The 54,385-nt window shown below is 62.1% G+C and carries 58 protein-coding genes and 1 tRNA gene (2 of these 59 only partly in view); 38 read left to right on the top strand and 21 right to left on the bottom strand.

The features are described 5' to 3' along the window. Positions 1–47, bottom strand: the 5' end (the start) of a protein-coding gene (locus tag OKC41_RS13285; protein WP_010672959.1) for a DNA polymerase III subunit chi. 409 nt of this gene lie to the left of the window's left edge; only the first 47 of its 456 coding nucleotides appear in the window; the start codon lies at positions 45–47; its stop codon lies off the left edge, out of view. Between the two features lie 169 nt (positions 48–216). After that, complete coding sequence (gene pepA / locus OKC41_RS13280) at positions 217–1,728, bottom strand: leucyl aminopeptidase (RefSeq protein WP_010672960.1); 1,512 nt, start codon at positions 1,726–1,728, stop codon at positions 217–219. Between the two features lie 172 nt (positions 1,729–1,900). Between pepA and lptF the strand changes: the two genes are divergently transcribed. Both lptF and lptG read left to right on the top strand, forming a co-directional pair. Continuing rightward, positions 1,901–3,013, top strand: coding sequence for an LPS export ABC transporter permease LptF (gene lptF / locus OKC41_RS13275; protein ID WP_029313726.1), 1,113 nt, complete (start codon positions 1,901–1,903; stop codon positions 3,011–3,013). Between the two features lie 25 nt (positions 3,014–3,038). Beyond that, positions 3,039–4,109: an LPS export ABC transporter permease LptG gene (lptG, locus tag OKC41_RS13270; protein ID WP_041210919.1), complete on the top strand. Its 1,071-nt coding sequence runs from the start codon at positions 3,039–3,041 to the stop codon at positions 4,107–4,109. Positions 4,110–4,253: 144 nt separating this feature from the next. On the opposite strand, the gene OKC41_RS13265 is transcribed toward lptG, so the two are convergent. After that, entirely contained in the window at positions 4,254–4,766 is a 513-nt protein-coding gene (locus OKC41_RS13265; RefSeq protein ID WP_043154146.1) for an RDD family protein, read from the bottom strand. 143 nt (positions 4,767–4,909) lie between these two features. On the opposite strand from OKC41_RS13265, the gene OKC41_RS13260 reads away from it, so the two are divergent. Continuing rightward, positions 4,910–4,994, top strand: a tRNA-Leu gene (locus OKC41_RS13260). Positions 4,995–5,187: 193 nt separating this feature from the next. On the opposite strand, the gene OKC41_RS13255 is transcribed toward OKC41_RS13260, so the two are convergent. After that, complete coding sequence (locus OKC41_RS13255) at positions 5,188–5,556, bottom strand: VOC family protein (protein WP_201895066.1); 369 nt, start codon at positions 5,554–5,556, stop codon at positions 5,188–5,190. Positions 5,557–6,089: 533 nt separating this feature from the next. Here OKC41_RS13255 and amt point away from each other — a divergent pair. The 4 genes from amt to OKC41_RS13235 all read left to right on the top strand — a co-directional run bounded on the left by amt (position 6,090) and on the right by OKC41_RS13235 (position 10,051). Next, positions 6,090–7,517, top strand: coding sequence for an ammonium transporter (gene amt / locus OKC41_RS13250; RefSeq protein WP_010673021.1), 1,428 nt, complete (start codon positions 6,090–6,092; stop codon positions 7,515–7,517). Between the two features lie 231 nt (positions 7,518–7,748). After that, positions 7,749–9,101, top strand: a complete 1,353-nt coding sequence (gene rlmD, locus OKC41_RS13245; RefSeq protein ID WP_201895065.1) for a 23S rRNA (uracil(1939)-C(5))-methyltransferase RlmD — start codon at positions 7,749–7,751, stop codon at positions 9,099–9,101. 188 nt (positions 9,102–9,289) lie between these two features. Continuing rightward, positions 9,290–9,799 carry a GNAT family N-acetyltransferase gene (locus tag OKC41_RS13240; protein ID WP_174217465.1) on the top strand — a complete coding sequence of 170 codons (510 nt, stop codon included), beginning with the start codon at positions 9,290–9,292 and terminating at the stop codon, positions 9,797–9,799. Between the two features lie 81 nt (positions 9,800–9,880). Continuing rightward, positions 9,881–10,051 (top strand): DUF5363 family protein, encoded by a 171-nt coding sequence (locus tag OKC41_RS13235; RefSeq protein ID WP_164882685.1) that lies wholly within the window; start codon positions 9,881–9,883, stop codon positions 10,049–10,051. On the opposite strand, the gene tppF is transcribed toward OKC41_RS13235, so the two are convergent. Then, complete coding sequence (tppF, locus tag OKC41_RS13230; RefSeq protein ID WP_029313748.1) at positions 10,020–10,634, bottom strand: type IVa pilus pseudopilin TppF; 615 nt, start codon at positions 10,632–10,634, stop codon at positions 10,020–10,022. The genes OKC41_RS13235 and tppF overlap by 32 nt on opposite strands. 40 nt (positions 10,635–10,674) lie before the next feature. On the opposite strand from tppF, the gene OKC41_RS13225 reads away from it, so the two are divergent. The 7 genes from OKC41_RS13225 (at position 10,675) to deoD (ending at position 17,893) form a co-directional block, all read left to right on the top strand. Then, positions 10,675–11,463, top strand: coding sequence for a TatD family hydrolase (locus tag OKC41_RS13225; protein ID WP_201895064.1), 789 nt, complete (start codon positions 10,675–10,677; stop codon positions 11,461–11,463). A 213-nt stretch (positions 11,464–11,676) separates the two neighbouring features. Beyond that, the gene (locus tag OKC41_RS13220; protein ID WP_010673026.1) at positions 11,677–12,951 is read left to right on the top strand and encodes a NupC/NupG family nucleoside CNT transporter; all 1,275 of its coding nucleotides are present in this window, start codon (positions 11,677–11,679) and stop codon (positions 12,949–12,951) included. A 123-nt stretch (positions 12,952–13,074) separates the two neighbouring features. After that, positions 13,075–13,245: a XapX domain-containing protein gene (locus OKC41_RS13215; RefSeq protein ID WP_010673027.1), complete on the top strand. Its 171-nt coding sequence runs from the start codon at positions 13,075–13,077 to the stop codon at positions 13,243–13,245. 387 nt (positions 13,246–13,632) lie between these two features. Then, the gene (gene deoC, locus OKC41_RS13210) at positions 13,633–14,406 is read left to right on the top strand and encodes a deoxyribose-phosphate aldolase (protein WP_039039946.1); all 774 of its coding nucleotides are present in this window, start codon (positions 13,633–13,635) and stop codon (positions 14,404–14,406) included. Positions 14,407–14,488: 82 nt separating this feature from the next. Continuing rightward, positions 14,489–15,820 (top strand): thymidine phosphorylase, encoded by a 1,332-nt coding sequence (gene deoA / locus OKC41_RS13205; RefSeq protein WP_039039947.1) that lies wholly within the window; start codon positions 14,489–14,491, stop codon positions 15,818–15,820. Positions 15,821–15,834: 14 nt separating this feature from the next. After that, entirely contained in the window at positions 15,835–17,043 is a 1,209-nt protein-coding gene (locus tag OKC41_RS13200; RefSeq protein ID WP_039039948.1) for a phosphopentomutase, read from the top strand. 133 nt (positions 17,044–17,176) lie between these two features. Continuing rightward, complete coding sequence (deoD, locus tag OKC41_RS13195; protein WP_005341325.1) at positions 17,177–17,893, top strand: purine-nucleoside phosphorylase; 717 nt, start codon at positions 17,177–17,179, stop codon at positions 17,891–17,893. A gap of 64 nt (positions 17,894–17,957) precedes the next feature. On the opposite strand, the gene OKC41_RS13190 is transcribed toward deoD, so the two are convergent. Continuing rightward, positions 17,958–20,204: a PAS domain S-box protein gene (locus OKC41_RS13190; RefSeq protein ID WP_270672076.1), complete on the bottom strand. Its 2,247-nt coding sequence runs from the start codon at positions 20,202–20,204 to the stop codon at positions 17,958–17,960. A 65-nt stretch (positions 20,205–20,269) separates the two neighbouring features. Then, positions 20,270–20,878, bottom strand: coding sequence for an AhpA/YtjB family protein (locus OKC41_RS13185; protein WP_010673032.1), 609 nt, complete (start codon positions 20,876–20,878; stop codon positions 20,270–20,272). Between the two features lie 193 nt (positions 20,879–21,071). Between OKC41_RS13185 and serB the strand changes: the two genes are divergently transcribed. Together serB and OKC41_RS13175 are read left to right on the top strand one after the other, a co-directional pair. Beyond that, positions 21,072–22,076: a phosphoserine phosphatase SerB gene (gene serB / locus OKC41_RS13180; RefSeq protein ID WP_270672075.1), complete on the top strand. Its 1,005-nt coding sequence runs from the start codon at positions 21,072–21,074 to the stop codon at positions 22,074–22,076. 28 nt (positions 22,077–22,104) lie between these two features. Beyond that, positions 22,105–23,010: an alpha/beta fold hydrolase gene (locus OKC41_RS13175; RefSeq protein ID WP_270672074.1), complete on the top strand. Its 906-nt coding sequence runs from the start codon at positions 22,105–22,107 to the stop codon at positions 23,008–23,010. Between the two features lie 56 nt (positions 23,011–23,066). On the opposite strand, the gene OKC41_RS13170 is transcribed toward OKC41_RS13175, so the two are convergent. After that, positions 23,067–25,442 (bottom strand): PilZ domain-containing protein, encoded by a 2,376-nt coding sequence (locus OKC41_RS13170; RefSeq protein ID WP_270672073.1) that lies wholly within the window; start codon positions 25,440–25,442, stop codon positions 23,067–23,069. A 100-nt stretch (positions 25,443–25,542) separates the two neighbouring features. On the opposite strand from OKC41_RS13170, the gene radA reads away from it, so the two are divergent. Further along, positions 25,543–26,907, top strand: coding sequence for a DNA repair protein RadA (gene radA / locus OKC41_RS13165; RefSeq protein WP_010673036.1), 1,365 nt, complete (start codon positions 25,543–25,545; stop codon positions 26,905–26,907). 53 nt (positions 26,908–26,960) lie between these two features. Here the strand turns inward: radA and OKC41_RS13160 are convergent, their stop codons facing one another. Continuing rightward, on the bottom strand, positions 26,961–27,347 hold the full coding sequence (locus OKC41_RS13160) for a PilZ domain-containing protein (protein WP_029313755.1): 387 nt from the start codon (positions 27,345–27,347) through the stop codon (positions 26,961–26,963). 102 nt (positions 27,348–27,449) lie between these two features. Further along, the gene (locus OKC41_RS13155) at positions 27,450–27,932 is read right to left on the bottom strand and encodes an Rsd/AlgQ family anti-sigma factor (protein WP_029313757.1); all 483 of its coding nucleotides are present in this window, start codon (positions 27,930–27,932) and stop codon (positions 27,450–27,452) included. Positions 27,933–28,270: 338 nt separating this feature from the next. Between OKC41_RS13155 and hupA the strand changes: the two genes are divergently transcribed. Both hupA and OKC41_RS13145 read left to right on the top strand, forming a co-directional pair. Then, complete coding sequence (gene hupA / locus OKC41_RS13150) at positions 28,271–28,543, top strand: nucleoid-associated protein HU-alpha (protein ID WP_005305063.1); 273 nt, start codon at positions 28,271–28,273, stop codon at positions 28,541–28,543. 113 nt (positions 28,544–28,656) lie between these two features. Next, the gene (locus OKC41_RS13145; RefSeq protein ID WP_029313758.1) at positions 28,657–29,082 is read left to right on the top strand and encodes a hypothetical protein; all 426 of its coding nucleotides are present in this window, start codon (positions 28,657–28,659) and stop codon (positions 29,080–29,082) included. A gap of 234 nt (positions 29,083–29,316) precedes the next feature. Here OKC41_RS13145 and dusA read toward each other — a convergent pair whose 3' ends face one another. Continuing rightward, the gene (dusA, locus tag OKC41_RS13140) at positions 29,317–30,303 is read right to left on the bottom strand and encodes a tRNA dihydrouridine(20/20a) synthase DusA (protein ID WP_010673041.1); all 987 of its coding nucleotides are present in this window, start codon (positions 30,301–30,303) and stop codon (positions 29,317–29,319) included. A 136-nt stretch (positions 30,304–30,439) separates the two neighbouring features. Here dusA and zur point away from each other — a divergent pair, with 136 nt between their 5' ends. From zur to OKC41_RS13125, 3 genes are read left to right on the top strand one after another with little or no spacing between them, the layout of a single operon-like run. Then, complete coding sequence (gene zur / locus OKC41_RS13135; protein WP_201895059.1) at positions 30,440–30,898, top strand: zinc uptake transcriptional repressor Zur; 459 nt, start codon at positions 30,440–30,442, stop codon at positions 30,896–30,898. Beyond that, positions 30,888–31,349, top strand: coding sequence for a chemotaxis protein CheX (locus tag OKC41_RS13130; RefSeq protein ID WP_010673043.1), 462 nt, complete (start codon positions 30,888–30,890; stop codon positions 31,347–31,349). Before zur ends, OKC41_RS13130 begins: the two co-directional genes overlap by 11 nt. Before the next feature lie 5 nt (positions 31,350–31,354). Next, positions 31,355–31,582: a hypothetical protein gene (locus OKC41_RS13125; protein ID WP_039039956.1), complete on the top strand. Its 228-nt coding sequence runs from the start codon at positions 31,355–31,357 to the stop codon at positions 31,580–31,582. 90 nt (positions 31,583–31,672) lie between these two features. On the opposite strand, the gene brnQ is transcribed toward OKC41_RS13125, so the two are convergent. Together brnQ and OKC41_RS13115 are read right to left on the bottom strand one after the other, a co-directional pair. Then, complete coding sequence (gene brnQ, locus OKC41_RS13120) at positions 31,673–32,935, bottom strand: branched-chain amino acid transport system II carrier protein (protein WP_048209269.1); 1,263 nt, start codon at positions 32,933–32,935, stop codon at positions 31,673–31,675. 235 nt (positions 32,936–33,170) lie between these two features. Beyond that, entirely contained in the window at positions 33,171–33,881 is a 711-nt protein-coding gene (locus OKC41_RS13115; protein ID WP_010673046.1) for a tRNA1(Val) (adenine(37)-N6)-methyltransferase, read from the bottom strand. Positions 33,882–34,008: 127 nt separating this feature from the next. Between OKC41_RS13115 and srmB the strand changes: the two genes are divergently transcribed. Continuing rightward, positions 34,009–35,229, top strand: a complete 1,221-nt coding sequence (gene srmB, locus OKC41_RS13110) for an ATP-dependent RNA helicase SrmB (RefSeq protein WP_209793648.1) — start codon at positions 34,009–34,011, stop codon at positions 35,227–35,229. A 187-nt stretch (positions 35,230–35,416) separates the two neighbouring features. On the opposite strand, the gene yaaA is transcribed toward srmB, so the two are convergent. The 3 genes from yaaA to tapT are packed head-to-tail and all read right to left on the bottom strand — an operon-like array spanning position 35,417 to position 38,390. Continuing rightward, on the bottom strand, positions 35,417–36,190 hold the full coding sequence (yaaA, locus tag OKC41_RS13105; RefSeq protein WP_053288104.1) for a peroxide stress protein YaaA: 774 nt from the start codon (positions 36,188–36,190) through the stop codon (positions 35,417–35,419). 32 nt (positions 36,191–36,222) lie between these two features. Continuing rightward, on the bottom strand, positions 36,223–37,332 hold the full coding sequence (locus OKC41_RS13100) for a PilT/PilU family type 4a pilus ATPase (RefSeq protein ID WP_270672072.1): 1,110 nt from the start codon (positions 37,330–37,332) through the stop codon (positions 36,223–36,225). Between the two features lie 23 nt (positions 37,333–37,355). Continuing rightward, a complete protein-coding gene (tapT, locus tag OKC41_RS13095) occupies positions 37,356–38,390 on the bottom strand; it encodes a type IVa pilus ATPase TapT (protein ID WP_010673050.1) in 1,035 nt (344 codons plus the stop codon). A 39-nt stretch (positions 38,391–38,429) separates the two neighbouring features. Here tapT and OKC41_RS13090 point away from each other — a divergent pair, with 39 nt between their 5' ends. The 5 genes from OKC41_RS13090 (at position 38,430) to OKC41_RS13070 (ending at position 41,391) form a co-directional block, all read left to right on the top strand. After that, on the top strand, positions 38,430–39,131 hold the full coding sequence (locus OKC41_RS13090; protein WP_042864460.1) for a YggS family pyridoxal phosphate-dependent enzyme: 702 nt from the start codon (positions 38,430–38,432) through the stop codon (positions 39,129–39,131). A gap of 123 nt (positions 39,132–39,254) precedes the next feature. Then, positions 39,255–40,079: a pyrroline-5-carboxylate reductase gene (gene proC / locus OKC41_RS13085; RefSeq protein ID WP_201895054.1), complete on the top strand. Its 825-nt coding sequence runs from the start codon at positions 39,255–39,257 to the stop codon at positions 40,077–40,079. 23 nt (positions 40,080–40,102) lie between these two features. Next, a complete protein-coding gene (locus OKC41_RS13080) occupies positions 40,103–40,654 on the top strand; it encodes a YggT family protein (RefSeq protein WP_010673053.1) in 552 nt (183 codons plus the stop codon). Beyond that, a complete protein-coding gene (gene yggU, locus OKC41_RS13075) occupies positions 40,654–40,953 on the top strand; it encodes a DUF167 family protein YggU (RefSeq protein WP_041210939.1) in 300 nt (99 codons plus the stop codon). Before OKC41_RS13080 ends, yggU begins: the two co-directional genes overlap by 1 nt. 18 nt (positions 40,954–40,971) lie before the next feature. Beyond that, positions 40,972–41,391 (top strand): DUF4426 domain-containing protein, encoded by a 420-nt coding sequence (locus OKC41_RS13070; protein WP_029313762.1) that lies wholly within the window; start codon positions 40,972–40,974, stop codon positions 41,389–41,391. Between the two features lie 75 nt (positions 41,392–41,466). Here the strand turns inward: OKC41_RS13070 and OKC41_RS13065 are convergent, their stop codons facing one another. The 3 genes from OKC41_RS13065 to OKC41_RS13055 all read right to left on the bottom strand — a co-directional run bounded on the left by OKC41_RS13065 (position 41,467) and on the right by OKC41_RS13055 (position 43,173). Next, a complete protein-coding gene (locus OKC41_RS13065; protein WP_270672071.1) occupies positions 41,467–42,297 on the bottom strand; it encodes a CPBP family intramembrane metalloprotease in 831 nt (276 codons plus the stop codon). 161 nt (positions 42,298–42,458) lie between these two features. Beyond that, positions 42,459–42,749: a hypothetical protein gene (locus tag OKC41_RS13060; RefSeq protein ID WP_039039963.1), complete on the bottom strand. Its 291-nt coding sequence runs from the start codon at positions 42,747–42,749 to the stop codon at positions 42,459–42,461. A gap of 49 nt (positions 42,750–42,798) precedes the next feature. Continuing rightward, on the bottom strand, positions 42,799–43,173 hold the full coding sequence (locus OKC41_RS13055; RefSeq protein ID WP_039039964.1) for a YacL family protein: 375 nt from the start codon (positions 43,171–43,173) through the stop codon (positions 42,799–42,801). A 206-nt stretch (positions 43,174–43,379) separates the two neighbouring features. Between OKC41_RS13055 and OKC41_RS13050 the strand changes: the two genes are divergently transcribed. From OKC41_RS13050 to OKC41_RS13020, 7 genes are all read left to right on the top strand, one after another. Next, entirely contained in the window at positions 43,380–44,495 is a 1,116-nt protein-coding gene (locus tag OKC41_RS13050) for a sugar diacid recognition domain-containing protein (RefSeq protein ID WP_039039965.1), read from the top strand. A 119-nt stretch (positions 44,496–44,614) separates the two neighbouring features. Next, positions 44,615–45,877, top strand: coding sequence for a GntP family permease (locus OKC41_RS13045; RefSeq protein WP_201895052.1), 1,263 nt, complete (start codon positions 44,615–44,617; stop codon positions 45,875–45,877). A 9-nt stretch (positions 45,878–45,886) separates the two neighbouring features. Further along, entirely contained in the window at positions 45,887–47,020 is a 1,134-nt protein-coding gene (locus OKC41_RS13040; RefSeq protein ID WP_270672070.1) for a glycerate kinase, read from the top strand. Positions 47,021–47,281: 261 nt separating this feature from the next. Further along, positions 47,282–47,845 carry an NnrU family protein gene (locus OKC41_RS13035; protein ID WP_201895050.1) on the top strand — a complete coding sequence of 188 codons (564 nt, stop codon included), beginning with the start codon at positions 47,282–47,284 and terminating at the stop codon, positions 47,843–47,845. A 59-nt stretch (positions 47,846–47,904) separates the two neighbouring features. After that, the gene (locus tag OKC41_RS13030; protein WP_010673063.1) at positions 47,905–48,441 is read left to right on the top strand and encodes a glutathione peroxidase; all 537 of its coding nucleotides are present in this window, start codon (positions 47,905–47,907) and stop codon (positions 48,439–48,441) included. A gap of 82 nt (positions 48,442–48,523) precedes the next feature. Next, positions 48,524–49,459: a LysR family transcriptional regulator gene (locus OKC41_RS13025; RefSeq protein WP_039039969.1), complete on the top strand. Its 936-nt coding sequence runs from the start codon at positions 48,524–48,526 to the stop codon at positions 49,457–49,459. Between the two features lie 183 nt (positions 49,460–49,642). Further along, on the top strand, positions 49,643–50,839 hold the full coding sequence (locus OKC41_RS13020; protein ID WP_039039970.1) for a NupC/NupG family nucleoside CNT transporter: 1,197 nt from the start codon (positions 49,643–49,645) through the stop codon (positions 50,837–50,839). Positions 50,840–51,440: 601 nt separating this feature from the next. On the opposite strand, the gene OKC41_RS13015 is transcribed toward OKC41_RS13020, so the two are convergent. Both OKC41_RS13015 and arfB read right to left on the bottom strand, forming a co-directional pair. Beyond that, complete coding sequence (locus tag OKC41_RS13015; RefSeq protein WP_041215824.1) at positions 51,441–51,935, bottom strand: methylated-DNA--[protein]-cysteine S-methyltransferase; 495 nt, start codon at positions 51,933–51,935, stop codon at positions 51,441–51,443. A 26-nt stretch (positions 51,936–51,961) separates the two neighbouring features. Continuing rightward, the gene (gene arfB, locus OKC41_RS13010; RefSeq protein ID WP_010673067.1) at positions 51,962–52,378 is read right to left on the bottom strand and encodes an alternative ribosome rescue aminoacyl-tRNA hydrolase ArfB; all 417 of its coding nucleotides are present in this window, start codon (positions 52,376–52,378) and stop codon (positions 51,962–51,964) included. Between the two features lie 201 nt (positions 52,379–52,579). Between arfB and glnK the strand changes: the two genes are divergently transcribed. The 3 genes from glnK to OKC41_RS12995 form a co-directional block, all read left to right on the top strand. Then, complete coding sequence (gene glnK, locus OKC41_RS13005; protein WP_005332325.1) at positions 52,580–52,918, top strand: P-II family nitrogen regulator; 339 nt, start codon at positions 52,580–52,582, stop codon at positions 52,916–52,918. 228 nt (positions 52,919–53,146) lie between these two features. Beyond that, positions 53,147–54,154, top strand: coding sequence for a Fe(3+) ABC transporter substrate-binding protein (locus tag OKC41_RS13000; RefSeq protein ID WP_039039971.1), 1,008 nt, complete (start codon positions 53,147–53,149; stop codon positions 54,152–54,154). Between the two features lie 39 nt (positions 54,155–54,193). Next, positions 54,194–54,385, top strand: the 5' portion of a protein-coding gene (locus OKC41_RS12995) for an iron ABC transporter permease (protein ID WP_201895048.1). It continues 1,434 nt past the right edge of the window; 192 of the gene's 1,626 nt are visible here — the first part of the coding sequence; its start codon is at positions 54,194–54,196; its stop codon lies beyond the right edge, outside the window.

The following is a 54,385-nucleotide window of genomic DNA, read 5'->3' as shown; positions in this document are numbered from 1 at the left end:
TCCGCATCATCGGGCTGGCTCATCAGGTAAAAGGTCACTTGGCTCATCAGGTCGGTCCCGTTTGGCTGTGACGGACAGCGATTGGCCGTCTTCGGGAGCCGCGTCTGGCACGGACTTCCCGGATTCTCTCAATGAAACAAGGAAGAGGCAGGCCTCTTCCTTGTGATACAGGGTAACGCCTTCTCGCATCGCTCTTCGAGTCGATGGGGAAGGGGATCACTCCTTGTCTTCGACGTCCGCCACGCCGGCCCGGTTGAGCAGGAACTGGGTCAGCAGGGGCACAGGACGGCCGGTGGAGCCCTTCTCCTTGCCGCTCTTCCAGGCGGTCCCTGCGATATCCAGGTGGGCCCAGTTGTATTTCTTGGTGAAGCGCGACAGGAAGGCGGCGGCGGTGATGGTACCGGCCGGACGGCCACCGATGTTGGCCATGTCCGCGAACGGGCTTTCCAGCTGCTCCTGATACTCGTCGAACAGGGGCAGACGCCAGGCGCGATCGCCGGCCTGTTCGGAGGCGTTGAGCAGCTCGTGGGCCAGGGGGTTGTGGTTCGCCAAGAGGCCAGAGGTATGGTGGCCCAGGGCGATGATGCAGGCACCGGTCAGGGTCGCCACGTCGATCACGGTCTCGGGATCGTAGCGGTCCACATAGGTGAGGGCATCGCACAGCACCAGGCGGCCTTCGGCGTCGGTGTTGAGCACCTCGACGGTCTGGCCGGACATGGTAGTGAGGATGTCACCGGGGCGGTAGGCGTTGCCCCCCGGCATGTTCTCGCAGCCCGCCAGCACGCCGATGACGTTGATGGGCAGCTGCAACTGGGCCAGGGCGTGCATGGTGCCGAGCACGGAGGCGGCGCCACCCATGTCGTACTTCATCTCGTCCATGCCGTCTGCCGGCTTGATGGAGATGCCGCCGGAGTCGAAGGTCAGCCCCTTGCCCACCAGCACGATGGGCTTGGCGTCGGCGTTACCCTTGTACTCGATGATGGCCATCATGGCTTCGTTCTCGGAGCCGCGGGCCACTGCCAGGTAGGAGTTCATGCCGAGCTCGGCCATCTCCTGCTCCCCCACCACCCTGGTGGTGATGTTGTCATAGGCATCCGCCAGACGACGGGCCTGGGAGGCGAGGTAGGCGGGATTGCAGACGTTGGGCGGCATGTTCGCCACGTCGCGGCAGATGCGCACCCCTTTCGCCACGGCCAGGCCGTGGTTGATGGCGCGCTCGCCTATGGTCAGTTCCCGACGCGTCGGCACGTTGAAGACCAGCTTGCGCAACGGACGGCGCGGTTCGGCCTTGTTGGTCTTGAACTGATCGAAGCTGTAGAGGCCCGCCTTGGTGGTTTCCACCGCCTGACGCACCTTCCAGTAGGTATCCCGACCCTTGACGTGCAGCTCGGTCAGGAAGCAGACCGCTTCCATGGAGCCGGTTTCGTTCAGGGTGGTGATGGTCTTGTTGATGATCTGCTTGTACTGGCGCTCGTCGAGTTCGCGCTCCTTGCCGCACCCGACCAGCAGTACGCGCTCGCTGAGCACGCCCGGTACTTGATGCAGCAGCAGCATCTGGCCCGGTTTCCCTTCCAGGTCGCCACGGCGCAGCAGCGAGCTGAGGTAGCCGTCGCTGATCTTGTCCAGCTGTTCGGCAACCGGAGAGAGGCGGCGGGGCTCAAAAACGCCGACCACGACGCAGGCACTGCGTTGCTTCTCAGGACTGCCACTCTTTACACTGAACTCCATGGAATCTCCTACATCCTAAAGACAAAAGGCACCATTTATTGAATAATGCGGTGCTTGTTGGGGTATCAGAGGCGGAGCGAACAGTCACAGGCTCCGCAGTTCAAACTGGTAAAAATCCAATATAGGGCCCTATTTTTCAGGCATTCGACTAAAAACACAAGTTTACTTGGGAATGACTGTGATCGTTTTCCGATATTTGTTCAGGGAGACCCTGAAAACCCAGCTGGCGGTGCTGTTCGTGCTGCTGCTTATCTTCGTCAGCCAGCAATTTATCCAGATCATTGGCGATGCCGCCGATGGTGAGGTGCCGACGCGCCTGGTATCCACCCTCCTGCTGCTCAACCTGCCGAATATGGCGTTGTTGATGCTGCCTATCAGTCTGTTTTTAGCCATTCTGTTTGCTCACGGCCGTTTGTACGCGGAAAGCGAGATGACGGTGATGCACGCGGTGGGTTTCAGTCACCGTTTCATCATGGGCAGCGCCCTGGTGCTGGCCCTGCTGACCGCCGCCGTCGCGGCGTTCAACACCGGCTGGGTCGCCCCCCAGGCCAAGGAGCGGGAGTACCAGGTGATCGACGAGTTCAAGGCCGATCCCGGTATCTCTTTCCTGCAGGCCGGCCGCTTCATGGAGCTCGACAAGGGGCGCCTGGTGGCCTACATCCAGGATCTGAACGACAAGGGGTCGGAGTTGCAGAAAATCTTCGTGCTGCAACGGGCCGAGGGGGGCTCACCCCCGTCAGTGGTGGTGGCCAACGAGGGGCAGGTGACCGCCGACAGCAACGGCTTGCAGTGGCTGACCCTGAAGGATGGCTCGCGCTACGAGGGGCATTTCACCGGCAAGCAGTTCCAGGTCTCTGAGTTTCGTGAATACAGCCTAGTGATCCGCCAGCAGGAGATGGAGCGATCCAACCGCAAGGCGGCGGCCAAGCCGACCCTGGCATTGCTCGGCACCCAGGACAACCAGCTGATGGCCGAATTGCAGTGGCGCCTGTCGCTGCCCCTCTCCATCCTGGTGCTCACCTTCCTGGTGGTGCCGATGGCGCGGGTCAATCCCCGTCAGGGGCGTTACGCCAAGCTGCTGCCGGCCATCCTGCTCTATCTCTCCTATTTCCTGCTGCTCAGTGCCGCCCGGTCGGCCATCGACAGCGGGCGTCTGCCCCACTGGCCCGGGATGTTCCTGGTGCCCCTGGTCTATCTGCTGCTGATAGGGTTGCCTCTCAACCTGCAGGGCACCAGCTGGTGGAACGGTGTCAAAGGGCAATTGTTCAAGAGAAAGTCAGCATGATGCTGCAACCTGGGAGTCTCTGCTGATGTTCGGCATTCTCGATAGATACATAGGCAGGGTCATCTTCATGTCGATCCTGCTGTGCGAGCTGACCCTGGTCGGGCTGGCCGCGCTCATCAAGTACGTGGAGCAGTTGAAGGCGGTCGGGGAAGGCAACTACGACATGCTCAACGCCCTCTACTACGTGCTGCTCTCCATGCCCAAGGAGGCGGTGCTCTTCTTCCCCCTGGCGGCCCTGCTCGGTGGCCTCATCGGTCTGGGCCAGCTCGCGACCAGCTCCGAGCTGGTGGTGATGCAGGCGGCGGGACGCTCCAAGATCAGCATCGTCATGGCGGCGCTCAAGACCGCCATTCCCCTGATGCTGCTGGTGGGGCTGATGGGCGAGTACGTCGCACCGGCCGCCAAGCGGATGGCGGATGACATCAAGGCGGGGGCCATGTCGGAAGGGCGGCTTACGGTCTCGGCCTACGGGGTCTGGGCACGGGATGGCAACAACTTCGTCAACATCAACGGGGTGCGCAATGATGGCGCCCTGACCGGTATCACCCTCTACCGCTTCACTCCGTCCCGCAACCTGATCGACGTGGTGCAGGCGAAGGAGGGGGTGTTCGAGGATCACCACTGGCTGCTGAAACAGGTGCACATCACCCGGTTTGACGATCCCACCCGGATCCAGGACGAACAGCATGCCCAGATGGCCTGGCAATCCGAGCTGACCCCCAAGCAGCTCGGGGTGGTCAGCATCGATCCCGAGAACCTGCCCATCTCGGGGCTGCGGGACTACATCGGTTATCTGGATGCCAACAAGCAGGATGCCGGACGCTACAAGCTGGAGATGTGGCGCAAGCTGCTCTCACCGCTCTCCGTGGTGGCCATGATACTGCTCGCCTCCTCCTTCATCTTCGGCCCGCTGCGTTCGGTGAGCATGGGGGCGCGGATGCTGATGGGGATCATGACCGGCTTCGCGGTCTATGTGAGCGACAGGGTGTTCGGCCCGGTCAGCCTGGTCTATGCGGTCCCGCCCATCCTCGCGGCCATCGCACCCAGCCTGCTGTTTGGCGGCATCTCCTTCTATATCCTGAGCCGCAAGCAGTAGCGGCCTGAAGGACGGCGGGCTGCTGACAACAGGCGGCCATTGCTCTCGATGCACCGTTTCCGTCAAGGTTCTGGGCTGCAAGCCGTCAGTTCTGGTCAACAAAAAGGGCACCTCGGGGTGCCCTTTTTCGTTGCCGTCTTGGGATCAGCGATTGAGCTGCTCCAGGTTTTCCGTCTTGCCAAGCACCACCACCTCGCACTCGGCCCAGATGTCCTGGAAGGCGCGGGGGCGGGCGCGATTGAACACACACAGCAGGTTGCCCAGGCCAAAGGCCGAGGTGGCGAGCCGGATCAGGGCCTGGGTGACGCGAATGTTGCTGCCGTCCAGGTTCTGGATGCGTAGGCGCCAGGCCCGCATGCCGATGGTCTGGCCGGCGCGGACCCAGAACCAGGTGTAGAAACCGCAGATCACGAAGGCCAGCCAGGCGCTGTAGAGGGGGCTGGTGAGCAGCCAGGCGGCATCCTTGCCCTCGGGGACGCTCGCCATGCCGGTGGCCAGCAGCAGGTGGGCCACCCCCATGCCGATGAAGCCGGCGATGATCAGCAGGGCAATCACCACCAGATAGTCATAGAGCAGGGCGCCGAGACGGCGCAGCAGACCGGCGGACGGATGCCGGGGAGCAGGCTGGAGAGGGGTGGGGGTCTTGCGCTTGGCCATGATGATTATTCCATTAATATGATGCGGGCATTCTATGTAACTGGCCTGGCATCGGCAAGGCGTTGAATAAATGAGCAAACAACGGTGGGCGCAAGAAAAACACCTTGCATGGCCAAGCGCCATTCGTATAATCCCTCGCAGCTGCCCGGGTGGCGAAATCGGTAGACGCAGCGGATTCAAAATCCGCCGTAGCAATACGTGTCGGTTCGAGTCCGACCCCGGGCACCATCAGATTCCATGACAAAAGGCCATCCTCGCGGATGGCCTTTTGTTTTTCCGGGCGGTGCGAAGAGGTGTACCCTCAGACCCTCAGACCCTCAGACCCTCAGACCCTCAGACCCTCAGACCCTCAGCCCTTCAGACCCTCAGCCCTTCAGACCCACAGGCTGTCAGGCCATCAGCCTCTCGGACTGCCATCCCCTCAGTCGATATTCTGTGCGATGCGCCACAGCACGCCGGCGGGATCGTACAGACAGAACTCCTTCATGCGCCACGGCTGGGTGACGAGCTCCGTGATCCGGACGCCGTAGCGGGCGGCGACCTGGCTCGCCTCCACTTGGGCCTGCCAGGCGGCCACGTCCTCCACCAGGAGGTGCATCATGAGCTGCTCGGCCAGCCCCGGGGGGTTGCCATCCTGCAGCAGGAAGCTTGCGTTGCCGAGATGAAAATAGGCCACGCCGTCGCCATCGGAGGCCAGGGTAAAGCCGAGATCCTGATAGAACTGCTTTGACAGCGGGAAATCCCGGGCAGGCACGAACGCCTTGATTTCGGTCACGTTGAGATTGGGCATGGGCTCCTCGCGGCGCTGGGAACAGGGGAAGATGGCTTGCCAGTATGACCGGGCATTTCGGGGCAAGCCAGACGAATGGCGCGCGTTTGCACTCTTTTCGTGCTTGTGCCCCTCGGGTGGGGGGATATTGGCCGTCAGCCTCATTTGATTTCACCATGGTATGGCCCATTTCATTTATTTCATAAATACCTTAGCGGGATAGATAAGCCTGCCAGGGTGACATCACCACGGGTTCGCCCCGTCATTGTGAAGCGATTGGGTCATCCTGGTGCATTTTCCCGGCAATGCACAGCCAAAGTGCGATTTTCCCCCTGTAACCGGGCATCGTGCGCCAAGATGGTGCGTGTTGAATGTGATAAAAACATAACGCCATGAAATAAAAGGATTATTTTTCTTGGCCTGCTTTATGCTTTCCCCATGTCATGTCGCCATGATGTCTCCGTGAGCCACACAGGTGCGGTGGGCAGGTGGCCAGGTTGGAAATGCATATCAGGAAATGGACCCGGATGCCGGGACGACAAGGAGAGGGCTGTATGTTCAAGAGACTCGTAATGACTGGCCTGCTGGCGCTGGCCGCCACCATGGCCGCCCCGGGCTGGGCCGAAGAGGTGGCCGCGCAGGCCGATGTGGTACAGGCGGCCGCGACCGTGACCATCAACAAGGGGGACAATACCTGGCTGATGGTGGCGGCGGCCCTGGTGATCCTGATGTCCGTGCCGGGCCTCGCCCTCTTCTACGGCGGCCTGGTGCGCGCCAAGAACATGCTGAGCGTGCTGATGCAGGTGTTCACCTTGTTCTGCCTCATCACCGTCCTCTGGGTGGTCTACGGCTACTCCCTGGCCTTCACCGAGGGCGGCGCCTTCTACGGCTCCTTCGACAAGGTGCTGTTGATGGGGGTGACGCCGGATTCCATCGCCGCCACCTTCAGCAAGGGGGTCGGGATCAGCGAGTTCATCTACGTGGTGTTCCAGGGCGCCTTTGCCGCCATCACCTGCGGGCTCATCGTCGGCGGCTTTGCCGAGCGGATGAAGTTCTCGGCGGTGCTGCTGTTCGCGGTGATCTGGTTCACCTTCGCCTATATCCCGATGGCGCACATGGTGTGGTACTGGGCGGGTCCGGATGCCTACACGGATGCGGCGGCCGCCGAAGCGGCCGGTGCCACCGCAGGCTATCTGTTCCAGCACGGCGCTCTGGACTTCGCCGGCGGCACAGTGGTGCACATCAACGCCGCGGTGGCCGGTCTGGTTGGGGCCTTCATGGTGGGCAAACGGGTTGGCTATGGCCGTGACCCCATGACCCCCCACAGCCTGACCATGACCATGATCGGTGCCGCCCTGCTCTGGTTCGGCTGGTTCGGCTTCAACGCTGGCTCCTCCCTCGAAGCCAACGGCACGGCGGCCCTGGCCTTCGCCAACACCTGGATCGCACCGGCCGCTGCCGCCCTCTCCTGGACCTTCGCCGAGTGGGCGATGAAGGGCCGTCCCTCCCTGCTTGGCGCTGTCTCCGGTGCGGTGGCGGGTCTGGTCGCCATCACCCCTGCCGCCGGTTTCGTCGGTGTGGGGGGGGCCCTCATCATCGGCCTGCTTAGCGGGGTGGCCGGTCTGTGGGGCGTGCACGGTCTCAAGCGTCTGCTGGGGGCCGATGACAGCCTGGACGTGTTCGGCCTGCACGGGGTGTGCGGGATCCTGGGTGCCGTGCTGACTGGGGTGTTCGCCAGCCCGGATCTGGGCGGCACCGGCGTGTGGGACTATGTGACCAACCAGGTGGCCGAGGGATACTCCATCCTGGCCCAGGTCAAGGTACAGGTCATCGGCGTGGGGGTGACCGTGGTCTGGACCGCCCTGGTCTCGGCCGTGGCCTACAAGCTGGTGGACCTGCTGATCGGTCTGCGGGTGAAGGAAGATGCCGAGCGCGAAGGGCTGGACGTGACCAGCCACGGCGAGAAAGCCTACAGCCATTGATCCTGCTGCCATGAATGTCATACCGCCGGCCCCGTCCGGCGGTTTTTTTATTGGGGCGAGGTGGCCAGGCTGCCCGGACCGGGCCGCTGGTGGCCGGGGTCGCTATTTGTGTTTGCAGGGTCTTTTATGCCTGCATTTTGGGCGGATCTCCGCTAAACTCTGCCACCCTTTATTCGGGGTCGCCGGGTCAGCCCCGTCGTCACCCTCTCTTTCATGCCTTCGGAGCCGCTCATGCCGTTAGTGGGACACCAACATCAGATCGATATTCTGGAACTGACCGACAAGGGGGATGGCAAGGGTCGCCTGTTCGATCGCCCCCTGTTTGTCGAGGGTCTGCTGCCCGGTGAGCAGGCGCTGGTCGAGTTGACCGAGGTCAAACCGAACTACCTGCACGGCAAGCTGGTCGAACTGACCCAGCCCTCTGCCGATCGGGTGGCCGATTTTTGCCCCAACACCGAGTGCGGTGGCTGCCAGGTGCGCCCGCTGGCCTATCCGGCCCAGCTTGCCCTCAAGCAGAGCCTGGTGCAGAGCGCACTGGAACAGGTCGGGCTGGGTGAGGCCGTGGTCAATCCCATCCTCGGCATGGAGACGCCGTTTGCCTACCGCAACAAGGCCCAGTACGCGGTGCGTGGCAGCGAGGCGGGCGCCGAGATCGGCTTCTACCGCAAACACTCCCATGACCTCATCACCGCCGATGATTGCGCGGTGCAGGACTCGCTGCACGTGGAGCTCAATGCCCGGGTACGCAACTGGATGCGCGAGCACGACATCGCGGCCTATGACGAGGTGGCCCACACCGGCTGCGTGCGCAACCTGATGACCCGCAAGGGCTTCAAGAGCGGCGAGCTGATGGTGGTGCTGGTGACCCTGGGCGAAGCGCTGCCGTTCGAAACCGAGCTGCTGGCGGCCCTGGCGGATCTGCCGGTCACCACCCTGGTGCAGAACATCAACGAGGCGCGTACCAACCGCATCCTGGGTGACAAGAACCGGGTGCTGCTGGGCAGCGGGGTGATCCGCGACAAGATCCACGAGCTCGAATTCGAGATCTCGCCCCTCTCCTTCTTCCAGAACAACCCGAGCCAGACCGACGTGCTCTACTCCAAGGCGCTGGAGTATTGCGAGCTGACCGGCAGCGAGACAGTGTTCGACATCTATTGCGGCATCGGCACCATCTCCCTGTTCCTGGCAGGCAAGGCCGCCAAGGTGGTGGGGATCGAGTCGGTGGAGAGCGCCATCAGCGACGCCCGTCGCAATGCGGCCCTCAACGGCATCGAGCAGACCGAGTTCCACGTGGGCAAGGCGGAGCAGCTGATGCCTGCCCTGTATGCCGACGGGGTGAGTGCCGACGTGGTGGTGATGGATCCGCCCCGCAAGGGCTGTGACAAGGCGGTATTGCAGACCCTGGTGGCCATGGCGCCGCGTCGTCTGGTCTATGTCTCCTGCAACCCCCAGACCCTGGCCCGGGATCTCGCCTGGCTGGTCAAGCAGGGCTTCGTGCTGGACGAGGTGCAGCCGGTGGATATGTTCCCGCACTCCATGCACGTGGAAGCGGTTGCTCGCCTGAGCCTGCCAGCGAAGGCCTGATCATCGCTCGGGATCTTCCCCTCGCGCGACGCAGGTGGAAGCGGTCGCCTGCCTGAGCCTGCCAGCGAAAGCCTGATCGGGCCGAGGGCGTGGCGTTAGCCAGATGGCTCTGATAAAAACGACTCCTGAGGGAGTCGTTTTTTTTATGGGCGTGGTCGGCAGAACCACCAGGCAGGGAGGTCGGCGTGATGATTCGTATGGCAGGGGTGGAGGATGCGGCGGTGCTGGATCGCTTCTTCGGGCAACTGGACAGGGAGACCCGCTTCATGCTGTATGAAGCGGGAGAGCGCCCCTCGGACATCGAGGGGCAGCGCAGGCGTCTCGAGGCCATGGCCGCGGCTCCCAATCAGGCCATGTGGCTGCTGGAGCTGGCGGGGGAGGTGCAAGGGTTTGCCGCGCTCCTTGGTGGCGGCCTGGCACGTAACCGCCACTGCGCCCTGGTGGTGATGGGACTGCGTTCGGGGGCGCGCGGGCAGGGATGGGGGGAACGGTTGCTGCGTACCCTGATCGCGACCGCGAGGGATCTCGGTATCCACCGGCTGGAGCTGGGAGTGATGGCCCACAACGAGGTGGCCCACGCCTTGTATCGCAAGTGCGGGTTCGTGGAGGAAGGGGTGAGACGGCAGGCCTATCGGCTGGACGAGGGCTATGTGGACGAGATTTCCATGGGGCTGCTGCTGCCGCTGGACAGGCCATGACGCCGCTGGCCCCGAGATGCTGGTCTGGGGAGTTGGATTGGGGCAGGCTTGTGGGGAAACCATCAAGACAAGGAGGCGCCCATGAAGGGGATATTGCTGCGTTGGCTGGCTCGCTACGATGCCTGGTGCCAGGAGTGGGGACTCACACCGGAGAACCGGCGCTGCTGCGCGCCGGTACGCCATGATGAAGAGGAGAAGCGCCCGGAGAAGGGCGACGACCTCACTGGAACTGGCGGGTCACGGCGCCAGTGACGCTGTTGTAGTCGAACGAGAGCCCGTCGGGGTATGCCGGGAAGCGGCCCACGGAGCTGCGCAGGGTATAGCGGCAGTTGTCGTGACGAAGGGCGCCGTCAGCCTGAGCGTCTGCCGGGATGAGCCGGGAGATGTAGTCACTGTCTGAATCCTGGTGCAACTCATCGGCCACCGTCAGATCGGTATCGAGCAGGGCGCCAAACAGGCTCTCGCAGTCGTCCCGGCTGCTGACGGAGATCTGATCGCTGTCGCCACCGGGGAAGACGGTATCGGGCCCCTGACCTCCCTGGTCCTCCTTGGTGCCCACCGGCCAGCCATGGCTGTTGATGTCGAGATCCTGCCTGCCCATGCCGCTAAAGTTGTAGAGTGCCAGGGGCTCCCCCTTAACCTTGACCGCCCAGCCGGCGTGGGCGAGCCGGGCGGCACTGGCAAAGCTGCCCGCCGTGGCCGAGACGCTGCTCTTGAGCCCGTCGTCCTGGATGTTGATGAAGCGGGGCAGGGCGGTCACGGCCAGGATCCCCAGCACGATGATGACCAGCACCAGTTCTATCAGGGTAAAGCCTCGGGAAACGTGTGTTGGCATGGAATGAACCCATTGAGTACGACAGACAGGTAAGCGCGACATGGAATTGATAGACACCCACTGCCACCTCGATTTTCCGGTCTTTGACGCCGATAGGGAGGCGCTGCTGACCCGGTGGCGCCAGCTGGGGGTGGGCGAGTATATCATCCCCGCCGTGGGAGAGGAAAACTGGGGGCGGGTGGTGGCGCTGGCCGGGCGCCACGACGACATCCGTTATGGCCTGGGGATCCATCCCTGGTATGTGGGCAAGCAGCCCCGGGATGTACTGACCCGGCTGGAGACCCTGCTGGCGAGTCGGCCCCGTGGGCTGGTGGCCGTGGGGGAGTGCGGGCTGGATCTGCGCTCCCATGTGCCGCAGGAGGGGCAGGTCGAGATGTTCGAGGCGCAGGTGCGACTGGCCATGGCGCATGAGCTGCCCCTCATCGTCCACTCGGTGCGTGCCAACGACACGGTCGCCAAGATCCTGCGGCGCTTCACTCCGCCACAAGGGGGGGTCATTCACGCCTTCAGCGGCTCCCTGCATCAGGCGGAGGTGTTCTGGCAACTGGGTTTCAGGCTGGGGATCGGGGGGGTCATCAGCTATGAGCGGGCCAACAAGACCCGGGAGGCGATACGCCAGATGCCGCTGGAGGCCTTGCTGCTGGAAACCGACGCTCCCGACATGCCGCTGCAAGGCCAGCAGGGGGAGGTGAACACGCCGGCCAGCCTGCCGACCATAGCCCGCTTGTTGGCACAATTGCGGCAGCAACCGCTGGAGGATGTTATTTCGGTGTTACATGACTCCACCCGGCGGCTGTTCCCCCCAGGAAATCATGAAATTAACATTTGATTATCAAATGATGACCGAGTGATAAAAAACAGGGCCCATAAAAATCGTTTGCGGTCTAATTAAACGATGTTCAGGCCGTTTGTGGCTTATAAAATGTGACCAGTATTCTATTTTGTCGCACCGTAATTAGTATAATGCGCACCCTTGATTAGCGGCTTCAATACACAAATCGTTAACAAGCTGGCAGGTGCTACTAAAGAGGAAGTGTTAATAATGAATCTGATAATGGGTCTGGTAGGGATGGCGACGCTCATCCTGATTGCGGTGCTGTTCTCCAGCAACCGCAAGGCAATCAAAATTCGTACCGTAGGTGGCGCCTTTGCCATCCAGGCCGGTCTGGGGGCCTTCGTGCTCTACGTGCCGGTCGGTCGTGACATCCTGGTTGGCGTGTCCGACGCCGTCTCCAGCGTCATCGGTTATGGCCAGAACGGCATCGAATTCCTGTTCGGTGGTCTGGTTGGCAACAAGATGTTCGAAGTATTCGGTGGCGGTGGCTTCGTCTTCGCCTTCCGCGTCCTGCCCGTCATCATCTTCTTCTCTTCCCTGATCGCGGTACTCTACTACCTCGGCATCATGCAGTGGGTGATCAAGCTGCTGGGCGGCGGTCTGCAGAAGGTGCTGGGCACCTCCCGTACCGAATCCCTCTCCGCCACTGCCAACATCTTCGTCGGTCAGACCGAAGCCCCGCTGGTGGTACGTCCCTTCATCTCCAAGATGACCGACTCCGAGCTGTTTGCCGTCATGTGTGGTGGTCTGGCTTCCGTTGCTGGCTCCGTGCTGGCCGGTTACGCCTCCATGGGCGTCAAGATGGAATACCTGATCGCCGCCTCCTTCATGGCTGCCCCGGGTGGTCTGCTGTTCGCCAAGCTGCTGGTACCGGAAACCGAGACCCCGAGCTACGACGAGAACACCGCAGAAGGTGAGCTGGACGACAAGCCTGCCAACGTGATCGACGCTGCCGCCGCCGGTGCCTCCGCCGGTCTGCAACTGGCCCTGAACGTGGGTGCCATGCTGCTGGCCTTCATCGGCCTCATCGCCATGATCAACGGCATCTTCTCCGGTGTGGGCGGCTGGTTCGGTTACCCGCAACTCTCCCTGGAGCTGCTGCTGGGCTGGCTGTTCTCCCCGCTGGCCTTCTTGATCGGCGTGCCCTGGAGCGAAGCGGTCGTGGCCGGTTCCTTCATCGGTCAGAAGCTGGTGGTCAACGAGTTCGTGGCCTACCTGAACTTCGCCCCCTACCTGAAGGATGAAGTGCTGATCAACGGAGTGGCCATGTCCGAGCACACCAAGGCGATCATCTCCTTCGCCCTGTGCGGCTTCGCCAACCTGTCCTCCGTCGCCATCCTGCTGGGTGGTCTGGGCTCCATGGCACCGAACCGTCGCGGCACCATCGCCAAGTTCGGTCTGAAGGCCGTGCTGGCAGGTTCCCTGTCCAACCTGATGTCTGCGACCATCGCAGGCTTCTTCCTGGCGCTGTCCGGCATGTAACATCGCCTGACTGACAGGATAAAGACGAACGCCACAGCGATTTGCTGTGGCGTTCTCGTTTGGGGTGGTGACAACCGTTTTCCTGTCAAGACTAATAATAAAGTGAGTCAAATCGGAGGTTCTATGAATGAAGTGCTACTGGCTATGGCGGCCGGCTTTATCGTTGGGGTGTTGTTTTCTTTCCTCAAGTTGCCGATACCGGCGCCGCCCGTCCTCTCCGGCGTCATGGGGATCGTGGGGGTCTATCTGGGGGGCATTGCCTACTCCTGGATCCTGACCCGCTTCTTCTCTTAAGCGCCTTCCAGCGCTGGATTTGCCGGGTGTGAGGTACCTCTGAAATTGGCAAATCCGGCTTGCAAACACGGGGTATCTCGGCTGAAATAGGCGATGCCAGCAGGGTGCTGGCATTGACTAATGCCCGGTGAATCCGGGTGTTGGCGGTCAAATGGAATTGATTGGGAAGTCGGGTCTGCGTAGTCGGCCTTTCTCAAGTCTTCATGGAACCAAGTCCGCACTTTTGTAAGAAAGTGACAGGGCTCTTGCCTTATTTGCAGCCGTATTGCCTGTGCATTTGCGCTGCAATTCCATATCCCGTTGCTCCGGGAACGTCTCTGCCGACCCTTGGTGTTCGGTGAAGCCGATCGCGGGTGATGGGGCTTAACAAGACTTTGGAGACATAGCATGACTGATCTGAAAGTGGCCGCCCAACGCGCCCTGAACCTGATGGACCTGACCACCCTGAACGATGACGACACCGATCAGAAGGTGATCGACCTGTGCCACAAGGCCAAGTCTCCGGCCGGCCTGACCGCCGCCGTCTGCATCTACCCCCGTTTCATCCCCATCGCGCGCAAGACCCTGCGTGACATCGGCGCCGCCGACGTGCGCATCGCGACCGTGACCAACTTCCCCCACGGCAACGACGACATCGAGATCGCCGTGGCCGAGACCCGTGCCGCCGTGGCCTACGGTGCCGACGAGGTGGACGTGGTCTTCCCGTACCGCGCCTTCATGGCCGGCAATGAACAGGTCGGCTTCGATCTGGTCAAAGCATGTAAGGAAGCCTGCGGCGCCAAGGTACTGCTGAAAGTGATCATCGAGACCGGCGAGTTGAAGGAAGAGGCGCTGATCCGTCGCGCCTCCGAGATCTCCATCGACGCCGGTGCCGATTTCATCAAGACCTCCACCGGCAAGGTGCCGGTGAACGCGACCCCGGAAGCTGCCCGCATCATGATGGAAGTGATCAAGGCCAAGAACCCGAAAGTGGGCTTCAAGCCGGCCGGTGGCGTGAAAGACGCCGCCGTGGCGGGCCAGTACCTGGCCATGGCTGAAGAGATCCTGGGCAAGGACTGGGTATCCGCCCGCACCTTCCGCTTCGGCGCCTCCAGTCTGCTGGCCAGCCTGCTGGCGACCCTGGGGCATGGCGACAAGCCTGCCAATACCAGCGGTTACTAAGCGGCGGCAGGGGGCGGTGCGCCGCCCCCTTTCGGATCTGGTTCGGTCTGTGTTCGTGCGTGATGCACGGAGGGAATGAAAGATGTTTTTGCCTCAAGAAATTATTCGCAAGAAGCGCAACGGTGAAGCGCTCAGTACCCAAGAGATTCAATTCTTCGTCCAGGGCATTACCAACAACACCATCGGCGAAGGCCAGATTGCGGCCCTGGCCATGGCTGTCTACTTCAAGGACATGACCATGGATGAGCGGGTCGCCCTGACCTGCGCCATGCGCGACTCCGGCATGGTATTGACCTGGGATCACCTCAATCTGGGCGGCCCCATCGTCGACAAGCACTCCACCGGCGGTGTGGGTGACGTCGTCTCCCTGATGTTGGGCCCCATGGTCGCTGCGTGCGGCGGTTTCGTGCCCATGATCTCCGGCCGGGGTCTCGGCCACACCGGCGGTACCCTGGACAAGCTGGATGCCATCCCCGGCTACCAGACCTCGGTCGACAACGACCGCTTCCTGAAAGTGGTGAAAGAGGCGGGGGTCGCCATCATCGGCCAGACCGGCGATCTCGCCCCGGCGGACAAGCGTATCTACGCGGTACGGGATATCACCGCCACCGTCGAGTCCATTGCCATGATCACCGGCTCCATCCTCTCCAAGAAGCTCGCCTCCGGGTTGGAAGCGCTGGTGATGGACGTGAAAGTGGGCTCCGGCGCCTTCATGCCGACCTTTGAAGCCTCTGAAGAGCTGGCCAGGAGCATCGTCGCCGTGGCCAACGGGGCCGGCTGCCGCACCTCTGCACTCCTGACCGATATGAACCAGGTGCTGGCCTCCAGCGCCGGCAACGCCGTGGAAGTGCGCGAAGCGGTGCGCTACCTGACCGGTGAGTATCGCAACCCGCGCATCCACGAAGTGACCATGGCCCTGTGCGCCGAGATGCTGATCTCCGCCGGTCTTGCCAGCGATGACGGCGATGCCCGCACCAAGCTGCAAGCGGTGCTCGACAACGGCAAGGCAGCCGAGATCTTCGGGCGCATGGTGACCGGCCTCGGTGGTCCCGCCGACTTCATGGAGCGCTACGACGCCTACCTGCCCAAAGCCGCCATCGTGCGCCCCGTCTACGCGGCCCACAGCGGATTCGTCACCGCGATGGACACCCGTGAACTGGGCCTGGCGGTGGTCGCCATGGGCGGTGGTCGTCGCGCCGCCGCCGACAAACTCGATTATGCGGTCGGTCTAACCGACTTTATCCGCCTGGGTCAGAGCGTCGATGCTGACAAGCCGCTCGCCCTGATCCACGCTCAGACAGAAGCTCAATTTGCCGAGGCTGCCCGCATGGTGCAGGCTGCCGTGAAGATCGGCGACACCCGACCAGAGGCGCTGCCCGAGGTTTACCGTCGCATCGGTCTGGCTGATTTGTAACAAGGGGAAGTCCCATGAAACGTACCTTTATTCTGATGATGGACTCTTTCGGTATTGGTGCTGCCGCCGATGCCGACAAGTTCGGCGACGTGGGGGCCAATACCCTTGGCCATATCGCCAAGGCGTGCGCCGCCGGTGAGATCGAGGGCCGTGGCGCTCTCAACCTGCCAAACCTCAGCAAGCTGGGTCTGGGCCACGCGGGCGAACTCGCCAGCGGCACCTTCCCGGCCGGACTGAACAAGGATGTCGAGGTGATCGGTGCCTACGGCTTTGCCCAGGAGCTCTCCTCCGGCAAGGACACCCCGTCCGGTCACTGGGAGATTGCCGGCGTGCCCGTCTTGTTCGAGTGGGGTTATTTCCACGACCATCACAACAGCTTCCCGCAGGAGCTGCTGGATGCCATCGTCGAGAAGGCCGGTCTGCCTGGGTATCTGGGCAACTGCCACGCCTCCGGCACCCAGGTGCTGGACGATCTGGGCGAAGAGCACATGCGCACCGGCAAGCCGATCCTCTACACCTCTGCTGACTCCGTGTTCCAGATCGCCTGCCACGAAGAGACCTATGGCCTCGAGAAGCTCTATGAGCTGTGCCACATCGTGCGCGAGCTGCTGGAGCCCTACAACATCGGCCGCGTCATCGCGCGTCCGTTCGTGGGCAGCGGCAAGGGCAACTTCAAGCGCACCGGCAACCGCCACGACTACTCCGTGCTGCCGCCGGCGCCGACCGTGCTGGACTACATGAAGGAAGCGGGTGGCCAGGTGGTCTCCATCGGCAAGATCGCCGACATCTATGCCCAGCAGGGCATCACCAAGCAGGTGAAGGGGACCGGTCTGACCGAGCTGTGGGACAGGACTCTGGAAGAGGTGAAAGCGGCCGGTGACCAGACCATCGTCTTCACCAACTTCGTGGACTTTGACTCCTCCTACGGTCACCGCCGTGACGTCAAGGGCTACGCCGATGCGCTGGAGTACTTCGACTCCCGCCTGCCGGAGCTGTTCGACCTGCTGCAGGATGGCGACGTGGTGGTGCTGACCGCCGACCACGGCTGTGACCCGACCTGGAGCGGTACCGACCACACCCGCGAATACATTCCGGTACTGTTCTACGGCAAGCCGGTCAAGGCGGGCTCCGTCGGTCGTCGCGAGACCTTCGCCGACATCGGCCAGAGCATCGCGGCCTACCACGGCCTGCCCAAGCTGCAATACGGTACCAGCTTCCTGTGATGGTGACCCCGGGCCGGTTCGCCTGCCCGGGGTGCCACAGGGCCCTGGTTTCCTGTAATGTACCGCCGCCGCGCAGGCAGCGGACAATCCATAAAGACAATAAAACTCAACCTAGTGTGAAGGAATAAAGAGAATGGCAACTCCTCATATCAATGCGAAAGATGGCGCCTTTGCTGATACCGTGCTGATGCCGGGCGACCCCCTGCGTGCCAAGTACATCGCCGAAACTTTCCTGGAGAACGTCGAGCAGGTGTGCGACGTGCGCAACATGTTCGGTTTCACCGGCACCTACAAGGGTCGTCGCATCTCCGTCATGGGTCACGGCATGGGCATCCCGTCCTGCTCCATCTACGCAAAAGAGCTGATCACCGATTACGGCGTGAAGACCCTGATCCGCGTGGGCTCCTGCGGTGCCGTGCGTGAAGACGTGAAACTGCGTGACGTGGTGATCGGCATGGGTGCCTGCACCGACTCCAAAGTGAACCGTCTGCGCTTCAAGGACCACGACTTCGCCGCCATCGCCGACTTCGACCTGGTGGCCAATGCCGTTCAGGCCGCCAAGAACAAGGGCGTGGCCGTGCGCGTGGGCAACATCTTCTCCGCCGATCTGTTCTACACCCCCGACCCCTCCATGTTCGACGTCATGGAAAAATACGGCATCCTGGGTGTCGAGATGGAAGCCGCCGGTATCTATGGCGTGGCCGCCGAGTACGGTGCCAAGGCGCTGACCATCTGCACCGTCTCCGACCATATCCGTACTGGTGAGCAGACCACCTCCGAAGAGCGTCAGCTGACCTTCAACGACATGATCGAAATCGCGCTGGACTCCGTCCTGCTGGGTGACAACTGATCCCCCTCGCGCATAAAAAAACGGCGGCCCTCGGGCCGCCGTTTTGCATTTTTGCGAAGCACGGTCAGAGATCGAGGGCGAAGCGCCCCTTGCCCGCCTGTTTGGCCTGGTACATGGCGGCATCGGCCCGGTGCAGCAGATCGTCGATGTGACAATACTGGCCCGAGTGGCAGAGGGCGCCCCCTATGCTGCCGGCAAGGGGCAGCCGATGACCGGCCACGTCTCCAGGAACCGCCATGGCCGCCAGCAGCCGCTCGCACAGGGCGGGCAGCTCCTGCGCCGGTTGGCGCAAGGCGGGCAGTATGATGGTGAACTCGTCGCCGGCCAGGCGCGCCACCATGTCCCTCGGGCGCACCTCGGCACTCAGCACCTGGGCGAAGCGTTGCAACAGAGCATCGCCGACGTGGTGTCCCAGCCTGTCGTTGATCCCCTTGAAGCCGTCGAGATCGAGGAACAGCAGGCCCAGGGGTTCGGCATTCTGGCGCACCCGCTCCAGCTCCCGGGAGAGGCGCAGGGTGAAGGCGCGCCGGTTGGGCAGGCCGGTGAGGGGGTCGTGAGCCGCCTCGTGTTCCAGCTGGCTTTGCAGCGCCTTGAACTCGGTGATGTCGCTGCCGAGGATGTAGACCCCGGGCTCGTCGCCCCGGCTCGGGATCATGGTGATCCTGAGGTCACGCTGACCTATGGGCAGATCGAAGCGGCGCTCGAAACTCACCTGTTCACCGGCGAGGGCCTTTGCCACATAGGCCATGGCCCTGTCGTGGGCCTCCTCGCCGATGACGTCCCGTACGCTCATCTCCCGCATCTGTTCGGTATCGAGCCCGAAGTAGCGGCAATAGGCCTGGTTGGCGAACAGGTAACGCCCCTCGGGTGACACCATGCTGATGGTGACCGGCAGGCCATCGGTGATGGCCCGCAGCCGGGCACGGCCACGCTCAATCTCGGCCAGCACCTGGCGGCGGGCCGTGATGTCGTGCAAAAACAGGGCGATGCGCACCTTGCCGTCGAACTGGTAACGCTCGGCGATCACCTCGACCGGGATGTGCCGGCCTGCGCGGGTGATGATGTCGCACTCCAGCCGCCGTGGCGGACTCTGCGGGTTGCCTGACAGGCTCAGCAGGGGATGCTCGGCGCCGAGCAGCCCGAAGAGGGGACGACCCAGCATCTCGTCGGCGTGCCAGCCGAGCAGGGTGGTGGAGGCCGGGTTCCAGCCTGTGATGATGAAATCGGCATCGAGCTCGAGGAAGGCATTGCTGGTGTGCTCCAGCATGTGCTGCAGGCGGCGCTGCTCCTGCCACAGCTGCTGCTGCATGGCGCCGCGCTCGCGCATCTCCTGATGCAGCTGTTCCACCGTGCGGGAGAGCTCACTGGTCCGTGACTGCACCTGCTGCTCGAGCCCTTGCTGCAGCCGCACGAGTTCGGCTTCGGCCTGTTTGCGCTCGGTGAGGTCGGCAAACACGGCGATCATGTGGGGGGCCATGGTGCGGCTCTGGCAGAGGGTCACGCTGAGCTGGACCCAGCACTGGGTGCCATCGGCCCGGATCATCCGCTTCTCCAGCCGGTAATCCTGCCGTTGCCCCGCGATCAGGGCATCGAACAGGGGCTGCTCCCGCTGCAGATCTTCGGGATGGGTCATGGCGAGCCAGGTCCTGCTGAGCATCTCGTGCTCGCTGTAACCGAGCAGCCGCTCCAGCCCCGGGTTGGCTCTCAGCCATTTCCCCTCGAGGGAGGAGAGGGCCATGCCCACCGACGACTGGTTGAAGGTCAGGGTGAAGAGATGCTCCTTGTCTTCCAGCACCTGGTTGAGGGTACGCACCTGGTGGCGCCGCTCCAGATCGTGCAGGGTGTTCTCCACCAGGCGGCCGAAGTCGTCGAGATCCCGGCAGGCATCTTCGTCGAGATGGCGCGGCACATGGTCCACCAGGCAGAGGGTGCCGAGCACCACGCCATCCAGCGCCCGCAGGGGCCGACCGGCGTAGAAGACCACGCCGGGATCATCGGTCACCAGCGGATTGTCGGCAAAGCGGAGATCCCGTCTGGCATCCGGTACTTGCATGATGTCGGGGCGCAAAATGGCATGACCGCAGAAGGAGTGCTCCCGATTGATCTCGCACATATCGACCCCGGTGCGGGCGAGAAACCACTGCCTGTTCACGTCGGTCAGGGAGACCATGGCGATGGGGAGTGCGAAATGGCGGGTGATGAGCCGGGTGAGGCGATCAAGCTGATCGATGGGCTCGTGGTCGAGCAGGCCGAGGATGCGCAGTCGTTCCAGTCGACTGTGTTCATCCCGAGGCAAGGGGGGGGCAATCATGTGGCTCTCCTGCCAGTGATCTTGCCAGTGTTATATACAAGCCGGAGGATGGGATCCACTCCCGCTTATTGCGGAGCGGCGGGTTTGCTCTGTTTCTTGTGCTTGCGCACCCGCATGTAGTTGCGACGCACCCCGTAGGAGATGAGCAGGCCGGCCAGCAGCATCACCAGCAGCATCAGGCGCTGTTTCTCCTGGTTGACCTTGAGATGGGTATCCTGTGCGGCCAGCAGTTTCTGCTCTTCCAGGGTGATCCTCAGATAACCCAGGGTCAGGTTTCCGTCCTGGATCTCCTGGACGAACTGGATGCGCCCCTTGCCCTGCTCCGGCAGGGATTTGTTGTCGCTGCCGATGGGCAGCAGGCTGTCCAGCGGCAGGGCGTTGTCCGACTGGGCGAGGGGAATGCCGCGGGCGTCATAGAGGGTGACATCCAGAATGTCAGGCTCGGCGGCCAGATCCTGCGCCAGTCTCTCCAGCTCGCTCTCCTTGTCCTCCTTGATCCAGCGGCGCATGTCCCGGGCGGCATAGGCGACCAGCGCCTGTGCCCTGTCCCGTGCGGCCGCGTGCAGGGCGGCCTGGCTCTCTCCCTGCATGTGGATGAGCAGCACCAGCACCCAGAGACCGAGCAGGACTCCCGCCGCCAGGCTGACAACACGTTTGATGGGAAGATGACGCACAGAACCGGGCCTCTGGTAATGGATGAGCGGGGCTGGCTGGTGCCCCGGTGCCGCGAAGCGGGAAACAGGGTGGTCTGTTTCCATCTCTGCCCGCACCGCAGGCGGGATCTTGGCGCTTGCCTGTACAAAAAGCAATACGCTACTCTGGGCCCGCATGATGAACCCCATGATTTCCAAGGAAGGCGTCTCTCTTATGTTGTTGTCCCAACTTCCCCGCTCCCTGCACGACTGGTCCGGGGCCCTGAGCTGTGCCCCCTGTTGGCAGCTCACCAACGAAGCCCTGCTGCCCGCGGCCAACGCCCATGACAGCGCCTGGATTGTCCTGTTTGGCAAGGGGCTGGAGGCCGGTCATCTGGCCCGCCTGGCCCAGCAGCTGGATGCCCTGGGGCTGGAGGCCAGCCTCTATCCCGCAGGGGAGCAGGCCGGTATTCCGCTGCTGCTGCTTGGCACCAACCGCTTCTCCCCCGAGCTGGTGCAGGTGCTCAAAGCCCAGGAGTGGGACATCGACCTGTGTCATCTGGCCGCCCTGCCTACCCTGAGTGAGCCGGGTCTGCTGGTGATGGACATGGATTCCACCGCGATCAGGATAGAGTGCATCGACGAAATCGCGCGGCTGGCCGGGGTAGGTGAGCAGGTGGCGGCCGTTACCGCGGCAGCCATGCAGGGCAAGCTGGAGTTTGCCGACAGTCTGCGTGCCCGGGTGGCGCTGCTGGAAGGGGCGCCGGTCACCATCCTCGACGAGGTGGCGGCCGACATGCCCTGGATGCCGGGCCTGCCACTCATGGTCGATACCCTCAAGCAGGCTGGCTGGAAGGTGGCGATCGCCTCCGGTGGCTTCACCCGCTTTGCCGGCGAGTTGCAGCGTGCCCTGGGTCTGGATGCCATTTTCGCCAACGAGCTGGCGGTGGAAGGGGGCCTGCTGACCGGCAAGGTGAGCGGCCCCATCGTCGATGCCGCCGCCAAGGCCGAGGCACTGCAACAGCTGGCCTCGGAGTACGGGGTGGTTGCATCCCAGACGGTCGCGGTCGGCGATGGTGCCAACGATCTCAAGATGATGGTGGTGGCGGGGCTTGGCATTGCCATTCATGCCAAACCCCTGGTTCGTGCCCAGGCGGCGGCGACCCTCAATCACCACGATCTGGAAGGGGTGCTCTGCCTGCTCGGCGCCCTGGCTTGTCGCGACCGACGCTGGTGCTGATCCCGCTCAAGGAGGAGCCGATCACGAGATGGAACTGTTACAGCAATCCCTGTTTGTCCCCTGCGGTGAGCATCGACTCCATGTGCGCCATATCCAGCCCGGTGTCGCGGTGCATGCCGACCCCATCCTGATGGTGCACGGGGCCATCGAGAACGGCCGCATCTTCTACACCGAATCGGGCAAGGGGCTGGCCTGCTTTCTGGCTCGCCACGGGTATCAGGTCTATGTGGCGGATTTGCGTGGTCGGGGTCTGAGCACACCGACCATCGCCGAGCGGGCCGGCCATGGTCAGCATGAGCTGATCACCGAGGATCTGCCCGCCCTGCAGCGCTGGGTATCGGCCCGCCATGCCGGTGCCCGGGTGCACTGGATGGCCCACTCCTGGGGCGGCGTCATCATGGCCTCGACTCTGGTGCGCTTCCCCGAGCTGGCGGAGCAGGTTGCCAGCCTGGTGTTCTTCGGCACCAAGCGGGGGGTCTCGGTGCAGAACCCGGAGCGCTGGTTGAAGGTGGATCTGATTTGGAACAGGCTCGCCCCCTGGCTGGCGCGCCGCCAGGGGTTTCTGGCCGCCCGCCGGTTGAAGATAGGGGCCGATGATGAGCCCCTGCGCTACCTGCAGGAGACCATCCCCTGGGTCAAGTGCGGGCCCTGGTTGGACCCCTTTGACGGTTTCGCCTATGACGAGGCGGCGAGCCGGGTCAACTGGCCCCCGCTCTGGATGATCTCCGCCAAGGCGGACAAGGTACTTGGCCACCCCGTCGACGTGCGCCGCTTCAGCGACGAGATGGGCTCGGCCGCCCGCCACACCCGCCTTGGGCGGGACAACGGCAACCGACTCGATTACGACCACATCAACATGTTGACGGCCCCCCAGGCACAGGAGGATCACTTCCCCGACATCCTCGCCTGGCTGCGCAACCCCCAGGCTTCCTGATAGACAAAAAACGGGCACTTGCGTGCCCGTTTTTTGTTGTCTTCCTGCCCTGCTGGCTAGCGGGACCCGGATGGTATGCCAAGGCGGAACAGGGTCGCCTCGGTGGTATCGGTCAGTTCACCCACGCCCACGACACTCCAGAGCTCCTCTTCCAGCTTCTTGGCCTTGTGAATGGCGAACTTGGCGATGTAGTCCAGTTCACCCGCGATGAAGCTGGTGTCCGGGCGGCCGGTGCGCGAAATACCCACCAGTACCGAATAGAACTCTCCCTGTTGCCGGGCCAGCTCGATGAAACGGCGCTTTTGATCCGGTGAGCTGAAGCTGCTGGCCAGGTGGCTGCGAAACAGGGGGGTTCCCCCCTGGGAGTGGAGGGCGGCGATGTAGACCTCCTCCTCTTCCGGCTTGTCTTCCCGCTCGATGGCGCGCAGGGGATTGAGCAGCAGGGCCTTGAGCAGTGCCCCCTGGAACAGGGGATACAGGTTCAACTGCTGATCCTGCTCGGCACAGATGCGCAGCAGACGGGAAAGGCTGCGTGGCTGTGGCGAGAGGCCGGCCGCGGCCAGTTTCGGGGCGGCCTTGAGCTTGTTCACATAGACGGGGGTGTTGAACAGGTGGTGGGTGTAGAGGTTGCGCAGCGCCCTGGCCATGCCGCGATAGCGATTGAACTCCCGGGTGGTCTTGAGCTTGTTCTGGTTGCTTTCGATAAGCAGGCTGAAGAACTGGTGGCCGGTATGGCGCTCGGCCGTCCCCTCGATGCACAGATGCAGCACGGTTCTGCTCAGGTTGAGGCTGACCAGCCGATAGGGCAGGCGTTGCAGGTCCATGTTCCTGGCGAGCTCCTGCAAACGGGGCAGGGCCACAGTGATGATGTCTCCCTTCTCCCCGTCGAACGGCTCCTCCAGCTCGATTTGCATGCCGTGGGCCGAGATGTCTCGGGTCCAGCCGACCCAGGATCGCTCCTTGTGATGCAAGACGATGGCCGTCTTGTGCATGTAGCGCGCCTCCTTGCGCAGTTGCACATAGTGCAGCGTCTCTATCTCGAAGGGGGCGGCATGGATGTCATGGCCAAAGCGCTGCAAGGCGTTGGCGTTCAGCGGATCCTGACCCGTCTCTCGCTGGAACTCGTCGCGCTGGTTGTCCAGGTTTATCTCCTGCAGCATGCCCACGTATCCGAGCTGGGCCAGGCGCTCGCGCAGCAGCCTGTCCTGCAACTGGCTCGCCCCGCCCTGGGGGTTGTCGAGGTCGGCCTCCCGCAGGGTGCAGGCTTCCATGCTGAACTTGTACACCCGCCAACTGGGGCGGCGGGCGCCGATCTGGAAGAAGAGCGCGGTCAGTCCGCTCTGTTCCAGCTCCTCCCGGGTCGCGGAGAAGAAGTAGAGGTGGCTGCGTACCGCATGGGTAAAGCTGTAGATCAGCGTCTCGCGCAGCCCCTCTGTGCCCGGGAGCAACGAGGGCATGCGGGCAGCGGTGAAGAGGCTGGCGAGCATGTCGCGGTTCTTGGCGTCGCGCCAGTATTCGAGAATGTGCTGGTTGTTCTCGGTGCGCAGGGCGATCTCGAGGGCGGGGACGCTGCCCTTGCCGAAATAGAGGGGCATGCCGGTCATGCGCGGCAGATAGAACTGCTCATACCCCTTGATGACGGCGGCGGAGAGCAGGTAGTCGACGCTGACGCGATAGCGGCTGCGGTTGCGCTCGATGAAGTCGCGCAGGAACTCGTCAAACACCTGATGCTCGCCGTTCTTGAGCAGCCTGAGCCAGAATTTGTCCTCTTTTCTCTCCTCCCCCAGGATCTGGTAGCTGACGGGGTCACGCAGCAGGGGATGGGGATGATCGCGTTCCAGTCCGGTGAAGAAGACGGCTATCAGGTCGCCTGTCTGGTAGTCGGGCAGATAGGGCACGGATACCCGGATGCCGCCGAGGGAGATGTCGGAGCTCTTGGCGAGGATCTTCTCGCCGTTGGCGAGCTGGAGCACCATGGGAGAGCTGAAGTGCATGCGCTCTTCCTGCCGCCCGTAATGGCTGGCGAAGGGGATGGCGCTGACATCGAACGGACGAAACGGGCTGATGGGCAGCGCCAGATTGTCGCTGCGCCCCTGGTTGAGTTTGTACCAGGCTTGCAGCGCCTCGTAGACCCCCAGGGTGTAGCTGTCCCGGTAGAGGTAGCACTGGGATTGAAACAGCTCGATGGCCTCGGCGGGCATGAAGTGGGTCACCCCGTCGAACTCATGCACCTGACAGAGGGCGCCCAGCTCGTTGCGCATGTCGATGACGCGCCGACAGGGGGTGCACTTGCGTTTGAGTTCCATCTTCAGCAGGAACCGGCTGTTGGTATTTTCGTTCTGGGTCAGACGGTTGAAGATTTCGTCGAAGTCCTTTTCCCGGAGCAGGGGGACAAGTTGTTCTATCAGATGTAGTGGTTGTTCTGAATCCATGTATTCCTGCCGCGGAAAGTCACTTTTCCGATTCTGGGTTTGATCTGCCGGTCGCAAACAAGTATATCAAGCAGGAATTCATCCTGTCCCCGAGTTATCCATGGCCAAAAACAAAACCGCCTATGTTTGTTCCGAATGTGGAGCCGACTTCACCCGCTGGCAAGGCCAGTGCAGCGAGTGCAAGGAGTGGAACACCATCACCGAGGTGCGACTGGGGGTGACGACACCCGGCAAGAGCGCTCGCTATACCGGTTATGCGGGCGCAGTCGGCAGCCAGGTGCAGACCCTGGCGGAGATCGCCACCACGGAGATCCCCCGTTTCAGCTCGGGCTTCAAGGAGCTGGACCGCGTACTCGGTGGCGGCGTGGTCCCCGGTTCGGCCATTCTCATCGGCGGCAACCCCGGGGCCGGCAAGTCGACCCTGTTGCTGCAGACCATGTGCGGCCTGGCGCAGCGCATGAAGACCCTCTATGTGACCGGTGAGGAATCACTGCAACAGGTGGCGATGCGGGCCGGTCGGCTGGGTCTGCCCACGGACAAGCTGCGCATGTTGTCCGAGACCAGTGTCGAGCAGATCTGCCTCATCGCCCAGCAGGAGCAACCTCAGATCATGGTCATCGACTCCATCCAGGTGATGCACGTGGCGGATGTGCAGTCTGCGCCGGGGTCCGTCTCCCAGGTGCGGGAGTCGGCGGCGCTGTTGACACGCTATGCCAAGCAGAATCATGTGGCCATCTTCATGGTGGGCCACGTCACCAAGGACGGCACCCTGGCGGGTCCCAAGGTGCTGGAGCACTGCATCGACTGCTCCGTGCTGCTGGATGGCGGGCACGACTCGCGTTTTCGCACCCTGCGCTCCCACAAGAACCGCTTCGGTGCGGTTAACGAACTGGGGGTCTTCGCCATGACTGGGCAGGGAATGAAGGAGGTGAGCAATCCTTCCGCGATTTTCCTCAGCCGCGGGGAGGAGCAGGCGCCGGGCTCCATCGTCATGGTGATCTGGGAAGGCACGCGCCCCCTGCTGGTGGAGTTGCAGGCGCTGGTGGATTACTCCCAGCTCTCCAATCCGCGCCGGGTGGCGGTGGGGATGGACCACAACCGTCTCGCCATGCTGCTGGCGGTGCTGCATCGTCACGGCGGGTTGCAGATGGCGGATCAGGATGTGTTCATCAACGTGGTGGGTGGCGTCAAAGTCGAGGAGACCAGCGCGGATCTGGCGCTGCTGCTGGCCATGGTGTCGAGCTTCCGGGATCAGGCCCTGCCCAAGGATCTGGTGGTCTTTGGCGAGGTGGGGCTCTCTGGCGAGATACGGCCCGTGCCCTCGGGTCAGGAGCGACTGCAGGAGGCGGCCAAGCACGGCTTCCGCCGAGCCATCGTGCCTCATGCCAATGCGCCCAAACATCCCATTGAGGGGATGGAGGTGGTGCCGGTGAAGAAACTCTCCGATGCCCTCGAGGCCCTGTAACCAACCATGAAAAAGGAGCGTATGGACGCTCCTTTGTTTTTCTGCCCGCCCGCTCAGGATTCGGGGGGGACGTGGTCTCGGTGCTCTTGCAGCAACTGCTCCAGCTCGCGATGGAGCAGTTGCTCCTCTCCGATGTTCAGCTCGATCATCCGCTTGAGGTGAGTGGCGCTGTCGATGTCGATGTGGTGGCAGTAAAACCCCAGCTTCTTGCTGGCTTCGTGGGTCAGCTCGACCTGCATCTTGATCTCGATGTCGCTGCCCCCGAGCACGAAGCAGATTTCGTACTCCTTGTCCTCGCTGGCGACCCAATCCTCGGGTCTGAGCAGCAGGGCTCCCTGCAGGGAGACATCGACCAGCTGGGTGCGCCACTGGTGTTCACCCTGGGTGAGCTTGGCGGCGGTCAAATAGAAAATCCGAGTAAAGTGGCGGCGCTCGGCCATGGTCGTCTCCGGTCTGCGTGCGAGCAAGATGCTCATCCTTCATGTTGCAGAGTGTAATCCAGCTGGCACGCCAGGATATTGAACTGGCTCCGATATTGAATATCAGACCTGCTGATGGCTGAGGGATTCCACCACCTGCAGCGCCTTGACCAGCCGATCCTCCTGTTTGAACCTGTCTTCCAGCACGGGGCCGAGTTGGTTCAGATCCTCGTCCAGTTGCAGCAACTGGGCTTCGTCGGCGTTGCTGTACTTGTCGTTGAACTCCAGCGCGAATTCGGTACAGGCACGGATATGGGGGTAGATGCGCTTGGCCAGCTCCAGTTTGTCGCCGCTGGCTTGCTCAAAGGCGGTGACGACGTGGTTGTAGATCTCGAAATGGCCTGCGCTGACGTAGTCGACCAGTTGTTCGCAAAAACGTTGCAGTTCTACATGGCCTGGGAGGGTGCGTTGCTTGCACTTGGCGGGCATGAGGCCTGCCAGTCGCATGTACTCGACCAGCAACGCCTGTCTGGCATCCAGCCAGTCATCTATTGCTCTGTGCTTGCCTGCCAGCGCGCGCTTGGTTTTTTCCAGTTCAGTTAACATAGTCCCTCCATGGGCATGGCATGCGGCACTCGGGTCGCACGCCTCCGGTCATTCTCATCGACTGACGACACTCCTATAACTAGGGAAAATCCAGTTGACCGTCAATAGGAGTGTAGGGATATTGTTACATCAGGCGGGGATTTGCATGCCTCTCCCCACCGGTGCTTCGCATCCTGTCGCCCATCCAGGGGACAAGGGGGCGATATATGTGACTATTTCCGCAGATCTTGATGAAAACCCCAGCATTCAAGCCAATCCGGCTGATAAAGCCTTTGCCTGAGTGTTTTTTTTTGAATAGAGTGGCCCGGTGCTAAATGCCCGATCATAAAGGAAATGTTATGAACAAAGCTCAACTTGTCGATGCAATTGCCGCCAAAGCAGACCTGAGCAAAGCTCAGGCCAAAGTCGCTCTGGAAGAGATCATCAATGGTATTACCCAGAGCCTGAAAGAGGGCGATGCCGTTCAGTTGGTGGGTTTTGGTACCTTCAAGGTCAACCATCGCGCGGGCCGTACCGGTCGCAACCCGCAAACCGGTAAAGAGATCCAGATTGCAGCCGCCAATGTGCCGTCCTTCGTGGCTGGCAAGGCGCTGAAAGACGCCGTCAAATAAGATCGTCTTGTAATCAAATGAAACCCGGCTTGTGCCGGGTTTTTTCTTGCCATCTTCGTCAAAATTTGTTTCAGATACACTCAGGATATGGCATGCGCTGTAGCGAGGTGGATATGGAACAGAAAAATGCCATTCGGCAGGTAGCCGTCCCCTGGGCTCCCTCTCGTCAACTCCCTCCCGGCCTGGTCGTGGCCGAACTGCATCAGGATATCTGGAGCGACACCCTGACCGTCATGCTGGGGCGTGCTCGCAGCATCGATCTGCCTCCGTTGCCCCTGTGCCGGGTGAGTTTTCGCCACATCTTCGCGGTGCGGGTGATGGAGGATTGTGATCTGGCGGAGGGGCGTGACAGCCACGTCATCGAGGAGCAGATCCAGCTCATCACCCCGTCCCGTTTCGCCAGCTGGTTCCATCAGGAATCCGATGGACTGCACCTGGATGAAGATTTGCAGCACTACCGCATCTCGACCTGGGATTACTGCGCCGATGTGCTGACCTCTTCTCCCCCTGAACTCCAGTTTATGGTTCAGGAGGAGTAAGCCAGACTGTCGGGCCGCCTCCGTGGTGACAAAAAAGCCGGCGCAGGGGCGCCGGCTTTTTCTTGTTCGAGAGAGGTGGCGTTCAGCCCAGGAGTTGGTCCCGGTGCAGCCCCAGCACGATCAGCAGCCCGATGAAATAGAAGGCGCTGAGCTTGATGCCGAGAATGGTGAGCAGGCCGGCGCACAGACGCACCAGGGCCTTGTGCAGTCAGGATCCTGTGAAGCGGTACATGATCACTCCACCGCGTCGGCTGGCGCGAATTCCGGCACCTTGGCCATGGCGTCCAGCACCACTTGAATGTCGGCCCCCGGCTTGCAGGCATTCTCGCTCAGATGGCGACGCCAGGCGCGCGCGCCCTGCATGTTCTGGAACAACCCCAGCATGTGGCGGGTCATGTGGGAGAGGTAGTTGCCCTTGGCCAGCTCTTGTTCGATATAAGGCAGCATCATCCGCACCACCTCGTGGCGGCTTGGCACGGCACGGTTCTCGCCGAACACCAGATTGTCCACCTGGGCCAGAATGTAGGGGTTCTGGTAGGCTTCGCGGCCCATCATGACCCCGTCGAGGTGCTGCAGATGTTCAAGAGTCTGCTCCAGACTGGTCACCCCGCCGTTGATGGCAATGGTCAGATCCGGGTAATCCTGCTTGACCCGGTAGACGCGAGGATAATCGAGGGGCGGGATCTCGCGGTTCTCTTTCGGACTCAGACCGCTCAGCCAGGCCTTGCGGGCATGGACGATGAAGGTATCGCAACCGGCGTCCCGTACCTGCTCGATGAAGGCCTGCAAGAACTCGTAGGAGTCTTGCTCGTCGATGCCGATACGGGTCTTCACGGTGACCGGAATGTCGACTACGTCGCGCATCGCCTTGACGCAATCAGCCACCAGCGCGGGTTCGCCCATGAGGCAGGCGCCGAAGCGGCCGTTTTGCACCCGATCGGAAGGGCAGCCGACGTTGAGGTTGACCTCGTCATACCCGCGCTCCTCGGCGAGCCTGGCGCAGCGGGCCAGGTCTGCCGGGTTGCTGCCACCCAGTTGCAGGGCGAGAGGGTGTTCCTGCTCGCTGTAACCCAGATAGTCGCCCTTGCCGTGGATGATGGCGCCCGTGGTCACCATCTCGGTATAGAGCAGGGTCTGGCGGGTCATCAGACGGTGGAAATAACGGCAATGCCGATCGGTCCAGTCCAGCATGGGGGCGATGGAAAAGCGCTGCGCCTGCATAAAAATCATCCGGGTTGGCCAAACAAGGGGCGGGATTCTATCACAACGTGAGACAGCCCCAGAAAATGAATTTTGTCGCCGCGCACTGGGGGCCCTGTGATAGTATCCGGCTAATTGACAGGGTATCTGCGTGAACATGAATCAAGACCAACTTCTACAACGAGCGGAACGCCTCTGCGAGCAGCGCGGGATCCGTTTCACCCCGACACGGCGCCAGGTGCTCCGGCTGCTTGCCGCCCACGGCAATGCCATCAGTGCCTATGATTTGCTGGCCCAGTTGCAGCAGACCGAGGCTCATGCCAAACCGCCTACCGTCTATCGGGCGCTCGACTTCCTGCTCGAACAGGGCTTTGCCCACAAGGTGGAGTCGCTCAACGCCTTCATCTTCTGCTGCCACTTCGACCATGCCCACCCGATGCAACTGCTGATCTGCGATCGTTGCGGTGAGGTAGTGGAGCTGCACGATCCCGCCATCGACGGCGCCTTTTCCGAGCAGGCTCGTCAGCATGGTTTTACTATTACCAACAAGACCATAGAAGCCCATGGTCAATGTGCCCGCTGTTCCGTTACCGTAGGAAGTCAAGATGAAGGCTGATTTTGTAAACCCGTTCCTGCTCTCCCTGCTCAACGTGCTCTCCACCATGGCACAGCTGGAACTCAAACCGGGCGCGCCCAAGCGCAAGACGGACGAGCTGGCTCGGGGAGATGTCTCCGGCCTGATTGGCATGGTGGGTCCGCAGACCCGGGGTTCCCTCTCCATCAGCTTCGAGAAGGGGCTGGCATTGGAGATCATGCGTCGCATGCTGGGGGAGGCGCCGGCCACCATCAACGAGGAAGTGACCGACATGGTGGGCGAGATCACCAACATGGTGACGGGCGGCGCCAAACGCATGCTGGGGGAGAAGGGCTATGAGTTCGACATGGCGACCCCGGTCATCGTCTCCGGTCCCAATCACACCATCACTCACCGGGCGGACGGCGCCAAGATCATGATGCCGTTCGAATCGGAGTATGGCCGTGCCACCATCGAGATCTGCTTCGAGTAATCGCCATGTGGAAGATGCTGAAATGGAGTGTCATCGGTGGGGTGGTGCTGCTTATCCTGTCGGATATCGAGATCAGCACCTCTCTCTACAAGTACGAAGACAACCGCGTGGAGATCAACTTCCCGCGCTGGCAGGCTGACCAGCCCTGGGGCACCCTGCGCTGGCATGCGGGCCGGTTTGAGCATCACTGGTACGGTCTTGCAGGCAAACCCAAGCCAGCAACCGTACTCTGAGGAGCGCTCTCCACAACGGATGGACCAGATTGCACCAACAAAAAAAGAGGCCAGCGAATGCTGGCCTCTTTATTGGGTCAAGATCTGTTATCAGGCCGCTTCTGCAGCCAGCTTGCCATTGCCACGCACCATGACACCGAGGCCACAGGCCAGCAGGGTCGGCAGCAACCAGGCCAGGCCCTTGTCAAACAGCGGCAGGAAGGCGAAAGCATCCATCTTCATGCCGGCGGCGCCCAGGCCGTCCAGACAGCCGAACAGGAAGGCGACCAGCAGCACGGAGCGGAACACCAGGCGGGGGCGACCGAAGTAACCCTTCAGGAAGGTGACCAGCACCAGCGCCACGGCAACCGGGTAGATGGCGACCAGCACCGGAATGGAGAGGCTGATGAGCTGGCTCAGGCCCACGTTGGCCACGACGCCGCAGATGACACCCAGCAGCACGACCAGCTTCTTGTAGCTCATGCCGGTCAAGTTGTGGAAGAAGTCGGAGCAGGCGGAGATGAGGCCGACGGCCGTGGTGAAGCAGGCCAGGGTGATGATGGCAGCCAGGATGAACTGACCCGGTTGGCCGAACAGGCTCAGCACGTAGGCGTTGACGATGGCACCGCCGTTGCTCACGTCTGTGGCGACGCCGGCAGCGGTGTTGCCCAGCTGGAACAGGGAGACATAGACCACGGAGAGACCGATGGCGGAGATGATGCCCGCGATGGCCAGGTACTTGAACTGGCTCTGGTAGTCATGGATGCCTTTCTGGCGCAGCAGGTCGACTATCAGGGCGCCGAACATCAGGGACGCCAGGGTGTCCATAGTGTTGTAGCCTTCCAGAATGCCCTTCACGAAGGGGGTGCTCTGATAGTCACCGGATGCGGCAGGCATGCTTCCTTGCGGTGCGACGAAGACACCGATGGCCAGGGTCAGCAGCAGCAGCATCAGCAGCGGGGTCAGGTACTTGCCGATGGCATCCATCAGCTTGCCCTGGTTCAGGGAGACCAGGATGGCCACGCCAAAGAACAGTACTGTGTAGGCAGCCAGACCGGATGGTCCCATGTCGCCAAGGAAGGGCTTGAGGCCCATCTCGTAGGCCACCAGGCCGGTACGGGGGGCGGCGAAGGCCGGGCCGATGATGATGTAGATGGCGACGGCCAGTGCGGTGGCCACGCCGGTCGGCAGCAGCTTGGTCATGCCGGCCCAGCCGTTGCCAGCCTTGGCGACGGCGATGATGGTGATGAGGGGCAGGCCCACGGCGGTGACCAGGAAGCCCAGCATGGCCAGGGAGAGGTGCTCACCCGCCATGAAGCCGGCCAGGGGCGGGAAGATGATGTTGCCTGCGCCCAGATAGAACGCAAAGGTCATGAAGCCCAATCCGAGTACATCGGACAATGTGAGTGATTTCGTCAAGTTCAACCTCGTCTGTCTTGTAAACTATTGCTTGTTATAGTTTTTTATTTGTCAGTGACCGGCACTTTCCGGGGGTAAAAAAAAGAGCCCCGCTGGTTTTTTCATCGCGACCAGTGGTTTGAACTGGTCTTGAGCGGGCGCTCATTTAGCAGTCAGCATAATGATGTGAAAAAATAGTTCAAGGCAAAATTTACATCTTCAAATAGAAGGGGCTGGTTAGTTGGATATATCTGTCGGAATAGCCTCCTGTGGCAGAATGGATCACAATTTCACCCCTCTCACACTTGTTTAATCCTCTGCCAAGCAGCAATAAAACACGATTTGCCTCTTTCCCCTCTCTGGTAGTAACAGCCAAATAACAACGCTCATACAGATCATAACTCGACGAAATGCATAAAATTTCATCCGCCATCGCCGTGGGCAGCACCAGGGCCAGTTGCCCGGTACGGCTCAGCAGGCGATCGCTGGCGGCCAGCAATCCCCTGGGGGCGAGCCCCCCGGTATGACGGGCCAGAGCCCTGGCCGGATCGCGGAGTGTCTGGCCTGCCGGGAAATAGGGCGGGTTGGAGACGATGAGATCGTAAGGGGGGGCGAGGTGATCCTGAATGGCGCTCTCTATGATGGTGACCCGCTCACGCCAGGGGGAGGCCGCCACATTCTCCTGGGCCTGCATGGCTGCATCCTTATCCAGCTCCACCCCGTCTATGTGGCAGTCGTTCGTGCTGCGCTGGGCCAGCATCAGGGCGATGAGGCCGCTGCCGGTGCCGATGTCCAGCACCCGACGGGCGTTGTCGACCGGCGCCCAGGCTCCCAGCAAAATGCCGTCCGTACCGACCTTCATGGCGCAGCGGTCGTGATCGATGTGAAATTGCTTGAACGTGAAACCGTTGTTGCGCCCCATTCGGCCCTCCTCCTGTGCCTGCCCGCGGAAAATGGCCGGCGATTATAGCGGCTAAGCCACAGTCACCATAGGAGCCGGCGGCATAATCGCCTATAATCTGCCGCTTCCTTAATGACCGAGTATTGCCATGAGCCAGTCCTTTGATGATTTCGACCTGAATCCAGCCCTCAGTCGGGCCTTGGCCGAGATGGGATTCACCCGCCCCACCACCATCCAGCAGATGGTGCTGGAGCCAGCCCTGGACGGCCGCGATATTCTGGCCTCTGCGCCGACCGGAACCGGCAAGACCGCCGCCTTCCTGCTTCCCGCGATGCAGCACCTGCTGGACTTCCCGCGTCGCAAGCCGGGTCCGTGCCGCATGTTGATCCTGACTCCGACCCGCGAGCTCGCGCTGCAGGTGAGTGCTCACGCCAAGGCCCTGGCGGTACACACCCATCTCAGCATCGAGACCATCATCGGTGGCGTCAGCCATGAAGAGCAGCTGCCTGCCCTGACCAAGACCACCGACATCGTGGTGGCCACCCCAGGCCGTCTGCTCGAGTACATCGAGAAAGAGGAGTTCGAGAGCCACGACATCGAGGTGCTGGTGCTGGATGAAGCGGACCGGATGCTGGACATGGGCTTCATCAAGGACGTGAACCGCATCGTGGAAGAGGCGCGCTACCGCAAACACACCATGCTCTTCTCCGCCACCCTGGAAGGGGCCGGCCTCGAGAAGTTTGCGAGCGAGATCCTCAAAGACCCGGTTGAGCTGCACGCCGAGCCGCCCCGCAGCGAGCGCCGCCCCATCACCCAGTGGGTCCACCTGGCCGATGATGCCGCCCACAAGCTGGCTCTGCTGGTGCACATCCTGAAAAACCCGGAGACCCAGAAGGCCATCATCTTCGTCAAGACCCGTGAGCGACTGGCGGAGCTTTCCGGCCAGTTGCAGGCGGCAGGCGTGCCCTGCGCCTGGATCCGTGGCGAGATGGAGCAGGCCAAGCGCATCGAGTCTATCCGCAAGTTCCACGAAGGGGAGGTGCCCTTCCTCATCGCCACCGACGTGGCCGCCCGCGGCATCGATCTGCCGAACGTCAGCCATGTCATCAACTACGACATGCCCTACGGCGCGGATGTCTATGTGCACCGCATCGGTCGTACCGGCCGTGCCGGCAACCGTGGCTGCGCCATCAGCCTGGTGGAAGCCCACGACATGGCCATGGTCGCCAAGATCGAACGCTACACCGAGGAGCGCCTCAAGCGCCGGGTGATCGATGAGCTGCGCCCCAGACACAAGGAAGCGCGGGTGCCGGTGAAGAAGAAAAAGCCGAAGGATGCCAAGAAGTCGGCAAAGAAGAAAAAGAAGTAATGCCCCCGAGCACAGTTGAAACGGCCATCCCAGGATGGCCGTTTTGCTGTCTGCTGCCTGGGGAGTGGCCTGAGAGAGGCGCAGAAAAAAGCCGACGCAAGGACGTCGGCCAACAAAAAGTGCTTACAACAGAGGATTCACAGAGTCAGACCCGAGGATCTCCGACTTGGTTCCCTTGAATGTGTAATTAATTTTCAGCGCGCTTGAACATCAGGGTATTGGCGTCGGACTCTTCCGGTACAAAGTAGTAGCCGTCGGCATTGAAACCGGTCAGCTGTTCCACCCGGGTGAGCCGATGCTTGATGATGTGGCGTGCCATCATGCCGCGGGCCTTCTTGGCGTAGAAGCTGATGATCTTGAACTGGCCGTTCTTCTCGTCCTTGAACACCGGTGTGATGATGCGCCCCTGCAGGGCTTTCGGGCGCACCGACTTGAAATACTCGTCGGAGGCGAGGTTGATCAGCACGTCGTCCCCCTGGGCCGCCAGCGCCTTGTTCAGGTGCTCAGTAATGATGTCGCCCCAGAACTGGTAGAGGTCCTTGCCGCGCGGGTTGTCGAGGCGGATCCCCATCTCCAGGCGGTAGGGCATCATGAGGTCAAGCGGCCGCAGCACGCCATAAAGGCCGGAGAGCATGCGCAGGTGGGCCTGGGCGAAGTCGAGATCGGCCTCGCTGAAATCTTCTACGGCCAGACCGGTGTAGACGTCCCCCTTGAAGGCCAGCAGCGCCTGGCGGGCGTTGGCCGGCGTGAAGTCAGGCTGCCACTCGGCAAAGCGGGCGGCGTTGAGGCCGGCGAGCTTGTCGCTGATCTTCATCAGGCTGGCGATCTGGTCCGGGCTCAGTTGACGAGCCCGGGTGATCAGTGCTGCGGAGTGGTCCAGCAGTTCGGGTTGGGTGAAACGGGAGGTCACCAGGGGTGACTCGTAATCCAGCGTCTTGGCCGGGGAAACCACAATCAGCATAACTGTCCTTTACTAGCGGTGACGCACACCCCTCATTCATCCAGGGTCACGTTGTCGAGAGTGCCTGCGCCCAGCTGCTCGTGACCCGACAGCTTGATGAGCAGTCGCAGGTCGTTGGCGGAGTCGGCATGGGCAAGGGCCTCACTGTAGCCAATTTGGCCGGCGCAGAACAGGGTGAACAGCGCCTGATCGAAGGTCTGCATGCCGAGCTCGCCGGATTTGGTCATCACCTCCTTGAGTCTGTGCATCTCTCCCTTGCGGATGATGTCGGTGACGAGCGGGGTGTTGAGCAGGATCTCGAAGGCGGCGACCCGGCGCTGCCCATGAGCGGAGGGGAGCAGCTGCTGGGCGACGATGGCGCGCAGGTTGAAGGAGAGATCGAACAGGAACTGGCGGTGCTTCTCCTGGGGGACCAGATGCAGGATGCGATCCAGCGCCTGGTTGGCATTGTTGGCGTGCAAGGTGGCGAGGCAGAGGTGCCCCGTCTCGGCGAACTGGATGGCGAACTCCATGGTCTCCTGGGAGCGGATTTCACCGATGAGGATGACATCCGGGGCCTGGCACAGGGAGTTTTTGAGGGCGACATCGAAGGATGCGGTGTCGATCCCCACCTCCCGCTGGGTCACCAAGCAGCGATCGTGCTGATGGACGAACTCCACCGGATCCTCCACCGTCAGGATGTGGCCGTCACCGTGCTGGTTGCGAAAGCCGATCATGGCCGCCTGGGTGGTGGACTTGCCGGCGCCAGTGGCGCCGACGAAGAGCACCAGCCCGCGTTTGGCCATGGCGACCTCCTGCAGGATGGGGGGCAGCACCAGCTCGTCAAAGGTGGGGATGCGGGTCTCGATGCGGCGCAGCACCATGCCTGGCATATCCTGTTGCCAGAAGGCGCTGACCCGAAAGCGCCCCAGCGAGCCTCGCTGGATGGCGTAGTTGGCCTCGCGGGTGTGCAGGAAGCGCTCGAAGTGGGTCTCGTCCAGGCTCTCCCTGATCAACGCCAGCGCCGTCGTCTTGTCGAGGGGAGCCGGCCCGAGCGACACCAGACGCCCGTTGACCTTGAGGGTCGGGGGGGCATCGACCGTGATGAAGAGATCCGAGCCCTTTTGTTCAACCAGTGCGGCGAGCAGAACATCCATGTTCATGGCGACTCCTTGGGTGTGCAAGCTTAAATGGTATTGGGATCGACCGCCTTGGCCTTGGCATCAAGGGAGGCGACGACCCCCCGGTTGACCAGCTGCTTGAGGCTCTGGTCCATGGTCTGCATGCCGTGGGTCATCCCGGTCTGGATGACGGAATAGAGCTGGGCCACCTTGTCTTCCCGGATGAGGTTTCGCACCGCCGGGATCCCCAGCATGATCTCGTGGGCCGCCACCCGGCCGCCACCGATACGCTTGAGCAGGGTCTGGGAGATGACCGCCCGCAGGGATTCGGAGAGCATGGATCGCACCATGTCCTTCTCCGAGCCGGGGAAGACGTCGATGATACGGTCGATGGTCTTGGCAGCCGAGGAGGTGTGCAGGGTGCCAAACACCAGGTGACCGGTTTCGGCGGCGGTCATGGCGAGGCGGATGGTTTCGAGGTCCCGCATTTCACCTACCAGGATGATATCCGGGTCTTCCCGCAGGGCCGACCGCAGGGCGTTGCTGAAGCTCTTGGTGTCGCGGTGTACTTCCCGCTGGTTCACCAGGCAGCGCTTGTTCTCGTGCACGAATTCGATGGGGTCCTCGATGGTGAGGATGTGGTGGTGGAAGTTGTCATTGATGTAATCGACCATGGCGGCCAGGGTGGTGGATTTGCCCGAGCCGGTGGGCCCAGTCACCAGTACCAGGCCGCGAGGGTACTCCGCTATCTTGCGAAATATCTCCGGCGCCCCCAGATCGTCCAGGGTCAGAACGGTGCTCGGGATGGTACGAAACACGGCGCCCGAGCCGCGCGCTTGCTGGAAGGCGTTGACCCGAAAGCGTGCCATGCCGGGCACTTCGAAGGAGAAGTCCACTTCGAAGTTCTCCTCCAGCTCCTTGCGCTGGTGGTCATTCATGATGTCGTAAATGAGAGCATGGACTTCCCGGTGATCCAGGGCGGGCAAATTGATCTTGCGAACCTCCCCATCAACCCTGATCATCGGGGGGACCCCGGCCGAGAGGTGTAGATCCGAGGCCTTATGCTTTACACTGAATGCCAATAACTCTGTGATATCCATAGATTTGTTATTCTCCCATCACAAGATTACGAACGAAATATGAGCCAGATTGCCCAGCACCTGCTTCAGGTAAAGGAACGTATTGTAGAGGCTGCCCGGCGTGTTGGCCGCAGCCCAGATCACATCCAGTTGCTTGCTGTCAGTAAAACCAAGCCGCTGGGGGACATTCAGGCTGCCTATGCCGCCGGCCAGCGGCGCTTTGGCGAATCCTACGCCCAGGAGGCCGCGCTCAAGATTGATGCCTTGCGCGAACAGAACGCCTGTACAGACATAGAGTGGCACTTTATCGGCCCGCTGCAATCGAACAAGTCCAAGCTGGTGGCGGAGCGGTTCGACTGGGTTCAAAGTGTCGATCGCGACAAGCTCATCGAACGCCTCAACAACCAGAGACCGAGTGGGCTCGCGCCGCTAAATATCTGTCTGCAAATCAATATTAGCGGAGAGAGCAGCAAATCCGGTACGTCGGAGCAAGAGATTTTCCGCCTGGCCTCCCTGGTGGCCCAAAGCGAGCGGCTGCGGCTGCGCGGCCTGATGGCCATCCCCGAGCATACCCGCGACGAGGGGGTGCTGGCGGCCCAGATGGCGCGCATGCAGGCTCTGTTCACCGAGCTTGCGCAACAATACCCGAGCGTCGACACCCTTTCGATGGGAATGACCGAGGATCTCGAGCCGGCCATTGCCCATGGCAGCACCATGGTGCGGGTCGGGACCGCCATCTTCGGGGCCCGTGACTATTCATGAGCAAGAGCCGGGGCGAGAAACACACCCGGTCGTGCTTTTTTCAGGTAAACAGGCGCGTGTGATGCTGTCAGCCTGCACAGGCTGGGTCGGCATCCGCTGCGATGTCAGTAACAGGAGTGTTTGATGCAGCAGAGAACCCTCGCCTTCATCGGGGCAGGCAACATGAGCCGCAGTATCATTGCCGGCCTCATCCAGGCGGGTTACCCGGCAGAGCGTATCATCGCCGCCAATCCCAGCCGCCCCAAGCTGGACGAACTGGCCAGCCAGTTCGGCATCCGTATCACCCAGGACAACGCCGAGGCGGCCCGGGAGGCCGAGGTGATCGTGCTGGCGGTCAAGCCCCAGCTGATGGCGGGCATGCTGAGCGCGCTGGTGGCCGAGCTTGGCTCGCTGGATGGCAAGTTGCTCATCTCCATCGCTGCCGGCATTCGCGTCGCGCGCTTGCAGGAGATGGCAGGCGGTCACGATCGCATCATTCGCACCATGCCCAACACCCCCTCCTTGCTGGGGCTGGGGATGACCGGGCTCTATGCACCGCCCGCCATCGGGCAGGCCGATAGGGCGGTGGCCGAACAGATGATGCAATCCGTGGGCAAGACCCTCTGGGTGGAGCAGGAGGCCGGCATCAACGGCGTCATTGCGGCGGCGGGCAGTGCCCCGGCCTACTTCTTCCTGTTCATGCAGGCGATTGCCGAGGAGGCCGAGGCCATGGGCTTTACGCCGGAGCAAGCCCGCCTGCTGGTGCAGCAAACCGCCCTGGGGGCGGCCGCCATGGTGGAGCAAAATCCCGAGCTGTCGCTGCAGACCCTGCGCGAGCAGGTGACCAGCAAGGGCGGGACCACGGCCGAGGCCGTCAAGACATTCCAGGAGCAGGGGCTGATGCCGCTGACCGCAAGAGCCATGCAGGCGGCCGTTACCCGGGCCGGCGAAATGGAAACCCTTTTCTGAATCCCTTTTAGCAAGGAGCCCGGATGAACACGGCTTACTTTTTGATTAACACTGTCTTTGATCTCTACCTCATGGTGGTGCTGCTGCGGGTCTGGCTGCAGTGGGCGCGGGCCGACTTCTACAACCCGATGAGCCAGATGGTGGTCAAGCTGACCAACCCGCTGGTGGTGCCCCTGCGCCGCGTCATCCCGGGTTTTGGCGGGCTGGACATGGCCTCTGTGCTGCTGGCGCTGCTGATCGCCTTTGGCAAGTTGGTCCTGCTCAAGAGCATGAATGTGCTGCAGGCGGACTGGCTCACTCTCTGTCTGTTTGCGACGCTCACCGTGTTGAAGAAAGCGGGTTCCATGATCTTCTGGATCCTGCTTATCCGCGCCATCCTGAGCTGGGTCAGCCAGGGTCGCAACCCCATTGAATACGTGATGCACCAGCTCACTGAACCCTTCCTGGCCCCCATTCGCCGCATCCTGCCTGCACTGGGCGGGCTGGATCTCTCCGTGCTGGTCGCTTTCATCGCGCTGCAGGCCATCAACTACCTGATGGGGGATCTGTTCGGCCAGTTGTGGTGGATGATCTGATGCCCGCCGTCCTGCTGGAAGGGGACGAGCTGGTGTTGCATCTGATGATCCAGCCCAAGGCGAGCCGGGATCAGATCATCGGATTGCACGGTGACGAGTTGAAAGTGGCCATCACGGCACCGCCGGTGGATGGTCAGGCCAACAGTCACCTGATCAAGTACCTGGCCAAGCAGTGCAAGGTGGCCAAGGGGCAGGTTCGCATCCTGCGGGGGGAGCTGGGTCGGCACAAGACGGTCGCCATCGACGCGCCAAAGCAGATCCCCGCCGAGATTGCCGCTCTGCTCGATAATCAGGATTGATACGAGAGGGATGACATCATGAAAACAGCCTGGATGAGTTGCCTGCTGGCGCTCCTGATGACGCTGCCGCTGCGGGCTGAGCAGATGCAGGAGCTGGGCCCCTGGAAAGTGCACTACAGCGCGTTCAACTCCAGCTTCCTCACCCCCGAGGTAGCCAGGACCTATGGCCTGGAGCGCAGCCGCTATAACGGCATCGTCAATATCGCGGTGCAGAACAAGCAGGGGGTGGCACAGGCGGTGGGGATCAGCGGCGAAGCCCGCAATCTGACCGGCACCCTTCGCACCCTGAATTTTCAGGAGGTGAAAGAGGGGAATGCCATCTATTACCTGGCAGTCCTGCCCTATCGCAATGAGGACACCTACCAGTTCACCCTGAAGATCATGGGGGAGGGGCAGCAGCAGACGCTGACCTTCCAGCAGACCTTCTACGTCGACTAGATTGCAGGGTGAATGCAGATGCCCTGCCCCCACGGGGGCGGGGCATTTTTTTGCCCGGTGAACCTGTGCTCGACGTCAGTGGCTGGCCAGGGGATAGGTAAACAGGGCCAGGTGGGCGAAGTTGAACAGGAAGTGGAACAGGATGGCGATACTGAGGCGCCCGCTCAGTTGGAACGCCAGGCCATAGCAGGCCCCCGCCAGCGCGGCGAACAACACCAGCAACGGGCCACCGGCAAGATGGGCTGCGCCGAACAGCAGGCTGGCGACCAGGAGACCTGCCCAGGGCGTGCTTCGGCTTGCCACCCCTTGCTGGATGCATCCCCGGAACAGCGCTTCTTCCGCCACACAGGTGAACAGCAGGTTGTTGAATGCGAACAGCCACCACCAGTGGGGCAGTCCCGCTTCGGGTTTGAGGGCGCCCAGTTGCCAGGCGGTGATGAGCAGGGCCGCGAGCGGCAGGATGAGCAGGGCCAGCGGCCGCCAGCGCATCGTTCCACCCGGGCCGAGCAGGCCGGGGATGGCCAGCAGCAGGGCGAAGAAAATGAGCGGCTTGTCCAGATTGAGGTAGAGGGTGAAGGGCACGCTGGCCGGGCCCGCCTGTACCTTGTCGAGCACCCTGAGATTGTCAAAGCCGGGCACCAGATGCAGCGTCAGGGCGAGGGACCACAGCAGGACCAGCGTCAGTGCGACGCCGCGCCAGGGTGGGGGCAGGGTGGGGGTACGCCAGGCCAGCAGCAGACCGGCGAGGCTGACAAGAGCGGCGAGGGGCGCGAGTCGCTCAAGCCAGAAGGCGGTAAGCAGGGCAAGTCCCAACAGGAGCATGCCGGGCCTGGTCCGGCGGGCGAGGCAGCAGAGTACGGCGAGCCCCAGGACGAGCCAGATGAGGATATCGGGGAGTGGTAACATCGAGTCTCCTTGTATGAATGAAGGGCGCACCTTAACGATCCCCATGGTCTGGTTCAAGGAAAAGGGACTGGCCGGCAGAAGACGCGCAATGAAAAGCCGGAGCTGGGCTCCGGCTTGGGCGGCGGCAAGATGCCACCGAGAGAGGCGATGGCCTTCCCGTATCAGCGACCGGACTCGGCGATGACCCGGGCGATGATGTCGGCGCGTTTGCTGGCTTCCAGCTCGCCCAGGGCGATGAGACCGGCCTTGAAGATGACGTTCTTCGGCAGACTGACGTCATCCAGAGTGGTGATGGCCTCGACGTGCATGCCGTTCAGGCGGCTGGCATCGCGCGGGCTCAGGTTGACCTGGGTGTTCAGCACCTGCTTGCCCTTCTTCTTGGGCTGGGCGGGTTTCTTCGGTTGATCCAGCTCGTCTTCCGGCAGTTCGTCATCAAAATCGTAAATGGACATAGTCAATCCTGTTGGGTTGCAAGGGGCATGCTCGCCCGAATGGGGGTAATCAGCCCATATCCTCGTTGCGGATAAAGGCGCGCCAGGAGCCGAGTACCTGGGCAAAATCTTCCAGCCCGCACATGGCCAGCTGTTCATCATCGTAGTAGGCGAGATCGTCGAGATCCTCGTCCTGCTCGATATTGAGGACATTGGCCTTCACCTCGGCTTCCTCGTGGGTCAGCAGCAGGGAGTAGTCGCCCCCCAGCAGCCGGTATTCGGTGCGGGCCCGGCTGGAGAGCTGGTCGATGATGGCGAACAGCTCGTCGAGCTTCTCCTCGTCCTTGCCCACCTCGTCGATCAACCACTGGCCGATGGCTTCATGGCCCATGGAGAACCGGGCGCGATAGCCACCGAACGGGTCGCGGCGAAATTCATAATCCATAGCGGAGTCCATATCGGAGGGTGAAACCACCACGGCACAAAGCGGCATGATGCCGGATCCTTGATCCATGGTGGGGCACTGATAGCGTAAAGTGGCCTATTCTAGCGATCCCCCCCGCGCTTGTCTTGATGATGTGGGATCTTTAACGGGTGATCCCGGTGATGGCGCACGCCGGGGACCCTGTCAACGAATGGTATGGAGAGGCAATGCAGCTCAACGACGCGCTCGCGCATCAGATAGTCAGCCGGGCGATGAAGATCCTCTCGTTCTCGGTCAACGTCATGGATGAGCGGGGACTCATCATTGCGTCCGGCAATCCGGAGCGGCTGCACCAGCGCCACGAGGGGGCCGTGCTGGCCCTGACCGAGAACCGGGTGGTGGAGATAAGCGAGGCCACCGCCCGGGAGCTCAAGGGGGTGAGGCCCGGCATCAACCTGCCCATCGCCTATCAGGGGGAGCTGCTCGGTGTCATCGGCATCTCTGGGGATCCGGACATCGTGCGTGCTTACGCCGAGCTGGTGCGCATGACCGCCGAGCTCATCCTGGAACAGGCGGCGCTCACCGAGCAGTTGCAGTGGGACAAGCGCCACAAGGAGGAGCTGGTGTTGCAGCTCATTCGCGGCGAAGGGCGGGCCGATCAACTGCAACAGGTGGCCCGCTTCCTCGAGCTGGATCTCGCCCAGCCCCGGGTGGTGGCCGTGCTGGCGCTGGAGGAGGCCGAGCCCGCCCAGGTGAGGGAGCTGGTTCACCTGCTGGAAAACCCGGAGCGGGACAACCTGGTGGCCATCAACGGCCTGGACGAGATAGTGGTGCTTAAACCCGCCCAGCTCAGCGACGGCGTCTGGCAGTCGGCGCAGGAGCGCAGCCGGATCCGGCAGCTGCTCTCCCGTATTCCCCATTTCAAGGTTCGCATCGGGGTGGGTGATTACTTCGCCGGCATCCCCGGGCTGGCGCTCTCCTACCAGACGGCGCGAGACACCTTGCGCCGTGGCATGCGCCAGTCGCCCCGCAAGCAGGTCTATTTCTTCGAGGATTACCGGCTTTCAGTGCTGCTCGGCACCCTGGCGGACTCCTGGCAGGCGGATCAGCTGCGGGCTCCGCTGCAAAAGCTGGCGCAGGAGGACACAAAGGGAACGCTGCAAAAGACGCTGCGCCAATATTTCTTGCAGGATTGTGATCTGCATCCCTGTGCCGAAGCCCTGTTCATTCACCCCAACACCCTGCGTTATCGATTGACCCGGATAGAGCAGATAACCGGCTTGAATTTCAACAAGTTAGATGACAAGTTTCTGCTCTATCTCGGGCTCAGTCTCGATAGCTGATTTGTCTTTTCCAACAAAAATACAAGGCCGGTAAATGCTTTTTTTGGTTTTATGGCCAAAGCATTCCAGGCGGGGATCCCCATAATGGCGCCACTCATTACAACAACAAGGTGCCCGTCATGATCCCTGTATCCGCGCTCGGCGCGCTCGCCGCGCTCTCCATCGCCATCTTCCTGATCCTGAAGAAGGTGCCGCCCGCTTACGGCATGATCGTCGGTGCCCTGGCCGGCGGCCTGATCGGCGGCGCCGATCTGACCCAGACCGTCGCCCTGATGATCGGCGGCGCTCAGGGGATCACCACGGCGGTAATGCGGATCCTGGCGGCGGGCGTGCTGGCCGGCGTGCTGATCGAATCGGGTGCCGCCACCACCATCGCCGAGACCATCGTCAAGAAGCTGGGCGAGACCCGCGCCCTGCTGGCACTGGCGCTGGCGACCCTGATCCTGACCGCGGTCGGCGTGTTCGTGGACGTGGCCGTCATCACGGTCGCCCCCATCGCGCTGGCCATCGCCCGCCGTGCCGACCTCTCCAAGGCGGCCATCCTGCTGGCGATGATCGGCGGCGGCAAGGCGGGCAACGTCATGTCTCCCAACCCCAACGCCATCGCGGCAGCCGATGCCTTCCACCTGCCGCTCACCTCGGTGATGGCGGCCGGCATCATCCCGGGCCTGTTCGGGCTGGTGATGGCCTACTGGCTGGCCAGGCGCCTCAACAACAAGGGCAGCAAGGTCGCCGCCGACGAGGTGGTTAGCTTCAATGGCAGCAAGCTGCCGGGCTTTGCCGCCGCCATCAGCGCGCCGCTGGTGGCCATCCTGCTGCTGGCCCTGCGCCCCATCGCCGGCATCGTGGTGGATCCGCTCATTGCACTGCCCCTCGGCGGCCTGGTCGGCGCCCTGATGATGGGCAAGTTCAGCAAGGTGAACCAGTTTGCGGTCTCGGGTCTTGCCCGCATGGCGCCGGTGGCCATCATGCTGCTGGGTACCGGTACCCTGGCGGGTATTATCGCCAACTCCGGTCTCAAGGATGTGCTGATCAGCGGCCTGACCGCCTCCGGCCTGCCCTCCTACCTGCTGGCTCCCATCTCCGGTGCCTTGATGTCGCTGGCGACCGCCTCGACCACCGCCGGTACCGTGGTGGCCTCCAACGTGTTCAGCTCCACCCTGATAGAGCTCGGCATCAGCAGCCTGGCGGGGGCCGCCATGATCCACGCCGGTGCTACCGTGTTTGACCACATGCCCCACGGCTCCTTCTTCCATGCCACCGGTGGCAGCGTCCACATGGGCGTGGGTGAGCGGCTCAAGCTCATCCCCTACGAAACCGCGGTCGGTCTGACCATTGCCGCCGTCTCCACCCTGATGTTTGGCGTGTTTGGCCTCGCCTAAGGAATTGATATGAAAATTGTTATCGCCCCCGATTCATTCAAGGAGAGCCTCAGCGCCATGGCGGTGGCCGATGCCATCGAGGCCGGCTTCAAGCAGGTGTTGCCGTATGCCACCTACGTCAAATTGCCGATGGCCGATGGCGGCGAGGGGACGGTGCAGTCCCTGGTGGACGCCACCGGTGGCCGCATTCTGCCCTTCTATGTGACCGCTCCCCTTGGCAACAAGGTACAGGGCTTCGTCGGTCTGCTGGGGGATGGCGAGCGTGCGGTCATCGAGATGGCGGCGGCCTCCGGCCTGCATCTGGTGGCGCCTGAGCTGCGCAATCCGCTGCACACCTCGAGCAGCGGCACCGGCGAGCTGATCCTGGCGGCCCTCGACATGGGGGTGAAGCATCTGATCCTCGGCATCGGCGGCAGTGCCACCAATGACGGCGGTGCCGGCATGATCCAGGCGCTTGGTGGCAAGCTGCTCAAGCGCGACGGCACTCCCATCGCGCCGGGCGGCGCCGGTCTGGCCGAGCTGGCCACCATCGACCTGAGGGGGCTGGATTCGCGTCTCGCCAAGATCACCATCGAAGTGGCCTGCGACGTGGACAACCCGCTGTGCGGGCCGAAAGGGGCCTCCGCCGTGTTCGGTCCGCAGAAGGGGGCAACTCCCGAGATGGTGGCCGAGCTGGACGCCAACCTGGCCCACTACGCCGACTGCATCGAGCAGGCGCTTGGCAAGCAGGTGAAGGAGATTGCGGGGGCGGGCGCCGCCGGTGGCATGGGCGCGGCCCTGGTGGGTCTGCTCGGCGCCGAACTGAAACCCGGCATCCAGATCGTCATCGAGGCGCTGAAACTGGCCGAGGCGGTGGCCGACGCGGACCTGGTCATCACCGGTGAGGGACGCATCGATAGCCAGACCATCCACGGCAAGACGCCAATCGGTGTCGCACGCTGCGCCAAGCAGTTCGGCAAGCCGGTGATCGGCATTGCGGGCTGCCTGACCGACGACTACGGCGTGGTACACGAGCACGGGCTGGATGCGGTGTTCGCCGTGGTCAACCGTGCCATGTCGCTGCCGGAGGCGCTGGCCACCGCCACCACCAACCTGCAGCTCACGGCCCGCAACGTGGCGGCTCTCTACCTGCTGCGCAAATGACCCTCTCTCCTGGCCGATGCGGTGCATCGGCCTGACCCTGCCCCGTGCAGCAGAGTGAGCGGCCCGTCGTGGCACCTCTGACGCACTTGCCGATCCTTGGGTCGGCTTTTTTTATTATCCTGCTGTCTTTCATATGGTTTTTGTATTCTGACAAGGGGCTTTGCGGCATAGTGATCTCCCGACAGTGAGGGAGCCACGAGAAACAAGGCCCGCCTGAGGGAGGGCTTCCCATTCCGGGGGGCAATATGCGAGGTGCGAGCCATGATCCTGCTGACCCTGGGGGTGGTGTTGTTCACCCTGAGCCATCTTTACCCCTGTTTCGCGGCACAGCACCGCGCCCGTCTGCGGGATCGGCTGGGGGAGAACCGCTACAAGGGGCTCTTCTCGCTGCTGGTGTTCGTCGCCATCGGCTGCATCCTCGCAGGCTGGCGCAGTGCCAGCCCCATGCCCCTCTATTTTCTGCCTGTCTGGGGGCCCACCCTGGTGATGGGGATCATGCCGATCGCCCTTGTCCTGCTGTGCGCGGGGCAGGGGGCCAACCATTTCCGCCGTTGGCTGGTGCACCCCCAGCTGCTCGGGGTGCTGCTCTGGTCGGGGGCCCATCTGGCGGTAAACAGCGAGGCGCGCTCCCTGGTGCTGTTTGGCGGGCTCGGTCTCTGGGCACTCATCAGCATCGTCTGGATTTCGATGCGGGAGTGGGGCCGTCACCCCCGTGCCGCCGCCACCTGGCAGGGGACGGGGATCAGTCTGGGGGCGGGGCTGGCCCTCACGGCTCTGCTTATCTTCTGGGGACACGGCTGGCTGACCGGGATCCCCCTGCACTGATCCCTGAACCAGATTCCGGGGTCTTGCGTATGATGGACAAAACAATGGGAGTCACGTCGATGAAATGGTTCACCCTGCTGCTGATGCTCGGCTCGGGCGCGGTCTCCGCCGCCTGCCCCGATTACTTCAACGTGGAGATGCGGGAGCTCAACAGCACCCAGCGCCACAACCTCTGCCAGTTGACCGAGGGCAAGGTGGTGCTGGTGGTCAACACCGCCTCCTACTGCGGTTACAGCGGTCAGTTCCGGGATCTGGAAGCCCTCTATCAGGGCTACAAGGAGAAGGGACTGATGGTGTTGGGCTTCCCCTCCAACGATTTCTGGCAGGAGGCGGGCAACGAGAACAAAACCGCCGAGGTGTGCCGCCGGGACTACGGGGTGACCTTCCCCATGTTCAACCGGGTGGCGGTGCGGGGTTCGGATGCGGTGCCGCTGTTCAAGGGGCTGGCCGCGGCTGCCGACGGTGATGCGCCCAACTGGAACTTCCACAAGTACCTGGTCGGGCGGGACGGCAAGCTGATTGCGAGCTATGGCGCCAACCAGAATCCGTCGGATGATCCTCTCAAACAGCAGATCATCGATGCCTTGGGGCACTGACCCTACCCCATGGCGGGCCGCTCTGGAATAATGCGGCCCCGCCATCCACTCCGGTGACACCGTGCTGCAACGTCTTCCCCAAATGGTGATCTTCGATGCCCTGGTTCGTGAACAGGGCATCTCGGCGGCTGCGCGCCGCCTCGGGGTCTCCAAATCCCACATCAGCAAGCAGCTCGCCCTGCTGGAAACCGCGCTCGGCGCCCAGCTGGTACAGCGCACTACCCGCCGTTTCGGGCTCACCGAACTGGGTCTGGAGTATGCCCGCCACTGCCGCGCTCTGGTGGCGGTGGCGCTGGAGGCGGAATCCATGGTGGCGGAGCGCCGTGGCAAGGTGAGCGGCGTGCTCCATCTGGGGGTTGGTCAATCCTTCGGGCGGTTGCACGTGATCCCGCGCCTCAAGGCGTTTCAGGCACGTTATCCGGATCTGGAGCTGGAGGTGTCCCTGTTCGATCACCGCACCAATCTGGTGGATGAGGGGCTGGATCTCTGGATCACCACCTACGAGGACAAACCCGAGTCCCTGGTAGGGCAGCGACTGGCAGACATCGGTTTCGTGCTGGTGGCCTCGCCGGATTATCTGCTGAGTCACGGCACGCCACTGCACCCCAGGGATCTGGCCCATCACAATTGCATCACCTACCAGAGCCGGGAGCGGCGCTACCACGAGTGGTCATTTCGCCAGGGCAAGGAGCGCCAGACGGTGCAGGTGGCGGGCAACTATCGGGTGGATCTGGCGGAAGCGGTGCGGGACGCCGCCCTGGCCGGGCTCGGCATCGCCTATGTGGCCAACTACCTGCTGGACAAGGAGCTGCAATCTGGTCAGCTCATCCCTCTGCTGCCCCAGTGGCAACCGAACCAGAAGATGGCGGTGCACGCCGTCTATGCCAGGCGAGAGCATCTGGATCCCAAGATCCGGCTGTTCATCGACTTCCTCAAGGAGAGCTTCGGACCCGGGCCCTACTGGGCGCAGCGACTCGCACCCTGGCTCGGGGGGAAATTGTCCGGCACCGAGGAATAATCGTTTCCATACAAGAACACTGGCGTGAGTGCGGTTTCAAAGTTGTGTCAAATCAGTCAGTTGGCGCAACCGATATCGTGCAAACGTTTTTGCTAACAGGGTTGTAACCCGGCGGGGTTGCGGCGGTGAGGGGAGGGGAGCAGAATCCGCGCCCATCTTCAGCCTCACTGGATGGAATCCCCCATGATTGCCCTGCTTGGTATCCTGAGCATCCTGGCCCTGGCCGCACTCTGCTCTGATAATCGTCGTCGTATCCCGTTGCGAACAGTGGGCTTTGCTCTCTGCCTGCAAGTGCTCTTCGCCGCCCTGGTGCTCTGGCTGCCCGCCGGTCAACAGGTCTTGAACGGTGTCAGCGAGAGCGTCAGCAGCGTCATCGGCTACGGCCAGGAGGGGATTGCCTTCCTGTTCGGGGATCTGGCCAAGTTCAAACTCGGTTTCATCTTCGCCTTCAACGTGCTGCCGGTGATCATCTTCTTCTCCGCGCTGATCGCCATCCTCTATCACATCGGCCTGATGCCCAAAGTGATCGCCCTGCTCGGCGGCGGCCTGCAGAAATTGCTGGGCACCGGCCGCGCCGAGAGCCTCTCTGCCACCGCCAACATCTTCGTCGGCATGGTGGAAGCGCCGCTGGTGGTCAAACCCTATCTCTCCAGGATGTCCGATTCCCAGTTCTTTGCGGTGATGAGCTGCGGGCTGGCCTCGGTAGCTGGCGGCACCCTGGTGGGCTACGCCAGCATCGGGGTCGAGCTGAAATACCTGATTGCGGCGGCCTTCATGTCCGCCCCTGCCGGGCTTGCCATGGCCAAGATCCTGGTGCCGCCCGCCGCGCAAGAGGAAGATCACCACGAAGACGTGGAGATCCCCCGCGCCACCAACGTCATTGAAGCGGCCGCCGATGGTGCCATGGCGGGTCTCAACATCGCCGTCGCCGTGGGGGCGACCCTGCTGGCCTTCGTCGGCGTGATCGCCCTGCTCAACGGCCTGCTGGGCTGGGCCGGCGACCTGGTGGGGCTGGATCTGAGCTTCCAGATCATCCTGGGCTGGCTGTTCGCCCCCGTCTCCTGGCTGATCGGTGTGCCCTGGGATCAGGCCCAGGCGGCTGGTGCCCTGATCGGCACCAAGATCGTCATCAACGAGTTCGTCGCCTTCATTGCCTTGGTGCAGGATCAGACCCTGAACGAGTCGAGCAAGGCCATCGTCACCTTCGCCCTGTGCGGTTTCGCCAACATCTCTTCCATGGCGATCCTCATCGGCGGCCTGGGGGCCATGGTGCCGGAGCGCAAGTCCTTCATCGCCCGCTACGGCATGCGCGCCATCCTGGCGGGGGTGCTGGCAAACCTGATGAGCGCCTCCCTGGCAGGCTTGTTCCTCGCCCTCTGATAGACCCTGGAAGTCAGCACCTTCCGGTCATTGCCCGCTTCGGCGGGCTTTTTTGCACCCGCTTGCAGGCAAAAAAAAGCGCCTCTGGGGAGGCGCGGGGAAAAGACAGATTGGAAGCGTCACATGGGTGCCACCTGAATGAGGGATGAGCCGTCCCATCCAAGTGTGAAGCCATGATGCCTGATGCTCTCTGAAGCGCTTCTGAGGCGATTCTTCATACTGTGTTCATTTTCAAAATGCTGCTGAAATGTGATTTTTAAATGTTTGATGCTGAAATAAAATAAATAATCAGCGATTTATTTTGTTATGCGGCTCAAAGGAAAGATGAATCGGGGCGGTGGGCATGCTCCTGCCATGGGGCGGATCCGGCGGAATATTATCCCGGTGCCGGCTCAGCGCATCACGTAACCATGCTGCAAGATGGCAAGCAACCAGCATGTTATTGGGGTGTTGCCCGTCATGAGCAGTGCAACGCGGTATGCTGTTGGGACCAGCAACTCGCATGTGATGGAGATGCCGCTCGTCAGAGGATCCGCGCGAGTGGCCTGTGGTCTGTGGTGCCTGCACCCGCAACCCGCATTTGACAGGGAGGCGCGCCCTTTCATGGGGTCAGCGCGAAGTGGTCTGCGGTCTCCTGCTCCAGTGCCAGCAACCAGCGCTTGATGGGGATGCCTCCCCCGTAGCCGGTCAGTTCACCGCTGCGCCCTATGACCCTGTGGCAGGGCACTATGATGCTGAGGGGATTGCGGCCGTTGGCGGCGCCCACCGCCCGCACCGCCCTGGGGTTGCCGATGGCCTCTGCAATCTGGAGGTAGCTGACGGTCTCGCCGTAGGGGATGTCGCACAGCGCCTGCCACACGGCCTGCTGGAATGGTGTGCCCGTGGCGGCTAGGGGGAGATCGAAGCGCCGCAGGCGGCCGGCAAAGTAGGCGGCAAACTGCTCGACGAAGGGGGCCAGGGCGGCATCATCCCGCTGCCACTCCGGTTGCGGCAGGACGGGGCGCTCCCCTTGCATGAATTCCACGTGGCGCAGCCCGGCCCCATCGATGGCGATGAGCAGGGGCCCCTTGGCGCACTCACAAAAGCTGTACTGCATTCTCTTGTCCTCGGGCATGTGGCAGGTCACTCCAGCACGGGCTTGCCGCGGGTGGATTTGATCTCTCCCTTGCGTTTCTTGGCATCGACCCGCTTGCGTTGGGAGCTGCGGGTCGGCTTGGTGGCGTGGCGGGCCTTGGGGCGCCACGCGGCTTTTTTCAGCAGCTCGGTCAGGCGGCTCATGGCCTCCTTGCGATTCATGTCCTGGCTGCGATGGGTCTCGACCCTGATCTGGATGAAGCCGTCGTGAACCCGGCTGTCGCTGAGCCGCTCCAGTCCCTCCTTGTAGAGCGGCGGCAGGCTGGGGGAGTCGCGATAATCGAAGCGCAGCCAGACGGCGGAGTCGGTCTTGTTGACGTGCTGGCCGCCATTGCCCTGGGCCCGCATGGTCTGGAATTGCAGTTCATGCCAGGGGATGATCACGCTGTTGGAGATGACTAACATGGGGTGATGCTCTCATTTGGTGCATCAAGGGAGTCTGGTGCAGCTTGGTGCCTCATTATGGGGCGAGATGCGCTTCCTTGGTGATCCTGAGCCTTTCCGGCTCAGAGTGTCATATCTATCTATATGAAAATAAACGATAAAAATACTTGGCACAAGAATTGATGACCCATTCGTGACATACCATGGATTGGGAGCAACCAGATGAAGCTGATTACTGCGATTATCAAACCTTTCAAGTTGGACGACGTGCGCGAGGCCATCGCCAACCTGGGGGTGGAAGGCCTGACCGTCTCCGAAGTGAAGGGTTTTGGTCGCCAGAAGGGGCACACCGAATTATACCGGGGGGCCGAGTACCAGGTCGACTTTCTGCCGAAGGTGAAGCTGGAGATCGCTACCGCAGACGAGAACGTCGAAGGGGTGATCGAGGCCATCTGCAAGGCGGCCTATACCGGCAAGATCGGTGACGGCAAGATTTTCGTCTATGACCTGCTGCAAGCGGTGCGTATTCGTACTGGTGAGAGCGACGACGAGGCGCTCTGAGTACGCCCCTTTGCCCGGCCGGGTCGGGCAAAGGTCCGAGCAGGTTCTGCCGACAGTGTGAATGGGTGGTCGTCGAAAGACCGGATGGGATTCCATCCGGTCTTTTTGTTTGGCCGCTGATTAAATAGATCGTTCCAACCCAGCAAACCGCCTTGATCCTCTCCTCCCGATTCATGCAGAATGCAAACGAAAATGGTTATCACTCTTTACGCAGACAAGGAACGGATGATGAAAATGAAGATGTTGGCACTGGCTTTCTCCACGCTTGTCGCCCAGTCGGCGTTCGCCGCCCAGGAGGTAAACGTCTATTCGAACCGTCAGGATGAGCTGATCAAGCCCATCATCCAGCAGTTCGAGAAGGAGACCGGGATCAAGGTCAATGTGGTGTTTGCCAAAGAGGGGCTGAACGAGCGTCTGGAACGGGAAGGCAAGCTCTCTCCGGCCGATCTGATGCTGACCGTGGACATCAGCCGTCTGACCGAGCTGGTGGACAAGGACCTGGTGCAGCCGGTGGACAGCAAGACGCTGCAGGAGAACATCCCCTCCATCTATCGCGATCCGGACAACCGCTGGTTCGCCCTGACCACCCGGGTGCGTGCCATCTACTCCAGCAAGGAGCGTCTTGGCAAGCTCGACACCATCCGCTACGAAGATCTGGTCAAGCCTGAATTCAAAGGAAAAATTTGTACCCGTAGCGGCAAGCACGAGTACAATGTGGCGCTGGTTTCGTCCATGATTGCCCATCACGGCATGGCGGATACCAAGACCTGGCTGGAAGGGGTCAAGGCCAACCTGGCGCGCAAGCCCCAGGGCAACGACCGTGATCAGGTCAAGGCGATCAAGGACGGCATCTGTGATGTCTCCCTGGGCAACAGCTACTACCTGGGTGCCATGTTGAAGGACCCGGCGCAGAAGTCCTGGGCCGACGCGGTGGAAATCAACTTCCCGAACCAGGGTGATCGCGGTGCCCACGTCAACGTGAGCGGCGTGGCCATGACCAAGTATGCCAAGAACAAGGACGCAGCACAGAAGCTGATGGAGTTCCTCTCCGGGGATACCGCCCAGCACATGTATGCTGATGTGAATGCCGAGTACCCGGTCAAGGCGGGGGTCGAGCCTTCTGCCATGGTCAAGTCCTGGGGCACGTTCAAGTCTGACCCCATGCCGGTCAGCGATTATGCCAAGCACCGCAAGGACGCCTTGCAACTGCTGGATGAAGTGAAATTCGACTTGTAATCAGATGGGGCCAACGGCCCCATCAACTTCTGTGGACTCATGAAACATTTTGGATGGATTGCCGGCAGCTGGGTCACCGCCCTGCTGCTGGGTTTGCCGGTACTCGCCCTGGTCTTCTCCGCCTTCTCGGCTGATGGGGAACTGTTTGCCCACCTCGCCGATACCGTACTGCCCGACTATCTGCGAAACACGTCCGGCCTGGTGCTGGGGGTGGTCTGCCTCAGCCTGCTG

The organism is Aeromonas sp. QDB17, assembly GCF_027705305.1.
GTDB classification, from domain to species: domain Bacteria; phylum Pseudomonadota; class Gammaproteobacteria; order Enterobacterales; family Aeromonadaceae; genus Aeromonas; species Aeromonas caviae.
Note: the sequence above shows the minus strand (reverse complement) of the source record. Positions and strands in the feature narration are given on the sequence as shown.

What these genes read in the sequence shown, in the direction of transcription:
- glnK (WP_005332325.1), top strand. Translation starts at nt 52,580, where the DNA reads ATGAAGCTGATTACTGCGATTATCAAACCTTTCAAGTTGGACGACGTG.
- OKC41_RS13130 (WP_010673043.1), top strand. Translation starts at nt 30,888, where the DNA reads ATGAAGGCTGATTTTGTAAACCCGTTCCTGCTCTCCCTGCTCAACGTG.
- OKC41_RS13070 (WP_029313762.1), top strand. Translation starts at nt 40,972, where the DNA reads ATGAAAACAGCCTGGATGAGTTGCCTGCTGGCGCTCCTGATGACGCTG.
- OKC41_RS13220 (WP_010673026.1), top strand. Translation starts at nt 11,677, where the DNA reads ATGAATCTGATAATGGGTCTGGTAGGGATGGCGACGCTCATCCTGATT.
- OKC41_RS13145 (WP_029313758.1), top strand. Translation starts at nt 28,657, where the DNA reads ATGGAACAGAAAAATGCCATTCGGCAGGTAGCCGTCCCCTGGGCTCCC.
- pepA (WP_010672960.1), bottom strand. Translation starts at nt 1,728, where the DNA reads ATGGAGTTCAGTGTAAAGAGTGGCAGTCCTGAGAAGCAACGCAGTGCC.
- OKC41_RS13025 (WP_039039969.1), top strand. Translation starts at nt 48,524, where the DNA reads ATGGTGATCTTCGATGCCCTGGTTCGTGAACAGGGCATCTCGGCGGCT.
- OKC41_RS13100 (WP_270672072.1), bottom strand. Translation starts at nt 37,332, where the DNA reads ATGAACATGGATGTTCTGCTCGCCGCACTGGTTGAACAAAAGGGCTCG.
- OKC41_RS13000 (WP_039039971.1), top strand. Translation starts at nt 53,147, where the DNA reads ATGAAAATGAAGATGTTGGCACTGGCTTTCTCCACGCTTGTCGCCCAG.
- OKC41_RS13125 (WP_039039956.1), top strand. Translation starts at nt 31,355, where the DNA reads ATGTGGAAGATGCTGAAATGGAGTGTCATCGGTGGGGTGGTGCTGCTT.
- OKC41_RS13050 (WP_039039965.1), top strand. Translation starts at nt 43,380, where the DNA reads ATGCAGCTCAACGACGCGCTCGCGCATCAGATAGTCAGCCGGGCGATG.
- lptG (WP_041210919.1), top strand. Translation starts at nt 3,039, where the DNA reads ATGTTCGGCATTCTCGATAGATACATAGGCAGGGTCATCTTCATGTCG.
- brnQ (WP_048209269.1), bottom strand. Translation starts at nt 32,935, where the DNA reads ATGACCTTTGCGTTCTATCTGGGCGCAGGCAACATCATCTTCCCGCCC.
- lptF (WP_029313726.1), top strand. Translation starts at nt 1,901, where the DNA reads ATGACTGTGATCGTTTTCCGATATTTGTTCAGGGAGACCCTGAAAACC.
- yggU (WP_041210939.1), top strand. Translation starts at nt 40,654, where the DNA reads ATGCCCGCCGTCCTGCTGGAAGGGGACGAGCTGGTGTTGCATCTGATG.
- OKC41_RS13065 (WP_270672071.1), bottom strand. Translation starts at nt 42,297, where the DNA reads ATGTTACCACTCCCCGATATCCTCATCTGGCTCGTCCTGGGGCTCGCC.
- srmB (WP_209793648.1), top strand. Translation starts at nt 34,009, where the DNA reads ATGAGCCAGTCCTTTGATGATTTCGACCTGAATCCAGCCCTCAGTCGG.
- yaaA (WP_053288104.1), bottom strand. Translation starts at nt 36,190, where the DNA reads ATGCTGATTGTGGTTTCCCCGGCCAAGACGCTGGATTACGAGTCACCC.
- arfB (WP_010673067.1), bottom strand. Translation starts at nt 52,378, where the DNA reads ATGTTAGTCATCTCCAACAGCGTGATCATCCCCTGGCATGAACTGCAA.
- rlmD (WP_201895065.1), top strand. Translation starts at nt 7,749, where the DNA reads ATGCCGTTAGTGGGACACCAACATCAGATCGATATTCTGGAACTGACC.
- OKC41_RS13155 (WP_029313757.1), bottom strand. Translation starts at nt 27,932, where the DNA reads ATGTTAACTGAACTGGAAAAAACCAAGCGCGCGCTGGCAGGCAAGCAC.
- amt (WP_010673021.1), top strand. Translation starts at nt 6,090, where the DNA reads ATGTTCAAGAGACTCGTAATGACTGGCCTGCTGGCGCTGGCCGCCACC.
- OKC41_RS13040 (WP_270672070.1), top strand. Translation starts at nt 45,887, where the DNA reads ATGAAAATTGTTATCGCCCCCGATTCATTCAAGGAGAGCCTCAGCGCC.
- OKC41_RS13170 (WP_270672073.1), bottom strand. Translation starts at nt 25,442, where the DNA reads ATGGATTCAGAACAACCACTACATCTGATAGAACAACTTGTCCCCCTG.
- OKC41_RS13235 (WP_164882685.1), top strand. Translation starts at nt 9,881, where the DNA reads ATGAAGGGGATATTGCTGCGTTGGCTGGCTCGCTACGATGCCTGGTGC.
- OKC41_RS13240 (WP_174217465.1), top strand. Translation starts at nt 9,290, where the DNA reads ATGATTCGTATGGCAGGGGTGGAGGATGCGGCGGTGCTGGATCGCTTC.
- dusA (WP_010673041.1), bottom strand. Translation starts at nt 30,303, where the DNA reads ATGCAGGCGCAGCGCTTTTCCATCGCCCCCATGCTGGACTGGACCGAT.
- OKC41_RS13265 (WP_043154146.1), bottom strand. Translation starts at nt 4,766, where the DNA reads ATGGCCAAGCGCAAGACCCCCACCCCTCTCCAGCCTGCTCCCCGGCAT.
- OKC41_RS13225 (WP_201895064.1), top strand. Translation starts at nt 10,675, where the DNA reads ATGGAATTGATAGACACCCACTGCCACCTCGATTTTCCGGTCTTTGAC.
- OKC41_RS13060 (WP_039039963.1), bottom strand. Translation starts at nt 42,749, where the DNA reads ATGTCCATTTACGATTTTGATGACGAACTGCCGGAAGACGAGCTGGAT.
- hupA (WP_005305063.1), top strand. Translation starts at nt 28,271, where the DNA reads ATGAACAAAGCTCAACTTGTCGATGCAATTGCCGCCAAAGCAGACCTG.
- OKC41_RS13080 (WP_010673053.1), top strand. Translation starts at nt 40,103, where the DNA reads ATGAACACGGCTTACTTTTTGATTAACACTGTCTTTGATCTCTACCTC.
- OKC41_RS13255 (WP_201895066.1), bottom strand. Translation starts at nt 5,556, where the DNA reads ATGCCCAATCTCAACGTGACCGAAATCAAGGCGTTCGTGCCTGCCCGG.
- OKC41_RS13175 (WP_270672074.1), top strand. Translation starts at nt 22,105, where the DNA reads ATGGAACTGTTACAGCAATCCCTGTTTGTCCCCTGCGGTGAGCATCGA.
- OKC41_RS13020 (WP_039039970.1), top strand. Translation starts at nt 49,643, where the DNA reads ATGATTGCCCTGCTTGGTATCCTGAGCATCCTGGCCCTGGCCGCACTC.
- zur (WP_201895059.1), top strand. Translation starts at nt 30,440, where the DNA reads ATGAATCAAGACCAACTTCTACAACGAGCGGAACGCCTCTGCGAGCAG.
- OKC41_RS13030 (WP_010673063.1), top strand. Translation starts at nt 47,905, where the DNA reads ATGAAATGGTTCACCCTGCTGCTGATGCTCGGCTCGGGCGCGGTCTCC.
- tapT (WP_010673050.1), bottom strand. Translation starts at nt 38,390, where the DNA reads ATGGATATCACAGAGTTATTGGCATTCAGTGTAAAGCATAAGGCCTCG.
- deoA (WP_039039947.1), top strand. Translation starts at nt 14,489, where the DNA reads ATGTTTTTGCCTCAAGAAATTATTCGCAAGAAGCGCAACGGTGAAGCG.
- OKC41_RS13115 (WP_010673046.1), bottom strand. Translation starts at nt 33,881, where the DNA reads ATGGGGCGCAACAACGGTTTCACGTTCAAGCAATTTCACATCGATCAC.
- radA (WP_010673036.1), top strand. Translation starts at nt 25,543, where the DNA reads ATGGCCAAAAACAAAACCGCCTATGTTTGTTCCGAATGTGGAGCCGAC.
- OKC41_RS13200 (WP_039039948.1), top strand. Translation starts at nt 15,835, where the DNA reads ATGAAACGTACCTTTATTCTGATGATGGACTCTTTCGGTATTGGTGCT.
- proC (WP_201895054.1), top strand. Translation starts at nt 39,255, where the DNA reads ATGCAGCAGAGAACCCTCGCCTTCATCGGGGCAGGCAACATGAGCCGC.
- OKC41_RS13035 (WP_201895050.1), top strand. Translation starts at nt 47,282, where the DNA reads ATGATCCTGCTGACCCTGGGGGTGGTGTTGTTCACCCTGAGCCATCTT.
- OKC41_RS13090 (WP_042864460.1), top strand. Translation starts at nt 38,430, where the DNA reads ATGAGCCAGATTGCCCAGCACCTGCTTCAGGTAAAGGAACGTATTGTA.
- OKC41_RS13215 (WP_010673027.1), top strand. Translation starts at nt 13,075, where the DNA reads ATGAATGAAGTGCTACTGGCTATGGCGGCCGGCTTTATCGTTGGGGTG.
- OKC41_RS13055 (WP_039039964.1), bottom strand. Translation starts at nt 43,173, where the DNA reads ATGGATTATGAATTTCGCCGCGACCCGTTCGGTGGCTATCGCGCCCGG.
- tppF (WP_029313748.1), bottom strand. Translation starts at nt 10,634, where the DNA reads ATGCCAACACACGTTTCCCGAGGCTTTACCCTGATAGAACTGGTGCTG.
- OKC41_RS13045 (WP_201895052.1), top strand. Translation starts at nt 44,615, where the DNA reads ATGATCCCTGTATCCGCGCTCGGCGCGCTCGCCGCGCTCTCCATCGCC.
- OKC41_RS13015 (WP_041215824.1), bottom strand. Translation starts at nt 51,935, where the DNA reads ATGCAGTACAGCTTTTGTGAGTGCGCCAAGGGGCCCCTGCTCATCGCC.
- deoC (WP_039039946.1), top strand. Translation starts at nt 13,633, where the DNA reads ATGACTGATCTGAAAGTGGCCGCCCAACGCGCCCTGAACCTGATGGAC.
- deoD (WP_005341325.1), top strand. Translation starts at nt 17,177, where the DNA reads ATGGCAACTCCTCATATCAATGCGAAAGATGGCGCCTTTGCTGATACC.
- OKC41_RS13190 (WP_270672076.1), bottom strand. Translation starts at nt 20,204, where the DNA reads ATGATTGCCCCCCCCTTGCCTCGGGATGAACACAGTCGACTGGAACGA.
- OKC41_RS13160 (WP_029313755.1), bottom strand. Translation starts at nt 27,347, where the DNA reads ATGGCCGAGCGCCGCCACTTTACTCGGATTTTCTATTTGACCGCCGCC.
- serB (WP_270672075.1), top strand. Translation starts at nt 21,072, where the DNA reads ATGTTGTTGTCCCAACTTCCCCGCTCCCTGCACGACTGGTCCGGGGCC.